This is a genomic window from Rhodococcus shunpengi (assembly GCF_048381395.1).
Lineage (GTDB): Bacteria > Actinomycetota > Actinomycetes > Mycobacteriales > Mycobacteriaceae > Rhodococcus.
Window position 1 is genome coordinate 1 of sequence record NZ_JBLWIU010000019.1, and the last position, 57,252, is coordinate 57,252.

Consider the following 57,252-nt stretch of genomic DNA (forward strand, 5'->3'; position numbering starts at 1 on the left):
TGAGGTTTTCTCACCAGGAGTTCGCTGACGGCGGCCGGGGACATTCGGGCGGTGTGGCGTGAGATGAGGACGTGGGGTCCTACCTGGTAGAGATCGTTTCGACCAAGAAGCAATCCCGAAGCAGGACCCCACGTGATTTCCTATCGTGCCACGCTCGACGTGCCCGAGCGCACCCTGGCCTTCGTCGCCAGTGCCCTGGCCGCGCATCGCACCCGAGTCGACCGCCGACCATGGCAGCGGGCCGCAACCGTCTACGTCCAGGCGGTAATGGTGCTCCGCTGGTTCCGCGACGGCACCGACGTCGCCGCCCTGGCGCGCGATGCCCGAATCTCGCCGGCAACCGCCTACCGATACCTACACGAAGGCATCGACGTGATCGCCGCCCACGCCCCTGACCTGCACGAGGTCCTCGCCCATGGGAGTGCATCCGGGTGGGAACACGTCGGACTCGACGGCACCTTGATCGCCGCGACCCGATGCCGGGAGCGCTCCGAAGCCGGACACGACTTGTGGTACTCGGGCAAACACCGCCGACACGGCGGCAACATCCAGGTCCTGACCGACCCGACCGGCTACCCGGTCTGGGTCTCCGACGTCGAACCCGGCTCGGTTCACGACATCACCGCTGCTCGACTCGGCGGAGTCCTCGGCGCCCTCTATGAGGCCGCCACCGGCGGGATGCCCACCCTTGCCGACAAGGGTTACACCGGTGCCGGGATCGGTGTCCACACGCCGACCAAGGGCCGCGACCTCGATGCCGGCACTCGATGCCGCAACACACTTCTGTCCGCGATGCGCGCTCCGGCGGAACGTGCGAATGCCCTGCTGAAGACCCGCTGGAAGGCCTTACAACGAATCAGTCTGTGTCCGTGGAGGATCGGCACGATAACCGCTGCCGCCCTCGTGCTTCTTCACCTACAAGCCCCCGCCTGGTGAGAAAACCTCATTGTCGGAGAAGGATCAGATCGGCGTGGCAGTAGAGGTTCTGTCTCGATACACGACCACACCAGACGAGTGCTACTTCTGCCTGTGGGAAGGGTGGGGCACCACGACCATCAACTCGGCGCCCAACTTCGCGATCCCCAATCGCGTCTACTGGTTGTTCCGCGGCACGCTGGCGGACTACGCACACTGGAATAGCGACGACACAGCGCGGTGGCCGTACGGCGACTCGCCTGATCCCGCCTTCATCTGGCCGGCAGACCGTGCCTGGTGCATTACCCACGATGTCGATCCGCACTTCGCCACGATCGGCGCCAGTGCGAACGCAATCGACCGCATCGTGGCCGACCAGCGAATCGACGCAGTACTCGACGGTCCTGCACGCGAGCCGCCGTACTGGGAGTAGTCAAACCCCGAGCCGGTTCGCGTCCGCTCGAGGGAACCTGACCAGGCCCAGTGCTGGAGGGTCGACCGAGTCCGTGTTCTCCGCTCGGGACGGACTCGAAAAGCATTGAGCGATCGAGGAATTTCGGAGCGGAGCGAAGTGCCCAGCAGCACGCACGGCAACGAGCAGGCCGATCGAAGCCAATCGTCCATCATGGCGCCGGATTCGCAGGGGCCAGCGTGGTGTTCATGTTGCTGATCTCGGCATCCAGGGTGTGTCGCCTGTGCGGTGCCATTCGACGGGTCGGCCGTCGACTCGGACCAGGCGCGGGTCGAGCCAGAAGGTAGCGTCGGGATCCCATCCGGCCAGGACACTGGCCCCGGTGTGCGTGGTCAACGGGAGCGCCAGCCCGGGGGTGGTGAGATACCCGAGAACGGTCAGGTGCACCGCGTCGTAGTCGACGCTCACCGCTGCCCAGTCCGGCAGGTACCACTGCAGATGCTTGCCGGTGGCCTCGTACCAGTCGGAGCGCCGCGACGCCGGCACCGCGAGGGGATACGCGTCGACGAGGTGAGTCCAGGCGTCGGGGCCGGTGATCTCGTAGACCCGCGCCGAGTCGTCGACATGCACCGGCCACACCCGGGCGTGGCGACCGTCGGAGATGTCGTCTTCGGCGAGCAGCAACTCCACCGCACCCAGATTCTGTCGTGCGCGGCTGGTGACCCGGATTCTGCTCGGGACCGGCGTGGACCACCACTCGCCGCTGGTCTGGCGCTCGGGTTCGGCGTCCAGAAAGCGCCGGAACCGATCCTCGTCGTCGAGGACATGCCGTCGCCAGGCGGTCAGGTCGGCGTCCTGGTCCTGGTTGCTCCAGAACGTCTCGGACCATTCCTCGGTGGAGGGGTAGCGCTTCTGCACTGCTCGTTGGCACGTCGGATCCATCGGCGTGCTCCACCACCGGGCATGGTCGCAGGCCAGCACCGCCTCGACGACCGGGTGCAGGGCCGCGACGATAGCCGGATCGCCGAACCAGAGGTCCTCCTCGTCCGGCGGTTGCCAGTACCGCGCGAAATCCGTTGCCCGGCCCAACGCTTCGAGCACGTCGAGCTCAGACAACTGCGCGACGGTTTCGGCGTCGACGGCGGCCAGGACGTCGAGGGCATCTGCCCGGGTGAGGGGTTCGCGGTAGTTGCTCGCTCGCTCGTCGGTGCTGCACGCATAGCCGAGGTGGGCGGCGAACCGCCGGCCCCGGGGTGCGGCCAGCACGTGCTCGGCGGTGTCCATGCCGACGAACCTACCGCGACGACCACCAGGGCAGACCCGGCTCGAGACACAAGAAACGCTAGGGTGCGATATGCCGGAAATCGCGCGCCGGCGGCGCACCCAGCCGCCCCCGCCGCACATCGTCTACCAGGCGCTGATCGACCCCGACCGTGATCCGAGGCGTCCGTGGTTGATTCTGTACGAGGACGAACAACGCCCCGAGGTCGTCGAGGCTGTCGAGCCGGATCTGGTGGTGTGGACCTCGATCTGGCCGTGGCGTCGCGACGCACGGATCCGGTTCGAGCTCTCCGGATCCCGGCGCAGCAGCACCACCGTGTGCTGGATACTGACGGTCGACGAGCCGGTACCGGACGACGAGACGATCCTGCGGATGCGCACGCGCGTGAACGAGCTCATCAACGCACGTCTGCGCTCTACGTTCGGTCAGTAGCTGCCGCTTGCCGCTCCTACCCGAGATGGAACCGATCGGGGCGGCTGCTCACCCGTTTGGTGTCGGAGAGGGTGCAGCCTCGTGCGCTACCGTGCCTTGATGAACCAATCCGGCGTGGCCGTCGCGGACCATCATCAGTTCGTCCTGGGATCTGTGACCGCGGAAACCTACGAACCGTCGGAGACCGGCAGCGTCATCGAGGTCGGGCAGAACTTCGCCACGGTCATGACCGGCATCGCCTACGGTCCCGTGTCGTTGACACGTCGAGGTCTGCGACAACGAGCCGGCTTTCCACGCCGATCGGTGCGCGTGGGAGGTCGTCGAGGAAGCCACGGTGAAGGTGACCAGGGCATTCGCCGTGATCACCCTCAGTGGGGAGAAGCTACCCGACTTCGGCCGGCTGGCCATCGGCCGCGGGTCGTATCGGTTCCGGGTGTCCGGTCGCGGTCGGGACACGCACTGGGCTCTCGAGGTCGACGAGCCCACCGAGGAGTATCTGGTGCAGGTATGGCGGGTGAATCGGCCCCACGGGATGGTTCGTCTTCACAAGACGGACAGTGCCTGGGAGCAGGAGATCGTCGAACATCCGACCCGCACGTGGTGGGACCCCGATCCGGCCGCCGACGCAACCGTCTACCTGAGGGTCGGCTACGAGAAGATGGCCGAGGCGGCGAAACAGGAGGCCATCCGATGGGGTGGGAGACCGCCGTCCGAGAAACTGAGCCGATGCCCCCAGGCGATCGACCTCGCCGGTGTCGATCGCGCGCTTGCGGACGCGATCGCGAGGGCTCGCGAGCCGAAACTTCGGCGCATTACCGTCTGGGCTGTCCGACGAGCCTTCACCATCGCCGGCATCGCCGACAGGGATTGGATCGCGCCGGCACTGGATGCGCTCGAGGACGGCAACCGGACGTTGCCGTCCCCGTTCGGCCGCGACGAACGTGAGCAGCTGTGGCAGGCGTTCCAGGACGACCCCACCATCGACACCACAATCCCTGAGAACGGTCCGGCTCCGGCGCCGGGCATCGCGATGTACGCGGTGCGAGATGCCTCCGAATCGTTTGCATTCGATCCGCTGCGGGGCACGTTCCAGAGCCTTGCAACTGCCGCACGCACCGACGGCGGGAACTACATCGCGCTGATCCGCGCCCTACGAAGGGAATTCTTCCCGAAGCTGATGCCCGCCGACCGGTACGAGAGGTGGATCTGATCATTGCCCGCCGCTGCGCCCCGGGGGCCATGCCGTTCTCACCGCTCAGAACCGTGCCACCTTTCGCCGAAGATCACACCCAAGACAGGCCGCCGTCGTTGTCGCTGATCCGGCGGCGAATCACCGGCAGGAAGAAGCCGTTGACCCACTCGATGACATTGACGAACTTCGGTTCCTTAGTGGGAGGCGCGTCTGCCTCGTCTTCGTACTCATCGGCGGCATCGTCTGTCTCATCTTCGTACTGGTCCGGCTCATCTTCGTACTGGTCCGGCTCGAGCTCCTCTTCGTAGTCGTCACCGTCCGGTGCTTCGTTGTCGGTGTCCCATTCGTCGGCCGCTGCGATATTGACCTCGACCATGTTCAGTCCTTTGTCAGAAACTCGGAGTGGAAGAGCCGGTCTGCGCGAGAAGTCTCGGGCGTGGGCTCGTGGGGAATAGGCGCCGTGTCGGCCTGTTCTTGGGACGGCACCACCATGTCGGCGACCACAGCAGGGCGTTCGGATTCACCGACGGGCAGGGCCTTCTGCTGGGCCGGTGCGTGTTGCTTGCTCTCCTGCTTGGATTGGCGGATCGCATCGGCGAACGGTGAGTTCCCCCAGAACGCTTTGCGGATCAGGATCGGGGTGGAGCCGCCGATCGTCACGAGGGCGCGGGTTTTCGGCAGGGCCCGCAGGTCCCGCTTTTCGAAGATGTTTTCCTTCTGCCAGTTGTTCGACACGCTCGCCTGGCTACTGGAGAAGAAGCCGGCGCCGCGACTTCGAGATTCGGTGTCGACGTAGTGTGTGCCGACCGCATCGACCAGACCGGACAGAAACGCATCGTCTTCGACGTTGCCGCCGTACCAGATCACACTGCACGCATCGACCATGGACTTGAACGCTTCGCGTCCCCAGACCTTCTCACCCTGGGAGGGGGACTGGAAGAAGGCGATAAGGATGATGCCGCGGCCACCGAATTGCGAGTACCACCGCGGCAGGTCCTCGATCTTGCAGATGTCGGCAGCCTCGTCGAGCACCGCCGTCAGCGGGATCGGCCTCCGCTCCGATTCCTGCTGCTCGGAGTATTCCTCGGCGCAGGTGAGGATCTGCCCGACCAGAGCACTCGAGATCGCCGAGGACGAATCGGGGCCGTCCTTGGACAGCGCATACATCGTGTCGGTGCGGGTGACGAACTCGGCGGAGATGAACTCCGGCAGGTCGTGGACGTGCTCACCGTCTTTGATGGTGACCCTGCCGGACTGGTCGGTGCCGATCACCACCCGCCGGTTCGGCAGGACCGCTTCGGCATATCGGGGCTCGTCCAACGGAGCGAGGAAGCGGCGAGCCATGTCGTAGAAGCCGTCGCGCTGTTTGGCATTGACGGCCTGCTTGCCGCGCATCGTGCGGGCCAGCTCCGGGTAGCCGTACTGCTCGAGCACGGCCGGGGGAATCTGCGACTGGGTGTTGGTCAGCCACTCCACCACATGCCGGATGTCCCCGCCGACCAGGGCAGCGGCGAGCAGGTAGGAGGCGAACAGATCGCGGGCGTTGCCGTCGAAGTAGGCATCGACACGCGCACCGGCGTCGGTGGCAGCGGAGATGAAGTAACCGCACACCGCCGCAGCAGAAGGCAGGTCGGTGACGTTACGCAGCGGGTCGAACCAGAAGCTTGCCCGCTGCTGCCGGTTACCGGTGCTCACCCCTTGCAGGTCGAACACCCACACCCGCCCCGTTTCGCGGCGGATACCGACGGTGTGCGAGTACACATCGCCGCGGTTGGACGCCACCAGCGCCGCCCCCGGGGCGTGGCAGATCGCGGGGATAGCGAACGATGCCGACTTGCCCATGCGGGCACCGGCGAAAGCGATCGCCACGAATTCCCAGGTCATGTGCAAGGTGCGGCCTCCGACCACAGTGTGTCCGAGGGGGATACCGAGATAGCCGGGATGAGTCTGTGAGATGGCCGGGGCGAGCCGGTCGGTGGAGGCGGCGAGGTACTTCGGGTCGGCCTCATCGACCTCCCGCGGATCGACCATCGTGCGAGCCAGACGGTCGATGCGCTTTTCGAATTGCTTGCCCTGCACTGTCTCGATGGCACCGAACCGGCGCAGCACCCACCATCCGGCCCCGACGACCGCCGCACGCAGGACCAGCTCGACACCGAGGATGATGGTTGCCCCGGTCGGCCAGCTCGTCGATCCGACCCCCAGTGCGAAGATCAGGCCGATCGGGTTCCAGGTGGGGTCTGCTCCCCCACCGGTGTTGTAGGCGATCGTCGGCAGATAGGCCGCCACCAGCAGGGCAGGGAACGCCTTGAGGAACATCTCGTCCGCACTGGAGGAGGTGCGGGGCCGGTCACGTCTGGTGTGTGCCATCGTCGTGTGCCCCTTCTACTGCTGGAATCGGTAGTCGGTCAGTCGCCAGCCGTCGTCGGTGCGGACGGTGGTGGTGCGCCACAGCTGCGGGGTCAGGCGGGTGCTGCGCCCGCTGGCGTGCAGCACCGTTTGGGTGCAGATCACGTCGATGACCACGGTGCGCATCCCGGCCGGGGCCGCCGGGGTGGTATCCGAGTGAGCGCAGACCGCCGTCACGGCGTCTTTCGCCGCCGCCCACTGCTGCCAATCGGCATCGGGCCGGACTTCGGCACGGCTGCCGGATTCGGCGACGGCGAGCAGGTCTCCGCCGAGATACGGCGTGGCACACACAGGACAGCGCATCAATCGTGCTCACGTCGACGGCAGGTGGCAGGACCGGATCCGCGCAGCCGCATCCGAGCCGAGAACGCCGAAAGTCGTCGGGTACACGACGGCGGGCCCCACGAGAACGTGGGGCCCGCCGCGGGAATGGACCGGGAGTCACTGCAGCCCTCAGGACTCCGCTGCGGTCCAGCAGCCGGAACGATTCGATTATAGGGAAGGCTGCCCTAATCCGGCAAGGCCTCGGACCGGATATCCGGCAGCGACGAAGGCGTCGAGCAGCGCCTGACCGCGGCGCGCGGCGGTGCGCCGCGACGCGCCACCGAGCACGGGCAGCTGGGCGGCGCCGGTGACGACGGTGCGCCCGACGATCCCCCAGAACCGGTTCCGGTCGAGCGGGGCGAGGGACCGCAGCGCGAGATGGACGGCATTGAGTGCGGTCGCGGCGCGGTGCGCGGTCCACACCGCCATCGCCTGCTCGCACGGCAGCATCACCACGTCGCGCTCCCCGACGGCGCGGTCACCGGGCAGCACCCGCAGGGTGTCGTCGGCGAGACCGGCCCAGTCGATGCAGCCGTCGCTGTCCTGGTGCAGCCACAGATTGTCCAGCCCCGGATCCCAGACGCGACCCTCGAGGGCGTAGGGGGCGAGGACGCGACCGACCACGGCGTGGATGAGGGCACCGGCGACCTGTTCGACGGCGATGCGCGGGTCCTCGGTGTCGAGCAGCGCGCGGTCGTAGAGCGCCTCGATGCGCTGCTGCCGTTCACCGCCGCCGAGGAACCACCAGCGGCGGCGGGGTTCTTCGTCGATACAGGCCACCGCGTAGACGCGGGGGGCTCCCGCGGCCAGTGCGCGCAGCCGGGCGCGCGTGTCCTCGAACGGGCGGACGGGTGCCGCCGTGGGCGGCAGCAGCAGCGTCGTCATCCGACACCTCCTGATCGACGGTGAATCATGATTAGGTAAGCCTAACCATTGCATCCGGGGGTGGTGTGCGCAACCCCATCCCCCTACTCCCGCCGAGACATAGGATTCCGTAACCTAACTCCGAAGGCCTTCGCGTTCCCCACGATCCGCGACGACCCGAACCGCACCACCGCCTTCCCGAGGAGCACCCCGCGCCCGTGACCGTCACCCCTCACGCCCCACCGGACGCCGACCCGACCGCCCCGCCCCGCGCGGGCCGCCGGATCGCCGCCGTCCTGTGCGATCTCGCGCTCCTCGCCATCCCCCTGCTCGTCGGCGCCCTCGTCGTCGACACCCTCGCCGACGCCAAGGGCGGCGGCCAGACCGACCGCATCGTCTTCGGCGGCGCCGCCCTGGCCGCGGCCGCCGGGCTGCTGTGGTGGAACCACGGCTACCGCGCCGGCCGCACCGGCCAGAGCCTGGGCCTGCAGTGGACCGGGCTCGTGCTGCGCGACGGCGCCACCACCGGACCGGCCGGTACCCGCCGTGCCCTGCTGCGCCGCGGCACCGAAATCGTCACCGAACGCCACGCCCGCCACGACGACTTCACCCCGCGCCCCACCGACGGCAGCGTCGCCGCCCTGCGCCGCCGGCGCCTGCTCGGCCTGGCCGCGCTGCTCGTGCTGCTGGTGCTCGGCGCGCTCGCCAGCATCGCCGTCGGTGCCCGCCCGATGACCTTCGCGGAGGTCTTCCACGCCCTCGTCGTCAACGACGGCTCCGAAACCGACGTCATCGTGCATTCGCTGCGCATCCCCCGCACCCTGCTCGCGCTGCTGGTCGGCACCGCGCTCGGCGTCGCCGGTGCGCTGATCCAGGGGCACACCCGCAACCCGCTCGCCGACGCCGGCCTGCTCGGCATCAACGCCGGCGCCGCCTTCCTGGTGGTGCTGTCGATCTACCTGTTCGGGCTCTCCACCCCGGCGCAGTATCTGTGGTTCGCCTTCGCCGGCTCCGCGCTCGCCAGCATCGTGGTGTTCGGGTTCGCGTCCATCGGCAACGGCGGCTCGAGTCCGCTCAGTCTCGCGTTGGCGGGCGCGGCGGTCGCGTTCTTCCTGCAGGCGATGATCCAGACCATCGTGCTGCTCGACCAGACCAGCCTCGACGGCTACCGCTTCTGGGTGGTCGGCTCCGTCGCCGGCCGCGGCATGGACGTCTTCTGGCAGGTGCTGCCGTTCATCGTCGCCGGGTTGCTCGTCGCGCTCGCCTCCACCCCGGCCCTGAACCTGCTCAGCCTCGGCGAGGACGTCGCCCGCTCGCTCGGCACCAACGTCGTCACCACCCGGGTGATCGGCATCGCCGCGATCACCGTGCTCACCGGCGCCGCCACCGCCGCATGCGGACCGATCGCGTTCGTCGGGTTGATCGTCCCGCACATCGCCCGCGCGATCACCGGCCCCGACTACCGCTGGCTCGTGCCCTATGCCGGGCTGCTCGGCGGGGCGCTGCTCGTCCTCGCCGATGTCGTCGGCCGCATCGTGGTGCGCCCCGGCGAACTGCAGGTCGGGATCGTGCTCGCCCTCATCGGCGCCCCCTTCTTCATCGCCCTCGTCCGTCGCCGGAAGCTGGTGGCCCTGTGAACGACACCCCCACCCCGTCCCTCGACAAGGACGAACCGACGACGGGCAAGCGCCGCTCGCCCGTGCAGGTCTCCACCCGCGTGCCGGGCCGGCCCGCTTTCCGGCTCGGCTCCGTCTCCGTCGTCTGGCGCGCCCGCATGGTCATCGTGTGCGCGCTGATCGTCGTGGCCACCGCGGTGCTGCTGTCGATCTCCCTCGGCCGCGGCGACTACCCCCTGAGCCCCCTGCAGGTCGTCGAGGTGCTCCTCGGCGGCGGCGAACGCCTCGACCGGTTCATCGTCTTCGACCTGCGGCTGCCGCGCGGTGTCGCCGCCGTGGTCGTCGGCGCCGCCCTCGCCGTCTCCGGCGCCATCACCCAATCGGTGTCCCGCAACGCCCTGGCCAGCCCGGACATCCTCGGCATCACCGCCGGCGCCTCCGCTGCCGCCGTGGCCCTGATCGTCGTCACCAGCGGCGGCTCCATCGTCGGACTGCTCGCCACCCTCGGATTGCCGATGTCGGCGCTGCTCGGCGCGCTGCTCACCGCCACCGTCATCTATCTGCTGACCTGGCGGCGCGGCGCCGACGGCTTCCGGCTCGTGCTCATCGGCATCGGCATCAACGCCATGCTCATCGCCCTGACCCAGTGGATGCTCGTCTCCGCCGACATCAACGACGTCAGCCGCGCCCAGGTGTGGCTGACCGGCTCGCTCAACGGCGTCTCCTGGAGCCAGGTGGTGCCCGCCGCGATCGCGCTGCTGCTCGTCGGTGGCTGGGCCGCGACCGCCTCGTTCACCGTCGGGGCGCTGCGCCTCGGCGACGACACCGCCCGCTCCCTCGGCGTCAAGCTGCAGACCCAGCAGGCGCTGCTGCTCATCGCGGCGTGCGCGCTCGCCGCCGTCGCCACCGCCGCCGCCGGCCCCATCGGCTTCGTCGCCCTCGCCGCCCCGCAGATCGCCCTGCGCCTCGTCGGCTCGGCGGGCAGCCCGATCATCGCCTCCGCCCTGACCGGGGCGCTGTTCGTCGTCGCCGCCGACCTGATCGCCCGCACCATCCTGCCGGTGCCGCTGCCGGTCGGGCTGGTCACCTCCGCGCTCGGCGGCCCCTTCCTGCTGTACCTGCTGGTGCGTTCCAACCGAAAGGTCTCCCGATGACCGACACCCATCTGCCCCCCGCCCCGGCCCCCGGCCCGGTCGAGCACGCGGCGCCGCGGCTGGTCGCCGAACACATCAGCCTCGGCTACGGCGAACGGCTCATCGTCGACGACCTGGACCTGTCCATCCCCACCGGGGTCGTCACCACCGTCATCGGCCCCAACGGCTGCGGCAAATCCACCCTGCTGCGCGCATTGAGCCGGCTGCTCAAACCCCGCACCGGCACCGTGCTGCTCGACGGGCACGACATCACCACCATGCGCACCCGCGAGGTCGCCCGGGTCCTCGGCATGCTGCCGCAGGCCCCCGTCGCCCCCGAAGGGCTCACCGTCGCCGATCTGGTCTCCCGCGGCCGGCACCCGCACCAGTCGTGGTTCCGGCAGTGGTCCTCCGACGACGAGGACGAGGTCGCCCTCGCCCTCGACCGCACCGGCATCGCCGACCTCGCCGACCGGCCCATCGACGAACTGTCCGGCGGGCAACGGCAACGCGCCTGGATCTCCATGGCGCTCGCACAGGGCACCGACATCCTGCTGCTCGACGAACCGACCACCTATCTCGACCTGGCGCACTCGGTGGAGGTCCTCGACCTCGTCGACCGGCTGCACAGCGAACTCGGCCGCACCGTGGTGATGGTGCTGCACGACCTGAACCTGGCCGTGCGCTACAGCGACCATCTGGTGGTGATGAAGGACGGCCGCGTCGTCGCCTCCGGGGTGCCCTCGGAGGTGATCTCCGTGGAACTGCTGCGCGAAGTGTTCGATCTCGACGCCTCGGTCATCGACGATCCGGTGTCCGACCGGCCGCTGATCGTGCCCATCGGCACCCGCCACGTCTACGGCGCCGCCGGAGGTCCTCACAAGGGGTGACGAGGGTCTCACCGCAGGTCAGACCCTACGACTAGGGGTAGTACGCACATTCGTCGGAGAAATCCGTAGAATCGACCCATGGCAGCACTCGGCGAACTCGAACGCGCAGTGATGGATCACCTGTGGTCCACCCCCGAACCACAGACCGTCCGGCAGGTCCACGAAGCCCTCTCGGCTCGACGCAACCTCGCGTACACCACCGTCATGACGGTCCTGCAGCGCCTCGCCAAGAAGAACCTCGTCATCCAGCAACGCGACGACCGCGCCCACCGCTACCTGCCGGTGCACGGCCGCGACGAACTCGTCGCCAGCCTCATGGTCGACGCCCTCGACCAGGCCGACGAGACCGCCGGCCGCGCCGCTGCCCTCGTCCACTTCGTCGGCCGCGTCGGCGCCGACGAAGCCGCCGCCCTGCGCGCGGCGCTGGCCGAACTCGAAGCGCAACACGGCGACGACAGCACCGGCCACGACACCGAGCGGGCCGGCTGACACACTCGATGTCATGAACGCGACCACGGCGCTGTTCTTCGGAACCACAGCGCTTCTCCTCGCCGGTCCGGTGCCGGGGCTGCTCGCCCGCGCCACCTGGCCGCACCGCAACCCCCGGGCCGCCCTCGTGCTGTGGCAGTCCGTGGCGCTGGCGGCGGTGCTCTCCGCGTTCTCCTGCGGCCTGGCCATCGCCGCCCGCCTCCTCGCGCCCGGCGCCGATGGCCGACCCACCACCGGCCCCCTCGAGGAGATCGACGCCCTCGGTCTGCCCCTGTGGCTGACCTACGTCATCGTGTTCGCCCTGACCGTGTTCATCGGGGCCCGCCTGACCTTCTCCATGCTGCGCGTCGCGGTGCGCACCCGCCGCCGCCGCTCCCGCCACCGCATGCTCGTCGACCTGCTCGACCGCCGCGAGAGCGGCGCCGCCGTCCGCCACCACCCGCACGTGCGGATCCTCGACACCGCCGACCCCATCGCCTACTGCCTGCCCGGGCTGCGGCACCGGGTGGTGCTCAGCGAAGGCACCCTCGACAACCTCGGCGACGACGAACTGCGCGCGATCCTGCGCCACGAACACTCCCACCTGCGGGCCCGCCACGACCTCATCCTCGAGGCGTTCACCGCCGTCTACGAAGCGTTCCCCCGCGTCGTGCGCTCCGGCTCGGCGCTCGGCTCGGTGAAACTGCTCGTCGAGCTGCTCGCCGACGACTCCGCCGTCCGCAAGACCGGCCCCGCACCACTGGCCCGCGCCCTCGTCGCCTGCGCCGGCGCCCACACCCCCACCGGCGCCCTCGCCGTCGGCGGACCGAGCACCGTGCTGCGCGTGCAGCGCCTCACCGGACCGGGCCCCCACCTCGGGATCTCCGCCGCCGCCTACACCACCGCCGCCGCCATCCTCGTCGTGCCCACCATCGCCGTGGCGGTGCCCTGGCTCACCGAACTGTCCCTGCTGCTCGGCCTCTGAGCCGCGACACGCCGCACCGTTCGACCCGCCCCGATTTCGATCGGCCCCCGTTTCGGGGGAAGCTGTAGACCATGACCGTCGAACGCACCGAAACACCGCAGGCCCAGATCGGCGTGACCGGACTGGCCGTGATGGGCTCGAACATCGCCCGCAACTTCGCCCGCAACGGCTACACCGTCGCCCTCCACAACCGCAGCATCGCCAAGACCGACGCGTTGCTCGCCGAGCACGGCAGCGACGGCACCTTCGTCCGCACCGAAACCATCGACGAGTTCGTCGCCGCCCTCGAGAAGCCACGCCGCGTCCTGATCATGGTCAAGGCCGGCGACGCCACCGACGCGGTCATCGACGAGCTCGCCGACGCGATGGAACCCGGCGACATCATCATCGACGGCGGCAACGCCCTCTACACCGACACCATCCGCCGCGAAGCCGCCCTGCGCGCCCGCGGCCTGCACTTCGTCGGCGCCGGTATCTCCGGCGGCGAGGAAGGCGCCCTCAACGGCCCGTCGATCATGCCCGGCGGCCCCGCCGAATCGTACGAGGCGCTCGGCCCGCTGCTCGAGAAGGTCGCCGCGCAGGTCGACGGCACCCCCTGCTGCACCCACATCGGCCCCGACGGCGCCGGCCACTTCGTGAAAATGGTGCACAACGGCATCGAATACGCCGACATGCAGCTCATCGGCGAGGCCTACCACCTGCTGCGCGACGCCCTCGGCTACGACGCCGGGCAGATCGCCGACGTCTTCGCCGACTGGAACACCGGCACCCTCGAGTCCTATCTCATCGAGATCACCGCTGAGGTGCTGCGCCAGACCGACGCCGCCACCGGCAAGCCCCTCGTCGACGTCATCGTCGACGCCGCCGAACAGAAGGGCACCGGCCGCTGGACCGTCAAGGCCGCCCTCGACCTCGGCGTCCCCGTCACCGGCATCGCCGAAGCGGTCTTCGCCCGCGCCCTGTCCGGCTCCCGCGACCAGCGCGCCGCCGCCCGCGGCCTCGCCGCCGGCAACCTCGGCGCCGCCCCCACCGACGCCGCGCAGTTCACCGAGGACATCCGCGCTGCCCTGTACGCGTCGAAGATCGTCGCCTACGCGCAGGGCTTCGACCAGATCGCCGCCGGCAGCGCCGAATACGGCTGGAACGTCGACCGCGCCGCGCTCGCGACGATCTGGCGCGGCGGCTGCATCATCCGCGCCCAGTTCCTCAACCGCATCAAGGAGGCCTACGACGCCGATCCGGCCCTGCCCAGCCTGATCCTCGCGCCGTACTTCCGGGACGCCATCGAGATCGGCATCGACAGCTGGCGTCGCGTGGTGGTCACCGCCACCCAGCTCGGCATCCCCGTCCCGGCGTTCGCGTCGTCGCTGTCCTATTACGACGGACTGCGCGCCGACCGGCTGCCCGCCGCCCTCACCCAGGGCCAGCGCGACTTCTTCGGTGCCCACACCTACGAGCGCACCGACCGCCCCGGCAAGTTCCACACCCTGTGGAGCGGGGACCGCTCCGAAGTGCAGGCCTGACGCGATGACGGGCACGGCAGTCGCCGTCCTGTGTGCGCTCGCCGCCGCCGCGCTCATCGCGGTCGGCAGTGTCGCGCAACAGAGTTCGGCCGCTGCCGTGCCCGACACCGACTCGCTCGTCGGTTCGCTGCTGCGCAGCCCCCGCTGGTGGGCGGGGATCCTCGGCGACGGCGGCAGCTACGTCCTGCAGGTGATCGCGCTCGTGTTCGGGTCGGTGCTGCTCGTCCAGCCCCTGCTCGTCGCGTCGCTGCTGTTCGCGTTGCCGCTCGCCGCCGCCACCACCGGCCGCCGCGTCACCCGCACCACCTGGCTGCTCGCCGGCGCATTGTGCGCGGCGCTGGCGATCTTCCTGCTCGTCGGCAACCCCAGCGAAGGCACCGGTGACGCCGCCGCCGTCCGCTGGGCGCTGCCGCTCGGGTCGGTACTCGCCGTCACCGCCGCCGCCGTCGTCGTCGCCCTGCTCTCACCGCGGTTACGGGCGCTGTCGTTCGGGATCGCCGCCGGCATCCTCTACGGCGTGACCAGCGCGTTCACCAAACACGTCACCGACCTCGCCGAAGACGGCATCGGCCCCCTGCTCACCTCGTGGCAGACCTGGACGCTCGTCGCCGCCGGCGCCGCCGCGATCTACCTGCAGCAACGCGCCTTCCAGGCCGGATCGCTCACCGCATCGCTGCCCGCCCTGACCGTCGGGGAACCGCTCGCCGCGATCGTGCTCGGCATGACCGTGCTCGGTGAACACCTGCGCACCGACGGCCCCGGACGGATCCTCGTCGGCGCCGCGGTCGTCGTGATGCTCGTGACCACCGTGGCGCTCTCGCGCGCCCAGGCCGCCGACACCCCCGCCGAGACCGCGGCTACGCCCGACCCAGCACCGCCACCAGAAACTCCGCGTCGTCGCTGAACGGCCGCAGATCCCAGGTCGAGAGCCGCACCTGCACCGCCAGACCCGCCTGCTGCGCGTCGGCGAAGAACTCCTCGAACGGATACTCGCGGCCCGCCCCGAAACCGATCACCGCCCGGCCCTGCGGCGCCAGATGCGCCGCGAAATTGCGCAGCACCGCCACTCGGGTCGACGGCGCCACGAAGGTCATCACATTCCCCGCGCACACGATCACATCGAAGTCGGCGTCGACACCGCGGGCCGGCAGATCCAGCTCGGCCAGATCCCCGACCAGCCATTCCGGCCCCGGATGATCCTCCTCCGCCGCCGCGATCAGCACCGGATCGACATCCACCCCCACCACACGGTGCCCGGCCCGGTGCAGATAGCCGCCGAGCCGGCCCGGTCCACACCCGGCATCGAGGATCCGTGCCCCGCGCGGCACCATCGCATCGATCAACCGGGCCTCCCCGACGGTGTCCTGCCCCTGAGCAACCATCGTGCGGAACCGTTCGACGTACCACGACGAATGCGCCGGATTCTCCGCCACGATCTCCTCCCACCGGCTCGGCACCCGCTCGCCGCTGCCGCCGTGTTCCGGACCCTCGCCGCCGCTCATCCACGCTCCTTCGTTCCACCGGGACACCTGCTCGACCCCCACCGTAGGCGCCGCACCGTCGCCTGCACCGCGACACACGGCAACCCCGCTCAGTAGAATCGGTACCCGTCGAAACCACTTCCGGCAGGCGGACACCGTCCGCGACCGGACCCGACGAGAGGACACCGGTGCCCGCGGCACCCACCACCAGCCCACCACCCGACACCAGCTCCCCCTGCCCGGAGTGCGACTCCGGGCCGGAAGGATCCTCTAGCGGGCCGGGTCACCACCCCGGCCACCACCCCGCCCGGCAGGACCGCCCCTGATGTCCGTCCTGCTCGATATCGCCGCCCTCCTCGGCTTCGTGGCGCTCACCGCAGGCACCGCCCTGTTCGTCGCCGCCGAGTTCTCCCTGACCGCCCTCGAACGCAGCGCCGTCGACGCGCACGCCCACGACGGCGACCGACGCGCCCGGCAGGTCCAGCACGCGCACCGCACCCTGTCGTTCCAGCTGTCCGGCGCCCAGCTCGGCATCACCATCACCACACTGATCACCGGCTATCTCGCCGAACCGATCCTCGCGCAGTTCTTCACCCCGCTGTTCGACGCGATCGGCCTGAGCACCTCCGTCGCCGCAACCGTCTCGCTGGTCCTCGCGCTGCTCATCGCCACCTCCTTCTCCATGGTCTTCGGCGAACTGGTCCCCAAGAACATCGCCATCGCCCGGCCCATGGGCACCGCCCGCGCCACCGCCGGCCTCCAACTGGCGTTCTCGCTGCTGTTCCGCTGGGCCATCCTCGGACTCAACGGCGCCGCCAACCACATCGTGCGGCGCCTCGGCATCGAACCGGCCGAGGAACTGCGCTCGGCGCGTTCCCCGCAGGAACTCGGGTCGCTGGTGCGCGCCTCGGCCCGCAGCGGCACCCTCGACGAGCACACCGCCCGCCTGGTCTACCGCTCCCTGCAGTTCGGGGACCGCACCGCCGAGGACCTCATGACCCCGCGCAGCACCGTCGAGAGCCTCGACCGCAACGCCACCGTCCTCGACCTCATCGAACTGTCCGCCCGCACCGGCTACTCACGCTTCCCGATCGTCGACGGCGACCTCGACGCCCCTCTCGGCGTCGTGCACGTCAAGCACGCATTCACCGTGCCCGGCCCGGCGCGCGGCACCACCGCCGTCGGCGCCCTCGCCCGCCGCGTGCCCACCGTGCCGTCCAGCCTCGACGGCGACACCGTCATGGAACGGGTGCGCTCGGACGGCATGCAGGTCGCGCTCGTCGTCGACGAATACGGCGGCACCGCCGGACTGATCACCATGGAGGACCTCGTCGAGGAGATCGTCGGCGACGTCCGCGACGAACACGACGAGACCGAACTCGACGCCCACCGCGAGGGGGACGGCTGGTCGTGCACGGGTCTGCTGCGCACCGACGAGCTCGCCCAGCTCACCGGCTACCGCGCCCCCGACGGCGACTACGAGACCCTCGCCGGACTGATCCTCACCGAACTCGGCCGCATCCCCGAGGTCGACGACGAGATCCAGCTGCCGCTGCGCCGCGGCGAACGCGACCTCACCTGGTACGCGCGCATCCTCGAGATGGACGGACACCGCATCGACCGGGTGCTGCTCGTCCCCGGCGCCGCCCCCGACCCCGAGAACCCCGACGGCGACAGCGATGGGGACAGGGACGACAGCGACGACGCCCCCGCTGCCGACGAGGGTGGTGAGCGTCGATGAGCGACTGGTTCGCGATCGTCCTCGCCGTGCTGCTGCTCGCCGGCAACGCCTTCTTCGTCGGCGCCGAGTTCTCCCTCATCACCGTCCGCCGCGACCGCCTCGAGACACTGCTCGCCCAGGGCAAGACCCGCGCCCGCACCGTCATCCACGCCGGCGAACACCTCTCGCTCATGCTCGCCGGCTCCCAGCTCGGCATCACGATCTGCTCGATCCTGCTCGGCCGCGTCGCCGAACCGGCCATCGCGCACCTGATCGAGGTGCCCCTGCATGCGGCCGGGGTGCCCGACGCGCTGCTGCACCCCATCGCGTTCACCATCGGGCTCACGATCGTGGTGGTGCTGCACATCCTGCTCGGCGAGATGGTGCCGAAGAACATCGCCATCGCCGGCCCGGAACGCGCCGCGATGCTGCTCGTGCCGATCCACCTACTGTTCATGCGACCCGCCCGGCCGGTCATCGCGTTCTACAACCTGTGCGCCAACGCCACCCTGCGCGCGGCGCACATCGACCCGAAGGACGAACTCGACACCTCCGTCTCCGCCGTGGAGCTCACCGAGATGATCGGTGAATCCCGCTCCGAGGGGCTGCTCGACGCGGAGGAACACAAGCGCCTCACCCGTGCTCTGGCCACCGGCGACCGCACCGTCGCCGACGTGATGATCCCGCTCGCCCGGGTGCGCACCGTCCCGCACACCGGCGCGGGCCCGACCCTCGGCGACGTCGAGCACGCGGTCACCACCACCGGCTTCTCCCGGTATCCCACGCGCCGACCCGACGGCACGATCACCGGCTATGTGCACATCAAGGACGTGCTCGATCTGGTGCGGGAACAGTCCACCGGTCCCGAGACCGTCATCCCTACCGCGGTGATCCGGAAGCTGCCGGCCATCGGGATCGGCGACGGTCTCGACGAGGCGCTGGCCGCGCTGCGCCGCAACAACGCGCATCTGGCCGGGGTGACCGACACCACCGGAACGCTGCGGGGCATCGTCGCGCTCGAGGACCTCGTGGAAGAGTTCGTCGGGACGGTCCGCGACGCCACCCACCGGGTCGCGGATCCGCTGGGCAACCGCCCCCGCACGACCGCACCCCGATCGACCGAACGAGAACCATGACCCGCTCCCCGTCCGTGACCGACCGCCCGGCGATCCTGGCCGAGACCGAATGGACCGCGCGGCGCGACGCCCACCACGCCGTCGTGGACGAGCTGCTCGCCGGGCATCTCGAACGACGCGCCACCGGGCGCGGCCACCCGGTGCACGACTTCCTGTTCACCTACTACAGCCTGCGGCCGAGCCAGCTGCGGCGCTGGCATCCCGGTTACGGCACCGTGCTGCTCGGCGCGGCCGCGGTGCGCGGCTACCGCGACCATCCGGGCTACGAGCGGGTCACCGTCGACGGGCAGCCGGGGGTGCGGGTGGGCCGGGAGGTGCTCGACCGGCGCGCCGACACCGTCGACTTCGTCGCGGGGCTGCTCACCGCGACGGCCTCCCGGCCGCCGCAGCTCGGCTGCTTCGGATTGCACGAGTGGGCGATGGTGTACCGGGCGGGGGTCGACGGGGTGCGGCATTCGTCGGTGCCGTTGCGGCTCGGCCACACCGGAACCGACACGGTGGTGGAATCAATGCAGCTTCGATGCACCCATTACGATGCGTTCCGGTTCTTCACCCCCGACGCCGTCCCGCGCAACGCCACCGAACTGACCCGCGACCAGCAGGTGCGCAGCGAGCAACCCGGCTGCCTGCACGCCGGCATGGACCTGTACAAGTGGGCCTACAAGCTGCTGCCGTTGACGGATTCGGAGCTGACGGTGCGGTGCCTGCGACACGCGTCCGCAGCCCGTGAATTGGATATGCGGGCAAGCCCGTATGATCTCGAGGACTACGGCTACTCGCCCATCAGGATCGAGACTGCCGCCGGACGCGCACAGTACGTCCGCGAGCAGTCGGCGCTCACCCGTCGCGCCGCAGCTCTGAGAGAAGAGCTGGTGAATCGATGTACCGCCCTGCAGGCGCACAGAACCACTGCGCCCGATACTACTGGCGGGTAACATAATCGACGATTCCGTGCGGCCGGGACGTTTCCGGCCGCACAGCAACCGGAAAGAGTGAGGGTGATGACAGAACGCGTGCAGGTCGGCGGACTTCAGATCGCGCAGGTTCTCTACGACTTCGTCAACAACGAGGCCATCCCCGGCAGCGGGCTCGACGCGGACACCTTCTGGGCAGGTGCCGACAAGATCGTCCACGACCTCGCCCCCAAGAACCGGGCGCTGCTCGCCAAGCGTGACGAACTCCAGGCCCAGATCGACGGCTGGCACCGCGACCGCGCCGGACAGCCCCACGACCCGGCCGCCTACAAGGCCTTCCTCGAAGAGATCGGCTACCTCGTTCCGGCCCCCGAGCCGTTCACCATCGGCACCGAGAACGTCGACTCCGAGATCGCCGAGACCGCCGGCCCGCAGCTCGTCGTGCCCGTCCTCAACGCCCGCTTCGCGCTCAACGCCTCCAACGCGCGTTGGGGATCGCTCTACGACGCGCTCTACGGCACCGACGTCATCCCCGAAGAAGGGGGCGCCGAGAAGGGCACCGGCTACAACAAGGTCCGCGGCGACAAGGTCATCGCCTGGGCCCGCGACTTCCTCGACAAGGCCGCACCCCTCGCGCAGGGCTCGCACGCCGACTCCACCGGCTACCGCATCGACGGCACCGAACTGAAGGTCACCCTCGGCGACGGCACCGTCACCGGACTCGCCCAGCCCGACAAGCTCGTCGGCTACCTCGGCGACAAGGCCACCCCGTCCTCGGTGCTGCTGCGCAACCACGGCCTGCACATCGACATCCAGATCGACCCCGAGTCCCCCATCGGCAGCACCGACGCCGCCGGCGTCAAGGACGTCGTCCTCGAATCCGCCGTCACCACCATCATGGACTTCGAGGACTCCGTCGCCGCCGTCGACGCCGACGACAAAGTCATCGGCTACCGCAACTGGCTCGGCCTCAACCGCGGCGACCTGTCCGAATCCTTCGACAAGGGCGGCAAGACCCTCACCCGCACGCTCAACCCGAACCGCGTCTACACCGCCCTCGACGGCAGCGACCTCGAACTGCACGGCCGCTCCCTGCTGTTCGTCCGCAACGTCGGACACCTCATGACCAACCCCGCCGTCCTCGACCGCGACGGCAACGAGGTCCCCGAAGGCATCCTCGACGCGCTCGTCACCAGCCTGTGCGCCATCCACGGCCTACACATCGACGAGGACCACGGCCCGCTCGCCAACAGCCGCACCGGCTCGATCTACATCGTCAAGCCCAAGCAGCACGGCCCCGAGGAATCCGCCTTCACCACCGAACTGTTCGGCCGCGTCGAAGAGGTCCTCTCCCTGCCCACCAACACCCTCAAGGTCGGCATCATGGACGAGGAACGACGCACCACCGTCAACCTCGCCGCCTGCATCAAGGCTGCCTCCGACCGCGTGGTGTTCATCAACACCGGCTTCCTCGACCGCACCGGCGACGAGATCCACACCTCCATGGAGGCCGGCCCCGTCGTCCGCAAGGCCGCGATGAAGCAGCAGCGCTGGATCGCCGCCTACGAGGACTGGAACGTCGACACCGGCCTCGCCTGCGGCCTGCAGGGCAAGGCCCAGATCGGCAAGGGCATGTGGGCCATGACCGATCTCATGCGCGACATGGTCGAGCAGAAGATCGGCCAGCCCAAGGCCGGCGCCAACACCGCCTGGGTGCCCTCGCCCACCGGCGCCACCCTGCACGCCACCCACTACCACGAGGTCGACGTCTTCGCCGTCCAGAACGAGCTCAAGGGCACCAGCCGCGCCACCGTCGACGACATCCTCACCATCCCCCTCGCCGAGAACCCGAACTGGTCCGACGAGGAGAAGCGCGAAGAACTCGACAACAACTGCCAGTCCATCCTCGGCTACGTCGTGCGCTGGATCGACGCCGGCGTCGGCTGCTCCAAGGTCCCCGACATCCACGACGTCGCGCTCATGGAGGACCGCGCCACCCTGCGCATCTCCAGCCAGCTCCTCGCCAACTGGATCCGCCACGACGTCGTCACCGCCGACGAGGTCATCGCCTCCCTCGAGCGCATGGCACCCGTCGTCGACCGGCAGAACGAAGGCGACCCCGGCTACCGGCCGCTCGCCCCGAACTTCGACGACAACATCGCCTTCCAGGCCGCCAAGGAACTCATCCTCGAAGGCACCACGCAGCCCAGCGGCTACACCGAGCCGATCCTGCACCGCCGTCGCCGCGAGAACAAGGCCAAGTACGCCTGACCCGCACACCGACACCCCAGGGCCCCGATCCACACCGGATCGGGGCCCTGCCCGTCCCCGCACCGCGCGGCGAAGCCAGGTCACATCCCGTCTCTCACTAGACTCGACCATCGGACCGACGAACGAAACGAGGCGGACACGACGTGGGCGGGCGACATCGCGGCAGCGGACGACGAGGAATCAGCACGAGCGTCATCGTGGTCGCCGTAGGCGTAGTACTCGCCCTGCTCGCCGTCCTCGGCTGGTTCCGCCTCCGCGACAACATCGACGACCAGGCCACCGCCGCCGCCGAAACCTGCGTCGAAGGCGACACCGTCCTGCACATCGCCGCCGACCCCCTCATCGCTCCCGCCCTCACCGAACTCGCCGACCAGTGGACCGACGGCGGCGTCCGCGTCATCCGCGACCACTGCGTCACCGCCGAGATCACCGCCGTCGACAGCCTCGCCGCCGCCGACACCCTCACCGCCGGCACCTGGGATCCGGCACTCGGCCCCGAACCCGCCCTGTGGGTGCCCCTCGACACCCGGATGAGCGCCCGCGCCGCCGACACCATCGACGGCACCCCCCGCTCCCTCGCCACCTCCCCGGTCGTGCTCGCCGTCCCCACCGACCTCGGCCGCGCCCTCACCACCGCCACCGTCCGCTGGCAGGACCTGCCCCGACTCCAGAACGACCCCGCCGCCATGCGCGAGAGCGGACTCGACATCTGGGGCACCCTCGGCCTCGCCCTGCCCACCGGCACCGAGACCCACGCCACCACCCTCGCCCTCGAAGCCGTCACCGCCGCCACCACCGGCATCGGCGCCGGACCGGTCACCCTCGAACAGGCCGCCACCCCCACCGCCATCACCGCCGTGAGCACCCTCGCGCTCGGCGCCGACACCCTCGGCGCAGTCGGCACCACCGCCGACACCCTCGCCGCGCTCGGCGCCCGCCCCGACACCGAGGCCCCCATCCACGCCGTGCCGGTCGTCGAACAGCAACTGCACCGCGCTCTCACCGACGGGCAGGTCCGCGGCCTCACCGGCCACCTGCCGATCGGCGTCGCACCCGTCGTCGACTTCCCCACCGCCGTCGTCGACGCCCCCTGGGTCGACGAGACCCTCGCCCGCGCCGCCGCGGAGTTCACCGACTACGCGCGTCGCCCCGAACAGACCGGCATCCTCACCGCCCACGGCTTCCGCACCGCCGACGCCGCCCCCGAACCCGCCGGGGAACTGCCGCTGCCCCGCGTCGACACCGTCCTCGCCCCCGCCGACCCCACCGTCGACGACGTCCTCGTCGCACTGCGTCTCGCCCCGGTGTCCCCGCGCAAGGTCACGATGGTCGTCGACACCTCCACCTCCATGGGCACCCCCGCCGGCGACGGCACCCGCCTCACCGCCACCGCGGGGGCCCTGCGCGAGGCCATGCGCCGAGCCTCCATCAACTCGGTGATGGGCATGTACGTCTTCGCCGACACCCCCAGCGGGCACCGCGTCGCCGTCATCCGCGACGGCCTCACCGAGTCCAAGCGCGCGGCGATGTCCTCGGTCCTCGACGACATCGACCTCGTCGAGCGCGAACCGGTCTACGCCACCCTCACCGCCGCCTACCGCGACGCCGTCGACAACTACGACCCGGGCCGACCGAACTCCGTGCTCGTCGTCGTCGACAGCGACGACCCCGACGAGACGGCCGCCCGCGACCTGCGCGCGGCGATCGACGAACTCGCGTCCCCTGCCACCCCTGTGCGGATCGACGTCGTCATCCTCGGCGACCGCACCGACCCCGTCCTCGAGCAAGCCGCCGAGGCCACCGACGGCAACCTCACCGTCGTCGACACCACCGACCCGGCCGATCTCACCGACCTCCTCCGAAAGCTGACGTCCTGACCGTGCTCCGACTTCTCGTCATGGGGGTCTTCCTCGCCCTCCTCACCTACCTGCTGCATCGACGACTCGTCCGGGCACCCGGCCTGCCGCGTCCTGCCGCCCTCGCCGCCGACCTCGTCCTGGCGGCGATGTTCGTCCTCACGCTCGGTGCCTCCGGGGTGGGCACGGCGCTCGACCCCGCCTGGGCCCGCCCCATCGGGTTCCTCGGCTGGAGCTGGATGGCGGTGGTGCTGTACCTGATGCTCGGGCTCCTGCTCGTCGGAGCGGGACTGCTCGTCGCCCGCCTCGTCCGGCGCGGACACCCCGGGCCGACCACCGACGTGACCCCGCGACGGGGTCTGCGCATCGCGACCGCCGTGCTCGTCGTCGCCGCGGTCGCCGCCGTCGGATACGGCACGGTCGAAGCCGACCGGCCGCGGATCGTCACCGTGCCCGTCGCGCTGCAGGACCTGCCCACCGGCTTCGACGGCGCCCGGATCGCGCTCGTCACCGACCTGCACGTCGGACCCGCCCGCGGCGCCGACTTCGTGCAACGCGTCGTCGACCTCGTCGCCGACCAGCAGCCCGACCTGATCGTGCTCGGCGGCGACCTCGCCGACGGCACCGTCGACCTCGTCGGTTCCGACCTCGAACCGCTCCGGCAGCTGCAGGCCCCGCTCGGGGTGTACGGCGTCAGCGGCAACCACGAGTACTACTCCGACGACGCCGAATCATGGCTCGACCATTGGGAGACGCTCGGTGTACGCACCCTGCGCAACGAGCACGTCGTCCTCGAACGCGCCGGCGACGTCGTCGCGCTCGCCGGCGTCCACGACTACACGGCCACCGAACCCCACCACCCGGACATGCCCACCGCCCTCGACGGCATCGCGGACGGTACCCCGGTGATCCTCGCCGCCCACCAGCCCCGGCACATCGACGAGGCCCGCGAACTCGGAGTCGACCTGCAGCTGTCCGGGCACACCCACGGCGGACAGATGTGGCCGCTGCGGCCGTTCGTATCCCTCGCCAACCCCACCGTCACCGGACTCGACCGCTTCGGTGACACGCAGATCTATACGTCCCAGGGCACCGGCGCGTGGGGACCGCCCGTGCGGGTCGGCACCCCACCGGAGATCTCCGTCCTCGAGCTGACCGCCGCGAACTGAGGGCCTTGCCCTCAGGGCAGGGTGAGATGTGTTCTTACTGGGTAGAGGTTCTGTATTTCTTTGGTTTCCGTACTATTCGGAGTTATTCTATCGATGAAGATGGCCGACGGACGTGTCCGTCGGCCATCCCCGGCATCAGCCGCTGTACGCCTCCAAGGGAGGGCACGAGCACACCAGGTTCCGGTCGCCGTGTGCGCCGTCGATACGCCGCACCGCCGGCCACACCTTGGCCCGGCTCTTCCCCATCGGGAACACCGCGATCTCCCGCGAGTACGGGTGGTTCCACTCACCCACCAGGCATTCCGCGGTGTGCGGAGCCCCGCGCAGCGGATTGTCGTCCACCGGCCACTCTCCTGCCCCGACCCGGTCGATTTCACCGCGGATCGAAATCATCGCGTCGATGAACGCGTCGAGTTCGGCGATGTCCTCGCTCTCGGTGGGCTCGACCATGAGGGTGCCGGCCACCGGGAAGCTCATCGTCGGCGCGTGGAAGCCGTAATCGGCCAGACGCTTCGCGACGTCGTCGACCGTCACCCCCGTCGCCTTCGTCAGCGGACGCAGATCGAGGATGCACTCGTGGGCGACCATGCCGGTCTCCCCCGTATACAGCACCGGGAAGTACTCGTCGAGACGACGCGCGATGTAGTTGGCCGACGCGATTGCCGTCAGCGACGCGCGACGCAGTCCCTCGGCACCCATCATCTTGATGTACGCCCAGGTGATCGGCAGGATCGACGCCGACCCGAAGGGCGCCGCCGAGACCGGTCCCGCTCCCCCGAGTCCCGGCTCCGCCGGATGACCCGGCAGGTACGGGGCCAGATGCGAACGGACACCGATCGGGCCGACCCCCGGACCGCCACCACCGTGCGGGATGCAGAAGGTCTTGTGCAGGTTCAGGTGGCTGACATCGCCCCCGAACTTGCCCGGCCGCGCCAGACCCACGAGAGCGTTGAGGTTGGCGCCGTCGATGTACACCTGACCGCCGGCGTCGTGCACGGCACCGCAGATGTCGGCGATGTCGTGCTCGTAGACACCGTGCGTGGACGGATAGGTGATCATGATCGCGGCCAGTCGCGCACCGTGGTCGGCGATCTTGGCGCGCAGGTCGTCGAGATCGACGTCGCCGTTCGGACGGCACGCGACGACCTCGACACGCATGCCCGCCATCACAGCGGATGCGGCATTGGTGCCGTGCGCGCTCGACGGGATCAGGCAGATGTCCCGATCGGTGTCGCCGCGGTCGAGGTGGTAGTGGCGGATCGCGAGCAGACCCGCGTACTCACCCTGGCTGCCGGCGTTGGGCTGCAGGCTCACGGCGTCGTAGCCCGTCACCGCGGCGAGCCAACCCTCCAGGTCGGCGATGAGACGGCGGATGCCGCCCGTCTGGTCCGCCGGAGCGAAGGGATGCAGACCCGCGAACTCGGGCCAGGTGATGGCTTCCATCTCGGCGGCGGCGTTGAGCTTCATCGTGCACGAGCCCAGTGGGATCATCGTCCGGTCGAGGGCGAGGTCCTTGTCGGACAGACGCCGCAGGTAACGCATCATCGCGGTCTCGGTGCGGTAGCGGGTGAACGCCTCGTGCTGCAGGAACTCGCTGGTGCGGGCCAGGGCCTGCGGCAGCGCCGTTCCCTCGGCGGCCTCCCCGGCGTCGACGCCGAAAGCGCCCAGGACCGCGTCCACGTGCGCCGCGGTGGTGGCCTCGTCGCACGAGATCGACACGTGATCGTCGTCGACCCGGTACAGGTTGATGCCGGCCTCGAGGGCGGCGGCGAGCACGGCGTCGGCGCGCCCCGGGACGCGCACGAGGACGGTGTCGAAGAACTCGTCGTGGACGACCTCGACGCCACCGGCGCGCAGACCGTCGGCGAGGCGGCGGGCGTGCCCGGCGACGCGGCGGGCGATGCCGGTGAGGCCTTCGGCGCCGTGGTACGAGACGTACATGGCCGCGAGCACGGCGAGGAGCACCTGGGCGGTGCAGATGTTGCTGGTGGCCTTCTCACGGCGGATGTGCTGCTCACGGGTCTGCAACGCGAGCCGGTAGGCCGGGTTGCCGTCCGCGTCCACCGAGACACCGACGAGGCGTCCCGGCAGGGTGCGGGTGTGGGCGCTACCGACGGCGAGGTAGCCGGCGTGCGGCCCACCGAAGCCCATCGGCACACCGAACCGCTGGGTGGTGCCGAAGCACGCGTCGGCGCCCTGCTCCCCGGGCGGGGTGATCAGGGTCATGGCCAGCAGGTCGGCACCGACGGCGACGAGCGCGCCGCGGTCGTGGGCGGCCGCGATGATCGGAGCGGCGTCGATGATGCGTCCCGAAGCGCCGGGCACCTGCAGGATCACGCCGAAGAACTCGCCCTCGGGCAGTCCGTCGGCAGCGAGGTCGGCGGTGACGATCTCGATGCCGAGTGGTTCGGCGCGGGTCGCCAGCACCGCGGCGGTCTGCGCGAACAGGTCGACGTCGACGACCAGGCGCGGGCTCTTGGACTTGCGGTTCGCGCGGCGCAGCAGGGTCATCGCCTCGGCGGCGGCGGTGGCCTCGTCGAGCATCGACGAGTTCGCGATCTCCATGCCGGTCAGGTCGGCGACCATGGTCTGGAAGTTCAGCAGCGCCTCGAGGCGTCCCTGACTGATCTCCGGCTGGTAGGGGGTGTAGGCCGTGTACCAGGCGGGGTTCTCGATGATGTTGCGCAGCAGCACGGGCGGCGTGAGCGTGTCGTAGTAGCCGTGACCGATCATCGATGTCGCCACGGTGTTCTGCGACGCGAGTGCCTTCAGTTCGGCGAGTACGTCGTGCTCGGAGCGGGGCGCGTCGAGGACGTCGAGGCCGGTCGGCACGTTGTCTGCACGGTCGTCGAGGATGGCGGCCGGTACCGCGGCGGTGGCGAGGGCGTCGAGGGAATCGACTCCGACGACGTCGAGGATCCGGTTCAGGCCGGCGGTGTCGGGGCCGATGTGGCGATCGGCGAAGTTCGAGGTGACGGCATCTGTCATCGCAGCTCCCGGGCTGGTCGGCGAGGTCCACATGCGCGCGGTCGCGCGAGGTGGTTCCTCCCCCTCTGTCGTGAGCTCGCGGAGCGAGCGCCTGAGAGATTCGGCCGGCCAGAGCCTTTCCCCGTGGGCGGGCGGGTGCTCCCGCCGCTTTCCAGAGACGTCGGAGCTCACGCGGTCCCGGTTGCCTGAGAGATTGACGGGGAGGTGCTGCTCCTTCGGCGCCCGGCTCGGTGTCCGGGTCTCTCCCGCGTGATGGCGACGCATCTTCGAGTCTAGATCACGTCGCAGGGGTCGAAATACCGCAGGTGCGGAAAGCGCCGCAGGTGGTGGAGATGGATCAGCAGAGATGGATCGGCGGTGTCGTCGGCCGATGCGACATCAGTGGTGGGGTCAGCCGATGCGGCGGTTGATGCGTTCGCGGCGACGCGACGCGAGTTCGTCCTCGGGGCGTTCCTCGACGCCGCCGCCATCGGCGCGTTCGGCGGGAAAATCGGCAATGCTGCCGGTGAGTTCGCGCATCGCGCCGCTCACCGCGATCCCGAAGACACCTTGCCCGCCCTGCAGCAGGTCGACGACCTCTTCGGGCGACGTGCACTCGTAGACGGTGGTGCCATCGGAGAACAGGGTGATCTTCGCGAGGTCGCCCACCCCGCGGCTGCGGAGATGGTCGACGGCGACGCGGATGTTCTGCAACGAGACACCGGTGTCGAGCAGGCGCTTGACGATCTTGAGGACGAGGATGTCCTTGAACGAGTACAGCCGCTGGCTACCGGAGCCGGCGGCCCCGCGGATGGACGGTACGACCAGATTCGTGCGGGCCCAGTAGTCGAGCTGGCGGTAGCTGATTCCCGCGATCTGACAGGCGATGGGCACGCGGTAGCCGACGAGCTCGTCGGGTACCGAGTTGTCCGGAAACAGGCCCGGTTGGATCTCGTCGGTCTCGTTCGTCCGCGGCGCCGGATTCGAGCGATCGCCGGAATCGACGCCGAGTGGCTGTCCCTTCGTCCGATCTCGCACTACTGACTCCCTCTCGCGCGCCCAGTTCTGCCTCGCAACGATCGATTGGCGGATCCCCCCGACCACATCCGATCATCGAGCGCTCCCAGGCTCACCGAGTCATCCCTGGCGGATCAACTCAGCGTACGCTCCGGTGTTGGGCGTCGGGCTGCAACACGCCGACCGGAAGGCAACGTTCGACATTACTACCGTCACGGCCGACGCGCGCGCCAACGCTCGTCGCCGTGCGGACGGACGGCGCTCAGCCGTCCGTCGCCTTGAAATCGTCGGGCGAGACGGAGTCAAGGAACTCCTTGAACTTCTCGACCTCGTCCTCCCGTTCGTCGGGCATGACCAGTCCTGCCTCCGTGAGCACCGGTTCCTCGACGTGGACCGGCGCGCCGATGCGCAAGGCCACCGCGACCCCGTCGGAGGGCCGGCAGGACACGCGCATCCCTCCGTCGAAGACCAGATCCGCGTAGAACGTCCCTTCGCGCAGGTCGACGATGCGCACCTCGCGCAGGTTGTGACCGAACGCCTCGAGGAGGTTCTTGATCAGGTCGTGGGTCAGCGGCCGCGCTGGTTCGACCCCCTGCTGTTCGAGGGCGATGGCGGTCGCTTCGTTCTGCCCGATCCAGATCGGCAGATACCGATCGCCGTCGACCTCCCGCAGCAGGAGGACAGGCTGGTTCTGCGGCTGTTCGATACGAATCCCTACTATCCGCATCTCGCTCATCGCGATGCCTCCGTCCTGCTGCTCGTCGGTGGTGGGACCACCCGACAGGTACTGCCTGGAATTCTAGTGTCCTCCAGCGCATCCGTCAGGTGCCGTACGTCACCACCCGACGGAGGGCCCGTGGTCGCACACGGCGATGAATTCGTCGCCTAACGGTCGAGGGCCCCCTGCACCGCCGCTTTCACCAGGCAGGTGTGCAATGTCAACGACAGTGCGGCCAGTTCGCGCACCATCTCCTCGGCGCGCTGCCGCGCCCCGGCGTCGCGGCCCTTCGCGATCGGACCGGCTATCTGCGCGACGAGCGCGGCCTCGCGGTCGGCGGCGAGCTTGAACGCCCGCAGGTGCCGAACCTCGAGGCCGAACTCCGCCATCGCTTTCGCCGTGCGGGCGAGCAGCACCGCGTCCTCGTCGAAGAAACCGGCCGGGCCCGGCTTGACCAGGCCCGCCCCCACCAGCTCGGTGAGGAAGGCCGCGTCGATCCCCGCACGGGTGCACAGATCGTCGCGACTCACCCGGATCTCGCGGTCGGTGCGCAGATCCTCCGGCGAGACCTCGCCGCGGGCGACCGCCAGCGGGCGCGGCCGGGTGATCCGGGTCTCGACCGATCCCACCGTGGCGGCGCCGCGGTCGATCGCCTCGAGCTGCTCCTTGATCACCTTGAGCGGAAGGTACTGATCGCGCTGCGCGGTGAGCACGTACCGCAGACGCTCGCAGTCGGCGATCGAGAAGCGTCGGTAGCCCGAGGGGGTGCGTTCCGGGCTGATCAGTCCCTCGGCCTCGAGGAACCGGATCTTCGAGATCGTCACGTCCGGGAATTCCGGACGCAGGCGGTCGAGCACCGACCCGATCGACATTCCGGCCGGCGCCGGCTGGCGGGCCGCGGTCATCAGCTACCCGCGCCCTGGTTACCTCGCGGACCGGTCAGGAACACCAGCCGGAACTTGCCGATCTGCACCTCGTCGCCGTTCGCGAGAACGGCGGAGTCGACCGGCTCGCGGTTGACGTAGGTGCCGTTGAGGCTTCCCACGTCGACGACCTGGAATTCGCCCTCGTCCTGGCGGAACTCGGCGTGCCGACGGCTGACGGTCACGTCGTCGAGGAAGATGTCGCTGTCGGGATGCCGACCCGCCGAGGTGGTGGGCTGGTCGAGCAGGAAGCGCGATCCTGCATTGGGTCCCCGCTTGACCACCAGCAGCGCCGATCCGGCGGGCAGGCCCTCAACACCCGAGACGGGCGCTTCGGTGGTGGCCGAACCCGCGCCCTCCACTTCGTTCAGGAAGTCGGCGCGAAATACCGAAGTGGTCTCTGCAGGAGTCTCCTCGTAGCCCGCGTTGCCGTTCTCGCTCACCGTTTCTCCTTATCCGTTCGACCACCCGGGTGATCCCGGACGGTCGCTGATTCGTTCGCCCCGTTCAGGTCCGACACGGCACACGCCATATCCGACCGTACCCCGCTCGGGGGTACTGACGCAGACAGTCGCGGTCACGTTACCTGTCGGGTCCGTCAGCCTTCCGTGATCCCGCGGTAACCTTCCGCGTCGAGCGTCTCCGCGAGCGCCTCGTCGAGGTCGCTCTCGCTGCCGATCTCCACGTCGACGAGCCAGCCGTCCTCGTACGGGCTGCTGTTCACCAGTTCGGGATTCGCGTCGAGTTCCGTGTTGACGGCGGTCACCTTCGCGGTCAGCGGCGCGAACACGTCCGACACGCTCTTGGTGGACTCGACCTCTCCGAAGGACTCGCCGGCGGCGATCTCGGCGCCCGCCTCGGGCAGCTGCACGAAGACCACGTCGCCGAGTTGGGACTGTGCGTAGTCGGTGATCCCGATGCGCACGGTCGTCGCGCCCGTCCTGCGCACCCACTCGTGCTCGGGGGTGTACCGCAGATCCTCGGGTGTCGCGAAATCGGTCAAGACTGGTCCTTTCGGAGACGACGTTCGACCGGAACGTCGGATTCAGTTACCGGGCTGAGAGTATTGGCGTGGCTCGATCTCCCGCAAGGCGGACACCTCCACCTGCGGAGACTGTTCCACGGACAATGATCCGCCCGCACGGGCGACCGTGTCGACCACTCCGCCGGGAATGTTCAATGCGGCGGCGAGAGTCGGTCCGTCGCCGATGGCGGTGACGGTGTACGGAGCGTCGAGTCCGCGGTCGTCGACGACGATGTCGCCGCCCGGTCCGGTGACCCACGAATCGACCCCGATGCGCACGGTCTCGCCGTTCGCCCCGGCGATCTGCATCGTGTCGGCACCCGCCGCGCGCAGCTCCTGGATCATGTCGAGCAGCACCTCCGATCCGACGCCCTCGCGCGGATCGTCGACGGTGAGAACCACTCCGGGCCCGGTGGCGGGTTCGGTGCCGAGTTGCACCGACAGCGTGTACAGGCGCGTGCGGGCTTCCTCGAGTGCCGCTTCCGAGCCTTCCTGTTCGAGACTCGAGAGGGTGCGCTCGAGTTCGGTGATCTCCTGGCGGAGAGCGGCTTCGCGGCGGTTGAGGTTGTCGAGCAGCACGAGCAGGTCCGCAGGGCGCGCCGAGTCGAGGTCGTCGCCGGTGTCGGTCGTGCGCACCTGGGTGGCGATGCCGGCGCCGAGCAGGACGACGAGAATCGCCGCGAGGACGAGGAAGACGCGTTGCGAGCGGGTGGTGCGGCTCGCGTCGGACCCGGTGGTGGTCTCGTCGCCCGCGCCGGCGCCGGTCTCGGGCGTGGTACCGGTGTCGCGCGTGGGGCCGGGTTGTTGCGGTTCGGTCACGGTCAGGCTCCGAACAGGCGACGACGTAGGGCGGCAGCGTTTCCGAAGATGCGGATGCCGAGGACGACGATGACTGCGGTCGACAGCTGGGTGCCCACCCCGAGCTGGTCGCCGAGCCACACGATCAGTGCGGCGACGAGGACGTTGAAGACGAACGACACCACGAACACCTTCGCGTCGAAGATGTCGTCGAGATAGGCGCGCAGACCGCCGAAGACCGTGTCGAGCGCGGCGACCACCGCGATGGGCAGGTAGGGCTGCACGACATCGGGTACCTGTGGGCTGAACACGATTCCGGCGCCGATCCCGATCGCCAGTGCGAGCACCGCGTAGAGCGCGTGACCGTGTTCGAGTCGCTTCACCTGTACCCCGTTTCTCCACTGCTGCCGAGTTTCCGGACCGTGGCGGCCGGAAACTCGAGATCGTCCTCCTCGGCGAGGGTGAATCCCACCCCGTAGAGCTGCTGAATCCCCGCGATGCGCAGGTAGGCGTCGCTGACGACGAAGGACGTCTGCAGCCGGGAGGGAGATCCCACCGCCGAGACCGTGTACGGGGAGAATACGGGCCGGTTGTCGACGAGCATCGCTCCCCCGGCCTGCCGGACGGTCACCCCGGGACCCACCCGCACGCCCCCGACCTCGACGGCCTCCGCACCGGCCGCCCACAGCGCGTTGACGACCGACTGCAGGTCGCGGTCGAGAACGAGCGCGGTGGGCCGATCCTCGAGTCGTGCCGCATCCGACAGGTTCGGTCGCGCGGCGGGTTCGGTGAGGGTGACCGTGATCCCCGGACCACGCACCGGTGTTGCTGCGGCTGCGGTCTCGGCGTCGCGGAGTCGGTCGAGGATGGTCGCGCCGTCGCCTCCGTCGGAGAACAGGGCGGTGCGTCGTTCGTCGACCGCGGCACCGAGTTCGTCCCGTTGTGCAGTGAGCGCGGCGATGCGTTCGTCCCCTGCCCGAAGGGAGTCGAGGATCTCGGCGCGGGTGCTGTCGGTGCCGGCCTGCACGTCGGCGTTCTGCGCGTACGCGACGCCGATCACGAGGCCGGCGAGGAGAACTCCGACGCCGAGCCACGCGCGCGACGCGCGCGGAGAGGTGCTCGAGCGCCCTGCCGCCCGGTCCGCGGCGGACGCGGCGTAGCCGGGGTCGAGATGATCCTCGAGGAGCGACTTCAGGAGCGAGGGCACCGGATTGCGCCGGATGCGTTCCCATGCGCGGCTCATCGGATCACCGCCCGGCCGGCACGATCCGTGCCGTCACGACGGCCTGCCCGAGGTACAGCAGGCCGGTCCACACGTACAGCACGGTCCCCCAGATCAGGGCAGCCCAGCCGAGCGGGCCGGTGATCGGCTCCGAGGCGGGCACTGCGACGGCCCCGAGCATCAGCGGCAGTGCGCACATGAGCAGGAAGGTGGCGCCCTTGCCGAGGTACAGCACGTCCGGCGGGGGCAGTTCCCGGCGCCGGTAGACGGCCAGGGTCGGGGCCAGGACGAGTTCGCGGCCGACGAGGATCACCGCGATCCACCAGGGCACGATGTCGCGCGCCACGAGGGCGACGAGGGTGGCCACGATGTAGAGGCGGTCGACGGCGGGATCGAGAAGGGCGCCGAGTCGGGAGGTCTGGTCGAGCAACCGGGCGAGTTTGCCGTCGGCCCAGTCGGTGATACTGCTCGCGGCCAGCAGGATCAGCGCCCAGACATCGGCATGGGCGACGAGGACGAGATAGAGGAAGACGGGCACACCCAGCAGTCGGACGAAGCTGAGGACGTTCGGCACGGTGAGGATGCGGTCCGATCCGCGCGCGTCGGCGGTTCCGGTCGCATCGGTCATGGTGGGCCGCTCCGTGTTCTCGTGAGGTCGTTCTCGTGGTGCCCCGCCGGAGTTCCGTTCGGGCACGGAGTCCAGCCTTCCACAGCCGCGCGACCGGAGATTCCGGGGTGTCAACGCCAGGCGAAGACCGGCTGCTCGAGACCGTCGATGCGCGTGGCCCGCCGGCGCAGTACGACCTCGCGGAACTGGTAGACCACCGCGGCGGTCGGTGCGTGCACGAGGTGACCGCGGAAGGGCCACTGGATCACCGGCTTGTCGGATTCGGGGATGGTGACGAAGCGCGGATCGACGTCGAGTTCGTCGGTGGTGACGGCGAAGAGCACGTCGACCTCGTCGGGGCTGGGCTTCAGATCGGTCACGGCGGTGTCCGACCACACGACGAACGGCGACATGACGTAACCGGAGCGCGTGATGTAGTCGTCGAGCCGGCCGAGCACGGCCTCGGGGCCGAGGTCGAGTCCGAGTTCCTCGTGCAGCTCGCGCAAGGCGGCCTCCTCGGCCTGCTCCCCCTCGTCCAGACGCCCGCCCGGCAACGCGAACTGGCCGGGATGCGCCCGCAGACGCGTGGGGCGCCGCGTGAGGGGCATGACGGGGTTGCCGTTCCCGTCGTCGAGCACCGCCACGACGACGGCTGCGTGCCGGCGGCCGTCGAGCGGCAGTCGGCGCGAGTCGAACGCGTCCAGCGCGTCGCGGACGTTGTCTCGGTCGAGAGGATGAGCAGCGGGCATGGGTCGACAGTAGTTCGTCACAATCGCACCGGCGGGTCGGCGCATGTCCTGGCTGGTGTCGGTGGTGCCGATCCCGAGGAGAGGAATTCTGGATATTTGTGGTTTCCGTACCGTCCGGATTACCTGCGTGGGTGGGAGTTCTCCGCACACGGATCCCCACCCGCGGTCATAGTGGGAGCCGACGGAAAGGAGCTCGATGAACGACGTGCCCGCCGGCCTCGACCTCGATGCGCTCGATGCCTATCTGCAGACCTCCGCCCCCGACCTGTTCTCCGGTCCCCTCCGCGCACGCCTGATCAGCGGCGGGCGCTCGAATCTCACCTACGAGGTGACCGACGGTGACCGGCGGCTGGTGCTGCGCCGTCCCCCACTCGGACACGTCCTCGCGACGGCACACGACATGGCTCGCGAGTACCGCGTCATCTCCGCGCTCGCCGGCACCGCGGTACCGGTCCCCCGCTCGTACCTGCTGTGCGAGGACGATTCGGTGCTCGGCGCGCCCTTCTACCTCATGGATCTGGTCGTGGGGACGCCCTATCGCACCGCGGAGGAACTCGAACCGCTCGGCGCCGAGCGCACGCGCGTGATCTCCGAGCGGATGGTCGACACCCTGGCCGCCCTGCACGCGGTGGACCCGGCCGCCGTGGGACTCGAGGACTTCGGCCGCCCCCAGGGCTTCCTCGAGCGGCAGGTGCGGCGCTGGACCACCCAGCTCGAGAACTCGCACAGCCGGGACCTCGACGGCGCCGACGAGCTTCACCGGCTGCTCGTCGACAATCTGCCGGGCGACGGCGAGGTGGGCATCGTGCACGGCGACTACCGGCTCGACAACGTCCTCGTCGACGACGACGACAAGGTGGTCGCGGTGCTGGACTGGGAGATGGCCACGATCGGCGATCCCCTCACCGATGTGGCGTTGCTGCTGGTCTACCAGCGGCTGGCGCGGGAGAACACGGAATTCCCCGTCTCGACGGTGTCCCGCGCTCCGGGCTTCCTCGGCGACGACGAACTGCTCGCGCGGTACGAGGCCGCCGGTGGACGCGACCTGTCGGACATGGCGTTCCACCTCGCCCTGGCCTACTACAAGCTCGCGGTGATCCTCGAAGGCATCTACTTCCGGTTCCGTCAGGGCAAGACGGTCGGCGACGGGTTCGAGGAACTCGGCCGCGGCGTCGAGCCGCTGTTGCACGCCGGTATCGATGCGCTGAAGAGTCGGAAGAGTTGATCGCGCGACCGTCGTCGTAGCCGCTCGGTACGCTCCGCTCATGCCGCATCCGGTGATGTTCGACGAGGCGGATCCCCTGCTCGCTCGTGTGCGCTCGCTCGCGCTGGCCCTGCCCGGCGCGAGCGAGAAGATCTCGCACGGCCGTCCGTTCTTCTCCACCCGGACGGCCTTCGCGGTCTACGGAGGCGGCGAGAAGGGCACCCGCGCACCGTTTCCCCGCTCCCTCATCGTCAAGCCCGACGAGGAGGAGCGCCGCGCGCTGCTCGAGGAACCCCACACCTATGTGCCGATGTATTTCGGGCCGTCCGGGTGGGTCGGGTACGACCTCGCCCGTCCGGAGGTGGACTGGGACGAGGTCGCCGAACTGCTCGACATGTCCTATCGGCAGACCGCGCCACCGAAACTGGTGCGCGAGCTCGACGCCCGCCTCGGCTGACGGGCGCCGAGCGGCGCGGGTTCAGCCCTGCTGGTCGCCGATGCTGACCATCCACGACACGCCGAAGCGGTCGGTGCACACGCCGAACAGATCGCCCCAGGGGGCACGTTCGAGCGGCATGTCGACGCGACCGCTGTCGCTCAGCGCGTCCCACCAACCCCGGAGCACGCTCTCGTCGTCCCCGCTGAGCGACAGCGAGAAGTTCGTACCGGGCGTGTAGTCCATGCCGTTCGGGGTGTCCGAGGCCATGAGCACGAAGCCGCGGTCGGTGGTGAGCATCGAGTGCATCACCTTGTCGTCCTCGCTCGGATCCTGCGAGGCGTTCATGTCCGCGAACCTGCTCACCGTCAGTTCGCCGCCGAACACCGACCTGTAGAACTCCATGGCCTCGCGTGCGGAATCGCGGAATGCGAGATAGGGATTGAATCGTGTGGTCATCGTGGTCCTTTCGCGGGTGCCGCAGGGCACGGATGGTGCCGCACGGAGAGTGACCATCCGCCGACGCATTTCTCATCGTGGACGGTGCGCACCGGATCCGGGAGCGTTCGGCGCGATCCGTGTCAGGAGACCGCCACTGTGGCGCCGGCGTACTCGGGCCGGTCGATCAGGTCGGCCGGCACGCGCCCGACCGCACGTCGCGGGACCGCTCACGACGAGACGTCGCTGTCGGAAACCGTTGCCTCGTCGTCGTCACCGTCGGTGAGGTTCACCGGTTGCACGATGGTCCAGTCGAGGTCGCTGGAGCGCGCACGAGGGCGTCCTGCCCGTGCACGGCACGTTCGATATCCGAGTCACGGACGGCGTCGCCCGTCACGACCGTGACGGGGTTGACGCCGGGGTCGGTGCGTACCGCTGCGCCGTCGACGGCCGGATGAGTCCTCGGCAGAGACGAGAAAACCCCTTCCGACCGAAGCCGGAAGGGGTTTTCGCTGTCGGGCTGACAGGATTTGAACCTGCGACCACTTGACCCCCAGTCAAGTGCGCTACCAAGCTGCGCCACAGCCCGTCCGCGCTCTCTCCGAGCGCTCTCAGAGATTACAACAGGAACGGACCTAAACACTAATCGGCTGGTCAGCGCGTTTTCACGACCGGGCGTCGGGAGCTCACTTGCGGCGGTCGCGCTTCTCCCGCACGCGCACCGAGATCCGCACGGGACTGCCGTCGAAGTTGAACTCCTCACGCAGGCGACGTTCGAGGAAGCGGCGGTAGCCGGCCTCGAGGAAGCCCGTGGTGAACAGCACGAAGGTCGGCGGCCGAGTGGCCGCCTGAGTGGCGAACAGCACCCGGGGCAGGCGACCGCCGCGCATCGGCGGCGGGGTCGCGGCCACGACCTCCTTGAGCCAGGAGTTCAGGCGTCCGGTCGAGATGCGCTTGTCCCACGACTCGAGGGCGGTCTCCATGGCCGGGACGAGCTTCTGCACGGCGCGACCGGTCTTGGCGGAGATGTTCACCCGCGACGCCCACGGCACCCGCAACAGGTCGCGATCGATCTCGCGGCCGAGTTCGTAGCGGCGGTCCTCGTCGACGAGATCCCACTTGTTGAAGGCGATCACCAAGGCGCGACCGGACTCGACGACCATCGTGATGACCCGCTGGTCCTGCTCGGTGATGGGCTGCGAGGCGTCGATGAGCAACACCGCCACCTCGGCCGCGTCGATCGCACCCCGCGTGCGCAGGGAGGCGTAGAACTCGGCGCCGGACGCGCTGTTGACGCGCTTGCGCAGACCGGCGGTGTCGACGAACCGCCACGGCTTGCCGCCGAGCTCGACGATCGAGTCCACCGGGTCGACCGTGGTGCCGGCGATGTCGTGCACCACCGACCGCTCGTCGCCGGCGAGCTTGTTGAGCAGGCTCGACTTGCCGACGTTCGGCTTGCCCACCAGCGCGACGCGGCGAGGCCCTTCCCCACCGGTGCCCTCGCGGGGCGTGGCCGGCAACTTGGCGAGCAGCTCGTCGAGCAGGTCGCCGGTGCCGCGGCCGTGGGTGGCCGACACCGAATAGGGCTGGCCGAGTCCGAGGGACCACAATGTCGCGGCCTCGGATTCGACGCGGTCGTCGTCGACCTTGTTCGCCACGAGCAGCACCGGCGTCTTCGACCGGCGCAGCACCTTCGCGACGGCCTCGTCGACGCTGGTGGCGCCCACCGTGGCGTCGACGACGACGAGGATCGCGTCGGCAGTGCGCATCGCGACCTCCGCCTGCCGGGCCACGGACTGCTGCATGCCCTTCGCGTCGGGCTCCCATCCGCCGGTGTCCTGCACCATGAATCGGCGGCCGTTCCACGACGCCTCGTACGAGACGCGGTCGCGGGTGACGCCCGGGACGTCCTCGACGACGGCTTCACGTCGGCCGATGATGCGGTTGACCAGGGTGGACTTGCCGACGTTCGGTCGGCCGACCACGGCGACGGTCGGGACCGGGACGAACTCCTCGAGGTCGCCGCCCTCGGCGAACTCGATGTCCCAGTCACCTTCTTCCGACCACGTGCCGTCGCCGTCGAACCCGGTGTAGTCGGTGCTCAGGTCGTCGCTCACAGCTTCGCTCCAGTCTGCTCGGCGACCACCGCGAGCAACGCGGCGATCACCTCGTCGATGTTCATGTCGCTGGTGTCCACGACGACCGCGTCGTCCGCCGCGCGCAGTGGGGACACCGCGCGGGTGGAGTCGAGGTGGTCGCGGCGCTGCACCGCGGCGAGGACCGCCTCGTAGTCGTCGCCGCGACCCTCGGCGATGTTCTGGTTGTTGCGCCGGTGCGCGCGGGCCTCCGCCGAAGCGGTGAGGAAGATCTTCACGTCCGCGTCGGGGAAGACGACCGTACCGATGTCGCGTCCTTCGATGACGACGCGGTGCTCGGCGCGGCCGAGCCGCTGCTGGGCCTCGACGAGCAGGGTGCGCACCTCGGGCACGGCGGAGACCGCGGAGACCGCGGCCGTCACCTCGGCGCCGCGGATGATCTCGCGCACGTCGTCCCCGTCGAGGCGGATGTCCTCGACGGTGGGGTCGGTGCCGATCGACCACGGCAGGCCGGCGGTGACGGCGGCGATCGCGGCCGGATCGGTCAGATCGGTGCCGCGGCGCAGGGCGTGCAGCGTCGCGATGCGGTACATCGCGCCGGTGTCGAGATAGGCGGCACCGAGATGCTGCGCGAGACGCTTGGAGACAGTGGACTTGCCCGTGCCGGACGGGCCGTCCATCGCGACGATCAACACGTCTCCCGGGGCGGTCACAGCTTCACCGCCTGGTACAGGCCTCCGACCTCGTTGCGGCCGAGGACACGGAGGGTGCCGGGACGCTGGTCGCCGAGCGCGACGGGACCGATGTTGGTGCGCACGAGCCGGATCACGGGGAAACCGACCGCGTCGAGCAGACGTCGCACGATGTGCTTGCGTCCCTCGTGCAGCACGAGCCGCACGAGCGACTGGCCTTCGTGGACCTCGAGCAGCGAGAACTCGTCGACGGAGGCGGGTCCGTCCTCGAGTTCGATGCCGGCCTTGAGCTGCTTGCCGACGCCGCGCGCGAGCACACCCTTGACGGTCGCCAGGTAGGTCTTGGGCACCTCGAAGGACGGGTGCATCAGCCGGTGCGCGAGTTCGCCGTCGTTGGTGAGCAGCAGCAGCCCTTCGGTGTCGGCGTCGAGACGACCGACGTGGAACAGGCGCTGCCCGGCGGCGACGCGTTCGGAGACGATGTCGCCGACGCAGGGACGGCCGAGATCGTCGGACATCGTGGACTGCCAGCCGCGGGGCTTGTTCAGCACGAGGTGCACGAGATCCTTGTTGATGACGACGCGGACGCCGTCGACCCGGATCACGGCGTTCTCCGGGTCCACGCGCAGGCCTTGTTCGACGACGATGTTGCCGTCGACCTCGACGCGACCTGCGGCGATGAGTTCCTCGGCAGCGCGGCGCGAGGCGACGCCGGCCTGGGCGAGCACCTTCTGCAGCCGCACGCCTTCACCGGCGGGCAGTTGGGCGTGGCCGGCTTCGCGGTGTTGGTGACGCGCCGGGCGGGCGTTGCTCACGGTCGGAACGACGCGCTGCGCGGCCCGCTTGGCGGCAGGCTTGGAGGGCTTGCCGGTCGAGGTGCCCTTGCGGTGCGGTTTGCGACCGGCGGCCGGCTGGGCCGGATTGCGGCCTCCGGCCGGCTGGGCCGGATTGCGGCCTGCAGCCGACTGGCCGGGAGTGGCCCGGCGATCGGAGCGGGGTGAGTCGGTGCGCTCCCCCGAACGGGGAGCCCCTGCGCGCCCCGAACGGGGAGCGTCTGTACGTCCGCTGGAGCGAGGCGCTTCGGTGCGTCCTCCGGAACGCGGTGCTTCGGTGCGTCCCGAGCGGGATCCCCCGGTGTTGCGCGTGTTCGCGCTGCGGGGATTGTTTCTTCTACGGTCCGGTGTGCCATCACGGCGAGCGGGTGTATTCACTTGGTTCCTGTCAGTTCTCTGGATCGAACTCCGCGGGCGAGAGAGTCTCGGGACGCGCGTTCCTACCCATTCTCTCAAATCGTGGGTCCGACTCGAGACTGTCGGCGATGTCGTCGATCACATCGACATCGGGCAGAAGCGGCGCAACGGGCGGCAGATCCTGCAGAGATGCCAGGCCGAGGCGTTCCAGGAACAGCTCCGTGGTGACGTAGAGCGTGCCGCCGGTCTCCGGATCGGTGCCCGCCTCGGCGATCAGATCCCGCGCGAGCAGGGTGCGCATCACCCCGTCGACGTTGACGCCACGCACGGCGCGGACACGGCTGCGCGTGACCGGTTGCCGGTAGGCGATCACGGCGAGCGTCTCGAGTGCGGCGCGGGTGAGCTTGGTGCGCGCGCCACCCTGCAGCAGCTTCTCGACGTAGGGCGCGAAATCGCGGCGCGTGTAGAAGCGCCAGCCGTCACCGGCGAACCGCAGGTCGATGCCGGATCCGCGCGCGGTGAGGTCCTGTGCGAGACGCCGCAGCGCAGCCTCGGCGCGGTCGGCGGTGACCCCGATGGCGGTCGCGAGCTGCTCGGTCGGCGCGGGGGTGTCGACGACGAGCAACAGTGCCTCGAGTGCCGCGGTGAGTTCGTCGTCGGCGATCTCGAGAAGTTCACCGTCCCATGCGCGCTCCGGTGCAGCGCTGTCGTCCACGTGCTCCCGCGCGACGGTGTCGTCGCTCACCCGTAGTCCTCCTCGAAATCGATGGCCTCCCCGTCGGTCTCCCCCGTCCACGCGACCTGCAGATGTCCGAGCGGGTCGGGTTGTTCGAAGGTGACGGCACGTTCGCGGTAGAGCTCGAGCAGCGCGAGAAACCGGGCCACGACGAGCAGTCCGAGATCGCAGTCGGCGACGAGTTCGTCGAATCCGACCCAGACGCCGGCGCCGCGGGCGCGCAGCAGCCCGAGGATGTGGGCGGCCTGTTCGGGAACCGACACCTTCGGGGTGTGCAGGTGGTCGAGACCGACGGTCGGTGGTGGTTTCGGCCGGAACGCCGCGGCCGCGATCTCGGCGAAGCGGTGCGCGTCGACACCGAGCACGACCTCCGGTACGAGATTCTCGTAGCACTCCTCGAGGGACACCGCGCGCGGATAGCGGCGCAGGGCGGCGGCCTCGAGGGCGGCGAACTGTTCGGCGATCTGCTTGTAGGCCCGGTACTGCAGCAGACGCGCGAACAGCAGGTCGCGGGCCTCGAGCAGGGCGAGATCCTCGGGGTCGTCGACCTCGCCGGCGGGCAGCAGCCGGGCGGCCTTGAGGTCGAGCAGGGTCGCGGCGACGACCAGGAACTCGGTGGTCTGGTCGAGGCCGAGTTCGGGACCGAGTTTGCGGGTGTAGGCGATGAAGTCGTCGGTGACCTCGTGGAGGGCCACCTCGGTGACGTCGAGGCGACGCTGCGAGATGAGGGTGAGCAGCAGGTCGAACGGGCCCTCGAAGTTGCGCAGGCGCACATGAAAGCCCGAGGTGGTCTCCTCGACCTGCGAGCCGGCCGGTTCGGGGGGTTCCTCGAGGACCACCGCGTCGACCTCCCCATCGGGTGCCGTGCCGGTGTCCGCCGAGTCCTGGACGGGAGCGTGCACGGGGCTCAGCGACCGCTCCGGTGGATCACTTCCCGCGCGAGGGCGCGGTACGACTCGGCGCCGGCGGAGGTGGGCGCCCAGCGGGTGATGGGTTCGCCGGCGACGCTGGTCTCCGGGAACTTGACGGTGCGGTTGATGACGGCGTCGTAGACGAGATCGCCGAAGACCTCCACGACCCGCGACATCACCTCACGTCCGTGCAGGGTGCGCTGGTCGAACATGGTGACGAGGATGCCGGCGACGGTCAGCTTCGGGTTGAGCCGGTCGCGGACCTTGGCGACGGTGTCGTTGAGCAGTGCCAGGCCGCGCAGGCTGAAGAACTCGCATTCCATGGGGATGAGCACCGAGTCGGCGCAGGCGAGCGCGTTGACGGTGAGCAGCCCCAGCGACGGCTGGCAGTCGACGAGGATGTAGTCGTAGCGGTCGAGCATCGGGTACAGGGCGCGGCCCAGGGCCTGTTCGCGGCCGACCTCGGAGACGAGCTGGATCTCGGCCGCCGACAGGTCGATGTTGCTCGGCAGCAGGTCGAGGCCCTCGACGTGGGTGCGCACAAGCACGTCGTCGGTGGACACCCGCGGTTCGACGAGCAGGTTGTGCACGGTGAGATCGAGATCGTGGTGGGCGACACCGAGTCCGGCGGACAGTGCGCCCTGCGGATCGAGGTCGACGAGCAGGACGCGGCGCCCGTACTCGGCGAGGGACGCCCCGAGGTTGATGGTCGAGGTGGTCTTGCCGACCCCGCCCTTCTGGTTGCACATCGCGATGATGCGGGCCGGTCCGTGGGTGGACAACGGCACCGGTTCCGGGACGGGACGGCGGGGCCGGCCGGTCGGTCCGAGATCGGGCTCGGCGGCGGTTCCGGAGGTCGTGGTCGGCTCGGTGGTGGACGTTCTGTCGGTGTCCTCGCGGCCGTGTGCGTCGACCGGGACGGTGTGCGACCGGAGGTGCTCCGGCTCCATGTAGGTGGCGGGTGGCCGAGGTGTGCCCACGTTCGGTACTCCCCCTGTCTTGCGACCCAGATGTTCTCTCCTCGACCCGCCGGGTGGCCGGCGGCTCGTCCCCAGAACGCTACCGCTTCGGCGGCAGGATCACCGCACGGACACGCGTCCCCTGGGGAGTCGGTCATCGTGCCCGCGGATGCGCCTGCGCCCATACTTCGCGGAGGGCACCGGCGGTGACCAGGGTGTATATCTGCGTGGTCGTCACAGAAGCATGCCCCAGTAACTCCTGTACCACGCGTACGTCGGCGCCACCGTCGAGCAGGTGCGTCGCGAAGGAGTGCCGCAGCGTATGTGGGGACACCCCGACGTCGACTCCGGCGCGTTCGGCGGCGGTCTGCAGCACCTTCCACGCGCTCTGCCGCGACAGGCGGCCGCCGCGCGCGTTGAGGAAGACCGCGGCGGTGCGGCCGGTCGCCAGGGCGGGTCGTCCCCGCACGAGATAGGCGTCGAGCGCGCCGAGCGCCGGGCGTCCGACCGGGACGAGTCGCTGTTTGCCGCCCTTGCCGCGCAGCAGCACAGTGCGCGATTCGGTGTCGATGTCGTCGACGTCGAGTCCGACGGCCTCGGAGATGCGGGCGCCGGTGGAGTACAGCAGTTCGAGCAGGGCGCGGTCGCGCAGACTGCGGGGTCCGTCGGCGTCGGGGGCGGCGGCATCGAGGATCGCGGTGACCTGGTCGACGGTCAGCGCCTTGGGCAGGCGACGCCCGGGCGCCGGGGGTTTGACGGTGCGGGCGACGTCGACCGGGGTCTGTCCTTCGGCGGCGGCGAAGCGGTGCAGGCCGCGCACGGCGATCAGGGCGCGGGCGGCCGAGCTCGCTGCCAGCGCCGGGCGGTTGCGTTCCGGGTCTCCGCGGCGCAGGCTCGCGGCGAAGTCGCTGATGTGGTGTTCGTGCACGTCGGCGAGGTCGCCGATGTGGATGTCGGTGAGGTGTTCGACGTAGCGCAGCAGGTCGCGGCGGTAGGAGGCGAGGGTGTTCGCCGCGACCCCCCGTTCGACGGTCAGGTGCGCGAGATAGGCGTCGAGTTGCCCGGTGAGTGTCGGGGACGGCTGCGGAGCGACCTGCGTGGCGGGACGCTCCTCACCGGGCAGCACTGCTCACCCCTCCGCGCGCGTGCGGGCGAAGGTGGTGGGCCGGTCCGGCCACGGCGCGTCCGGTGCGCGGGTCGCGGTGCCCGTCGCGCGGGCGGTCGCGAACGCGAGGAGACCGGACACCGCGGTGGCGTTGACGATCTCCCCGCGCAGCACCATCGCCACGGCCTCGTCGACCGGGACGCGGCGGACCTCGAGATCGGCCTCCTCGTGCTCGGGTTCGGGCCGGTCGACCTCGCTCAGGCCGCGGGCGGCGAAGACGCGCACCGCTTCGTCGGTGAATCCGGGTGAGAGCGCGATGTCGACGAGGAGTTCCCAGTCGGCGGCGGCCAGCCCGGTCTCCTCGGCGAGTTCGCGGCGGGCGGTGTCGAGGGGATCCTCCCCGGGGGCGTCGAGCAGGCCGGCGGGCAGTTCCCACAGTCGCCGGCCGAGCGGGTGCCGGTACTGGTGCACGAGCACCACCCGGTCCTGCTCGTCGACGGCCACCACCGCGACCGCGCCGTGGTGTTCGACCACTTCGCGTTCGGCGGTGTGCCCGTCGGGCATCGCCACGTCGTCGACGCGCAGCGACACGATGGCGCCCGTGTAGATCCGCCGGCTGTCCAGGGTGCGGAAGTCGTGTCGCTGCGCCATGTCGACTACTCGGCGTCGCCGGCGGTGGACGTCGACGCGGTCGAACCGACCGATTCCTCGGAGGTGCTGTCCTCGCCGTGGATGTCGACCGGGAGTCGCTCGGCCGCCTTGTACTGCAGTGCAGCGGCGACGAGTCCGGAGAACAGCGGGTGCGGGCGGGTGGGCCGGCTCTTGAGTTCCGGGTGCGCCTGGGTGGCGACGAAGAACGGATGCTGCTCGGCCGGGTACTCGACGAACTCGACGAGTCGCCCGTCCGGGGAGGTTCCGGAGAACACCAGACCGGACTTGGCGATCTTGTCGCGGTAGGCGTTGTTGACCTCGTAGCGGTGCCGGTGCCGTTCGGAGACCTGCTCGCTGCCGTAGGCCCTGGCCACGACCGAGCCCTTCTTCAGCGCGGCCGGGTAGGCGCCGAGACGCATGGTGCCGCCGAGATCGGCCTCACCGGCGACCGCCTGTTCCTGGTCCGCCATCGTGGAGATCACCGGGGCGGTGGTGTCGGGATCGAACTCGGTGGACGAGGCGTCCTCGATGCCGACCGACCGGGCGGCCTCGATGACGACGCACTGCAGGCCCAGGCACAGGCCGAGCAGCGGGATCCGGCGGGTGCGGGCGAAACGGATGGCGCCGAGCTTGCCCTCGATGCCGCGGATGCCGAAGCCGCCGGGGATCAGGACGGCGTCGACGTCACCGAGGTGCTTCTCGGCACCGGCCTCGGTCTCGCACTCGTCGGAGGCGACCCAGCGGATCTTGACCTTCGCGTGGTGTGCGAAACCGCCGGCGCGCAGCGCCTCGGTGACCGACAGGTAGGCATCGGGCAGGTCGATGTACTTGCCGACGAGCGCGACCTCGACGGTCTCGCGGGGGTTGTGGACCCGCTCGAGCAGGTTGCCCCACACCGTCCAGTCGACGTCCCGGAAGGGCAGGCCGAGCTGGCGCACGACGTAGGCGTCGAGTCCCTCGCTGTGCAGCACCTTCGGGATGTCGTAGATGCTCGGCGCGTCGGGGCAGGAGATGCAGCCGGCGACGTCGACGTCGCACATCAGCGAGATCTTCGCCTTGAGCGAGGCCGGCACGTCGCGGTCGCAGCGCAGCACGAGCGCGTCGGGCTGGATACCGATGTTGCGCAGTGCGGCCACCGAGTGCTGGGTGGGCTTGGTCTTCAGCTCACCGGACGGCCCGAGATAGGGCACGAGCGAGACGTGCAGGAAGAAGCAGTTGTCGCGGCCGACCTCGTGGCGGACCTGGCGGGCGGCCTCGAGGAAGGGCTGCGACTCGATGTCGCCGACGGTGCCACCGATCTCGGTGATCACCACGTCCGGGGTCTGGCCCTCGGCGTCGGGTGCGGCCATCGCGAGGATGCGGCGCTTGATCTCGTCGGTGATGTGCGGGATGACCTGCACGGTGTCGCCGAGATATTCGCCGCGACGTTCCTTGGCGATGACCGTGGAGTACACCTGGCCGGTGGTGACGTTCGCGTCGGCGGACAGGTCGCGGTCGAGGAAGCGCTCGTAGTGGCCCACGTCGAGGTCGGTCTCGGCGCCGTCCTCGGTGACGAAGACCTCACCGTGCTGGAACGGATTCATCGTGCCGGGGTCGACATTGAGGTACGGGTCGAGCTTCTGCATCGTCACGCGCATGCCGCGTGCGGTGAGCAGAGTGCCCAGGCTCGACGCTGTGAGCCCCTTGCCGAGAGAGGACGCGACGCCCCCGCTGACGAAGATGTGCTTGGTAGGGGTACGCGAGTGGCGTGACTGTGGCAAAGAAGCTCCCGTGACGTCAGGTGCAGGACTTTTGGACTGATGCGATACAGCTGGGGCCTGCCGACCCACGGAACTTCACGGTAACACCTCCGTGGGCGGGCGCGTACCCGACTCGCGATTGCGGACCCCCGGTGCAATCGACGTCACAGGCGGCGACGCTCAGCGGGCCGGGGAGCCGACGGTGACGGCGGTGGCGCTCGGCCCCGTCCCGTACCGTCCGGTGCCCCCGTCGTACTGCTCGCGCAGCGCCAGAACCGTCGTCAGGCGCCCCGATTCGCGGTCGAGGTTGTCGACCGTGGACAGGCCCGCGGCGAGTGCGGCGTCGGCCCGTACGACGGCGATCGGTCCGTTGCCCTCCGCCGCCCCCGTGCGGCCGGCGAGCACCGCGCCGGCGCCGCGGCCGTCGACGACCCCGGCGAAGCGCGCGACGAGCGACCCGCGGTTGCCGGCGCGTTCGGCGTTTCCGCTGTGGTCGCCGGTGACGACGAGGGCGCTCTGGGCCGGTTCGACCTGACCGTCCTCGTAGGTGATGAAACCACCGCTGCGCAGCGTGGTCAGAGCGAGGGCGCGTTCCTCGGGGGTGCTGCGCGGCTGTCCGGTTCCCGGATCGACGAGCAGCACCGCGCCGAGCAGATCCCCGGCGAGGCTGCCCGGGTCGACGGCGCCGGTCTGCAGTTCCACCCCGGCGGGCACGACGTTGGTGACGGTCGTGCGGAGCTGGTCGGTGCCGGAGGCGTCGACGAACGACTCGGTCAGCGCGATCCGCGCGGTGACCCGGCCGCCGGCGTCACCGACGGACCGGACGACGGCGTCGACGTCCTCGGGGGCGGCGTCCGGGGTGGTCACGAGAAGGACGGTGCGGTCGAGCAGTTCGTCGCGCACGATCCGCGGGCCGATGGTCGAGTCGAACCCGTCGGCGGCGAGCAGTTGGGCCTCGAGCCGGCTGCCGTGGTCCTCGGCCTCCTGGATCTCGCGGCGCAGCTCGGCCTTGTCGTCGCGCAGGCCGGAGACGACACTGTCGGCCAGCAACCCGGAGCCGAGCACGATCCCGACCGCCAGACCGAGGAACACCGCCACCAGGGAGACGACGTGATGGCGCATCGAGATCACGCGCGCAGACCCCGAATCCACTCGACGGCGGAGTCCCACCACTGACGGGCGAGTTCGACGACGTCGCCACCGAGATTGGACACGGCGAGCGCGGCAATCACGGCGATGAGGGCCGCGAAGACGAGCAGGGCGATCACGCCGCCCGAGACGCGACTGCGGTAGAGGGTGGCCACGGCCTTCGCGTCGACGAGTTTCGGTCCGACCTTCAGACGGGTCATCACCGCCGACGGATTGGTGTCGCGGCGACCGTGGTCGAAGAACTCGTCGAGCGAGACGGTGCTGCCGACGGTCACCACCAGCGCCGCGCCGTGATGCTCGACGAGCAGCAGCGCCAGGTCGGTGGGGGTGCCGACGGCGGGGAAGGTCATCGCGCCGATGCCGAGATCCTGGATCCGCTCGAGACCCGGGGCGTGGCCGTCCGGGTCCGCGGGCAGCACCACTTCGGCGCCGGACTTGAGGGTCGAGGTGCCGATCTCGTCGGGGTCGCCGACGATCAGGTCGGGGCGATAGCCCGCCTTGGAGAGGGCGTCCGCGCCGGGGCCGACACCCACCAGGATCGGCGAGTATTCCTTGATGAACGGCTTGAGATCCTTGAGGTCCTGCACGTGCCCGGGGCCGTCGGAGACGACGACGACGTGCCGGTCGCGCAGGTCCAGATCGATGTCGGGGATGCCGACGCCGTCGATGAGCAACGGGCTCTCCGAGCGGATGAACTCGATGGTGTTGCCCGAGAACGCTTCGAGGTGGTCGACGAGCCCGGTCCGCGCCTCGATCATGCGGTCGGAGATCTCGATGTCGGTCTGCTCGTCCCCCTCGATGAGCAGCTTCTCCCCCGCGTACACGCCGCCCTCGTGCACCCGGACCTTCGCGCCGTCCTTGATCTTCTTGAAGACCTCGGTGCCGACGTTGTCGACGAGCACGATGTCGTGCGCGACGATCACCTCGGGACCGAGATTCGGGTACCGGCCCGAGATGGACGGGGACGCGTTGATCACCGCGGTGACGCCCGCTTCGACGAGCGCGTCGGCGGTGACGCGGTCGAGGTCGATGGCGTCGAGGACGACCACGTCGCCGGGACCGATCCGGCGCAGCAGTTTCGCGGTGTTCCTGTCGACCCGGGCAATGCCACTCACTCCGGGCAACGTTTCGTTGTTACGGGACAGCAGCGCCGGCATCTTCATGCAAGAGATGATGCGCCGGTATACGAGTGAGGTTGTGGAGGCGCGCCGGTAGTCGTGTGAACATCGCTCCGGCGCGCCGGGCACGTCAGCCGGTGCGCTCGGCGTGGGCGACGGCCAGCAGTTCCTCGGCGTGCGCACGCCCGGTCTCGGTGTCGTCGAGACCGGCGAGCATGCGGGCCAGTTCGGTGACCCTCTCCTCCTCGCTGAGGGTGCGCACCCCGCTGCTGATCACCCCGGCGCGGTCGTCGACCTTGTCGACGACGAGATGGGTGTCGGCGAACGCCGCGACCTGCGGCAGGTGCGTGACCACGATGACCTGGTGGGTGCGCGACAGGCGCGCGAGTCGCCGGCCGATCTCGACGGCGGCGCGGCCGCCGACCCCGGCGTCGACCTCGTCGAAGACCATCGTCGCGCCGCGCTCGGAACCGGCGAGCACCACTTCGAGGGCGAGCATGACGCGGGAGAGCTCACCGCCGGACGCGCTGCGGGCGAGCGGGCGGGCCGGGGCGTCGCTGTGCGGGGCGAGCCGGAACTCCACCTCGTCGATCCCGGATTCGCCGGCGTGCAGGAGCCGGTCGCCGACCTGCAGTGGCGCGGTGTCGCTCGCGGTCGCCGCGCGGTCGGCGATGTGCACGTCGAGCACGGCGCGCCCCATCGCGAGGCCGGACAGTTCCTTGCTCACGGCCTTCGCGAGTTTGCCGGCGACCTTGTGCCGCGCCGTCGACAGGGCGGTGGCGGCCTCCGCGGTCGCGGCGGCCTCCGCGTCGACCTCGGCGGCGAGCTTGTCGATCGCCTCCGCGGAGACGTCCAGTCCGGACAGGCGTTCGCGGGCCTCGCGCGCCCACTCGAGGACGCCGTCGATGTCGGCGGCGTACTTGCGGGTGAGGTTCTTCAGTTCCGCCTGCCGGTTGAGCAGCGTCTCGAGCGCGCTCGGGTCGGACGGCAGGTCGGACAGATAACCGGAGATGTCGCCGGTGACGTCGGTGACCACCGCGATCGCCTCGCCGAGGCGGGGGCCGAGCTCGCGCAGGGCGGGATCGTCGCAGCCCTCGAGGCGGGCGCGGGCCTCGCCGAGCAGGTCGAGTGCCGCCGAGTACGCGTCGGCGTCGCCGCTGTCGTCGCCGGCGAGGGCGTTGTGCGCGACGGTGGCCGCCTCGCGCAGCGAGTCGAGGTCGGACAGGCGTCGCACCTCGTCGACGATGCGGGTGTCCTCCCCCGGTTCGGGTGCGACGCGGTCGATCTCGTCGAGTCCGAAGTGCAGGCGGTCGGCCTCCTGCGCGAGCTCACGCGACCGTTCGGTGCGTTCCTGCAGCTCGGCGCGGGCCTCGAGCCAGCGGCGCCGCCGGGTGCGGTAGCGGTCGAGCAGACCGGCGACGGTCTTGCCGCCGAACCGGTCGAGTGCGGCGCGCTGCTCGTCGGGACGCAGCAGCCGCAGCTGGTCGTTCTGGCCGTGCACGGTCAGCAGCGGCCCGGTGAACTCGGACAGCACCCCCACCGGCACGCTGCGTCCGCCGAGGTGGGCGCGGGAGCGGCCGTCGCTGCCGACGGTGCGCACGGCGATGATGCTGCCGTCCTCGTCGCGCTGGGCACCGGTGGACTCGAGCAGTTCGGCGATCTGCTGTTCGATGTGGCTGGGCGCCGGTTCGATCTCGAAGCGGCCTTCGACCACGGCGCGGTTGGCGCCGACCCGCACCCGGGAGGGGTCGGCGCGCACCCCGGAGAGCAGGTGCAGGCTCGTGACGACCATCGTCTTGCCGGCACCGGTCTCGCCGGTGAGCACCGTCAGTCCCCCGTGGAAGCGCGCGTACGCCTCGGAGATCACACCCAGGTTGTCGATCCGGATCTCTGCGAGCATCTCAGAGTTTCCTTCCCCGCCAGCCCTTCACCGGAAGTTCGAACTTGCGCACCATCCGATCCGCGAACGGCGCCGAATCCAGCCGCACCCACCGGACCGGATCGCATCCTCGCACCACCTCGAGCCGGGCCCCGGCCGGGACGTCGATGACGCGGCGACCGTCGCAGAAGACCACCCCGTCGTGGCCACCCGCAAGGGTCTCGACGGCGATGATCGACTCGGGGCTGGTCACCAGCGGGCGCGCGAACAGAGCGTGTGCATTGCTCGGGATCACCAGCAGCGCTTCGAGTTCGGGCCACACGATCGGTCCGCCGGCCGAGAAGGCGTAGGCCGTCGATCCCGTCGGGGTTGCGACGAGAACTCCGTCGCAGCCGAACGACGAGACGGGACGGCCGTCGACCTCGAGCACCACCTCGAGGACCCCGAGCCGCGACTTGTTCTCGAGACTCGCCTCGTTGAGCGCCCACCCGCGGTCGAGGACCTCGTCGTCCATGCGCACCGTCACGTCGAGGGTCATGCGCTGTTCGACGCGGTACTCGCGGCGCACCACCTGCATGAGCGCTTCCTCGAGGTGTTCGGCCTCGGACTCGGCGAGGAAACCGATGCGGCCGAGGTTGATACCGAGGACGGGCACCGCCGAGTACTGCGCGAGTTCGGCCGCCCGCAGGAAACTGCCGTCGCCGCCGAGGACGATCACCATCTCGCATCCGGCGGCCGCCTCCGGCCCCGGTTCGACGACGCTGATGAAACTGCCCGGCAGGGCGAGGACGCCGAGTCCGTTGCTCACCGACTCGTCGTCGAGGGTGCGCAGACCGATGCCGGCCTCACCGAGGATCTTCGCGACCCGCAGCGCGGTGCCGGCGATCTCGTCGCGCCCCGAATGGGAGACCAGCAGGATCTCCCGGCCCGATCGCACCGCGTCGGCCGCGGCGGTCTCTTCGCTCACTGTGGTCCTTCCTGAACCGCACGCTCGATCAGTTCGATCACCGCCGGGTCGAGTTCCTCCGGTCCCGGCTCTCCGGCCCGCAGCCACAGGAAGTACTCGACGTTCCCGGACGGCCCGGGCAACGGGCTCGCCACCGCTCCGAGGGTGCGCAGCCCCTGCCGCTGCGCTTCGCGCGCGACGTCGAGCACCGCCTCGGTGCGCAGCGCCGGGTCGCGTACCACGCCGCCGCTGCCGACCCGGTCCTTGCCCACCTCGAACTGCGGTTTGACCATCGGCAGCAGGTCGCCGCCCTGGGCGACGCAGGCCACGAACGCCGGCAACACCAACTTCAGCGAGATGAACGACAGATCCGCGACCACCAGGTCGACGCGCCCGCCGATCGTCTCCGCGTCGATGCTACGCACATTTGTTCGATCGATCACATGGACACGCTCGTCGGACTGCAGACGCCAGACCAGCTGGCCGTAGCCGACGTCCACCGCGACGACCTCCGCGGCACCCTCGTGCAGCAGCACATCGGTGAAACCGCCGGTCGACGCGCCGGCGTCGAGGCAGCGACGCCCCGACACCTGCAGCCCCTGCGGCGTGAACGCCTCGAGGGCGCCGAGGAGTTTGTGGGCGCCGCGGGACGCCCAGGAGACCTCGTCGCTCACCTCGGTGACGATCAACGGCGTGTTCGGTTCGACGGCGGTCGCCGGCTTGGAGGCCACGGTGCCGGCGATCAGCACCCGACCTGCAGCGATCAGTTCGCTGGCGTGCTCGCGTGAGCGCGCCAGACCACGCCGTACCAGTTCCGCGTCGACGCGTGCCCGGCGTGCCACGTCAGATCTTGTCCACGGTCGACAAGGCCTGCACGAGGACCTCGTGGGCTCGTTCGAGCAGGTCTGCCTGCTCGAGCAGCACGGACTGATCGGTGCTTGCGGCACCGGGGACGGATGCGCCCTCGCGGACACGCGCCAGCAACGCGTCGACCTCCTCGCGGACGTGTGCGGGATCGACGGTGGGGCGTGCGCCGGGAAGGTGTTCGCCCGGACGTGGAATCGGCGTGCTCATCGCCGTCCACGCTAGTCGATGGATGTGACCGGGCCACACCCTCCGGTGCGGATCAGACCGTCGCCGCCCACGCGTCCACGACGGACCGCGCACTCTCGTCCACCGGACGGACCTGCCCGAATCCGGGGTTGGCCCAGGCGATGTCGAGCAGACCCCGCAACGCCTCCATCGGATCGGCCGCCGACTGCGCGGCGGCGAGGTGAAGATCACCTCCGTCGACCGTGACCTCCCACGAGTCGTGCGGGGCGACGCGAAGCCGGTCGGCCGGCTCATCGAGGCTCGCGAGCGAGGCCGCGACGTAGGTCGGGCGCTGCTCGGCCGGAGCCCGCAGCAGATCGTCGACGGTGCTGACCCCGGTCAGCACGAGCAGGGAATCCGCACCGACGGCGTTGGCGCCTTCGATGTCGGTGTCCAACCGGTCACCGATGACGAGAGGACGACGGGCACCGCCGCGACGGATCGCGTCCTCGAGCAGCGGAGCTGCGGGTTTGCCCGCCACGATCGGGGTCGCGCCGGTGGCGTTGCGCACCGCCGCGACCATCGACCCGTTGCCGAGGACGAGTCCGCGCTCGGTCGGCAGGGTCGAGTCGACGTTGGTGGCCACCCACAGGGCGCCTGCGCGGACGGCGAGCGTCGCCTCCGCCAGGATCGCCCAGCCGGTGTCCGGGGAATGCCCCTGCACCACCGCCACCGGATGCGCGTCCGCGGACCGAACCGGGGTGAGGCCGACACCGGCCACCTCCTCGGCCAGGGCCTCGGTGCCGACGACGAGCACCGGCGCACCGGCCGGGAACCGCTCGGCGAGCAGGCGCGCAGCGGACTGCGAGCTCGTCACCACCGACGAGTCGTCGGCCGGGAAGCCGAGTTCGCGCAGGTGCAGCGCGACTTCCGAGGGCCGGCGACTCGCGTTGTTCGTGACGTACAGAACGGTGTCGTCACCGGTGGCCAGCGCTTCGCGAGCACCCGGGACGGGTTCGGCGCCCCGGTAGACCGTGCCGTCGAGGTCGAGCAGCAGGACGTCGTAGATCCGACGCAGGCTGTCGCCGGAAGCCGTACTGCCGGAGAGGTCGGTGCCGTCGGTCACGGCGCCTCTCCGGTGAGCTCCTCCACCCGCTCCTCGGCATCGGTGACGCCTTCGATGTCGGCGCCTGCGGAATGCAGGAACCACTGCAGGCCTTCTTCGGTCCGCCCGGCGGCGACGAGAGCGTCGGCGTAGGCGTAGAAGAGACGGGCGGCCGGTGTACCGGTCCGCTCCGGATCGAGATCGGGCGTCTGCAGGGTGACGACGGCCTGGTCGTACTGACCGAGATCCATGCGGGCACCGGCGAGGACGATCCGCAGCTCTGTTGCTTCGTCGCCGGTCAGCTTGCGAGCTTCCTCGCTCCGACCCAGTTCGAGCGCTTTCTCGGGGCGACCGAGACCGCGTTCGCAGTCGGCCATGACGGCGAGCAGTCCGGTACCACCGGACATGCGACGTGCTGCGCGGAGTTCGGACAGCGCCTCCGCCCATTCACCGGCGTGGTAGGCAGTGATGCCGGCGGCCTCGCGGACGACCGCGATGCGGCCGGCGCGCTGGCGTGCGGCGCGAGCATGGGTGAGCGCGGCACGGGGATCGTCGTCGAGCAGGCGACCGGCCATCACCAGGTGTCGGGCGACGGAGTTCGCGTTCGACTTGTCCAGGCTCAGCAGATCACGGCGGATCGTCGGGTCGAGCTCGGACGCCTCGACGTCCTCAGGGATGTCCGGCTCGTCCGGACGTGCGTCGCGACGCTGCGGCGCGATGCCTTCGCGCCCGCGGCCCGGACCGAATCCACCTTCACCGCCACGACGACGGGGTGCTCCCTCGCCACGACGGTCGCCGGTCTGGGGGCCACGGCGGTCGCCGGAATAGCCTCGCCGGTCGCCACCCCGCTGGTCACTGCCTCCGCGCTGGTCGCCACCACGACGATCGTCGCGGTTACCGTAGGTGCGCTCACCGCGGGGACGGTCCGAACCCTGACGGGGGCGGTCACCGTACTGCCGACCACGGTCGTCGCCGCGGCTGGAACGATCATCGCTGTGGCGGGGCCGATCATCGCTGCGACCGGAGCGAGCGTCGTCGCGGCCGCGATCCCGGCGGTCTCCGCCCTGGAAGGAACGGCGGTCGTCGCCACGCTGGGAACGCTGGTCGTCACTTCGTTGGGGTCGCCGGTCGTCGCCACGCGGGGGGCGTCGATCGTCACCGCGCTGCGGACGGTCGTCGCGTCCGGACGAACGTCCGGCGGATCCGTAGCCACTCTGCCGGCGGTCGTCGCCGCGTCCACGCTCGTCGCGGTCGCGGGGTGCGCGCTCGCCGCGGCTGTCGTCGGCGCGTTCCTCGCGCTCGTTCTTGCGGCCCGACCACGGAGTGGATCCTCCACTCCTGAAGGACCGACGTTCACCGTTGCCGTCGGACACAGAAAAATCCTCTCATGAAAACACGAAAGGGGACCCAAACGAGTGGGTCCCCTTTCGGAACGGGTGTTCGGCGGTGTCCTACTCTCCCACACCCTGTCGAGTGCAGTACCATCGGCGCAGACAGGCTTAGCTTCCGGGTTCGGAATGGGACCGGGCGTTTCCCTGTCGCTATGGCCGCCGTAACTCTATGAAACAATATTCCACGCATCGGATTCGGTTCTCCCGCAGGGGGATTTCCGGTATCTGATGTGTGTGTTGTTTCAGATACCGCACAGTGGACGCGTAACATCTTCGTGGTAAGTCCTCGGCCTATTAGTACCGGTCACCTCCACCCATTGCTGGGCTTCCAGTTCCGGCCTATCAACCCGGTGGTCTGCCGGGGGCCTTACCCCCTCGAGGGGGTGAGAAACCTCATCTTGGAACAGGCTTCCCGCTTAGATGCTTTCAGCGGTTATCCCTTCCGAACGTAGCCAACCAGCCATGCCCCTGGCGGGACAACTGGCACACCAGAGGTTCGTCCGTCCCGGTCCTCTCGTACTAGGGACAGCCTTCCTCAAGTTTCTAACGCGCGCGGCGGATAGAGACCGAACTGTCTCACGACGTTCTAAACCCAGCTCGCGTGCCGCTTTAATGGGCGAACAGCCCAACCCTTGGGACCTACTCCAGCCCCAGGATGCGACGAGCCGACATCGAGGTGCCAAACCATCCCGTCGATATGGACTCTTGGGGAAGATCAGCCTGTTATCCCCGGGGTACCTTTTATCCGTTGAGCGACACCGCTTCCACATGCCGGTGCCGGATCACTAGTCCCGACTTTCGTCCCTGCTCGACCTGTCAGTCTCACAGTCAAGCTCCCTTGTGCACTTGCACTCGACACCTGATTGCCAACCAGGCTGAGGGAACCTTTGGGCGCCTCCGTTACATTTTGGGAGGCAACCGCCCCAGTTAAACTACCCACCAGGCACTGTCCCTGAACCAGATCATGGTCCGAGGTTAGAGGTCCAATACGATCAGAGTGGTATTTCAACAACGACTCCACCCATACTGGCGTATGAGCTTCACAGTCTCCCACCTATCCTACACAAACCGAACCGAACACCAATACCAAGCTATAGTGAAGGTCCCGGGGTCTTTTCGTCCTGCCGCGCGTAACGAGCATCTTTACTCGTAATGCAATTTCGCCGAGTCTGTGGTCGAGACAGCAGAGAAGTCGTTACGCCATTCGTGCAGGTCGGAACTTACCCGACAAGGAATTTCGCTACCTTAGGATGGTTATAGTTACCACCGCCGTTTACTGGGGCTTAAATTCTCAGCTTCGCCACCGAAATGGCTAACCGGTCCTCTTAACCTTCCAGCACCGGGCAGGCGTCAGTCCGTATACATCGTCTTACGACTTCGCACGGACCTGTGTTTTTAGTAAACAGTCGCTTCTCTCTGGTCTCTGCGACCACCCCCAGCTCGGACCGCTAGGATCGT

At 69.6% G+C, this 57,252-nt stretch carries 53 protein-coding genes, 1 tRNA gene, 2 rRNA genes, 1 pseudogene and 1 riboswitch (1 of these 58 only partly in view); of the genes and pseudogenes, 19 read left to right on the forward strand and 38 right to left on the reverse strand.

Features of this window, described 5'->3' with window-relative positions; genetic code table 11:
* Positions 1-132: 132 nt before the first annotated feature.
* Positions 133-936, forward strand: coding sequence for an IS5-like element ISRhosp9 family transposase (locus tag ACNJ7K_RS11895; RefSeq protein WP_263510442.1), 804 nt, complete (start codon positions 133-135; stop codon positions 934-936).
* A 34-nt stretch (positions 937-970) separates the two neighbouring features.
* On the forward strand, positions 971-1,348 hold the full coding sequence (locus ACNJ7K_RS11900; RefSeq protein ID WP_487041738.1) for a hypothetical protein: 378 nt from the start codon (positions 971-973) through the stop codon (positions 1,346-1,348).
* Between the two features lie 225 nt (positions 1,349-1,573).
* Here the strand turns inward: ACNJ7K_RS11900 and ACNJ7K_RS11905 are convergent, their stop codons facing one another.
* Positions 1,574-2,611, reverse strand: coding sequence for a hypothetical protein (locus ACNJ7K_RS11905; RefSeq protein ID WP_487041739.1), 1,038 nt, complete (start codon positions 2,609-2,611; stop codon positions 1,574-1,576).
* A gap of 70 nt (positions 2,612-2,681) precedes the next feature.
* Between ACNJ7K_RS11905 and ACNJ7K_RS11910 the strand changes: the two genes are divergently transcribed.
* Both ACNJ7K_RS11910 and ACNJ7K_RS11915 read left to right on the forward strand, forming a co-directional pair.
* The gene (locus ACNJ7K_RS11910) at positions 2,682-3,041 is read left to right on the forward strand and encodes a hypothetical protein (RefSeq protein WP_241386896.1); all 360 of its coding nucleotides are present in this window, start codon (positions 2,682-2,684) and stop codon (positions 3,039-3,041) included.
* A gap of 334 nt (positions 3,042-3,375) precedes the next feature.
* On the forward strand, positions 3,376-4,251 hold the full coding sequence (locus tag ACNJ7K_RS11915) for a transposase (protein ID WP_241386897.1): 876 nt from the start codon (positions 3,376-3,378) through the stop codon (positions 4,249-4,251).
* 73 nt (positions 4,252-4,324) lie between these two features.
* Here ACNJ7K_RS11915 and ACNJ7K_RS11920 read toward each other — a convergent pair whose 3' ends face one another.
* The 4 genes and pseudogenes from ACNJ7K_RS11920 to ACNJ7K_RS11935 all read right to left on the reverse strand — a co-directional run bounded on the left by ACNJ7K_RS11920 (position 4,325) and on the right by ACNJ7K_RS11935 (position 7,851).
* A complete protein-coding gene (locus ACNJ7K_RS11920; RefSeq protein WP_241386898.1) occupies positions 4,325-4,609 on the reverse strand; it encodes a hypothetical protein in 285 nt (94 codons plus the stop codon).
* Positions 4,610-4,611: 2 nt separating this feature from the next.
* The gene (locus ACNJ7K_RS11925; RefSeq protein ID WP_487041740.1) at positions 4,612-6,603 is read right to left on the reverse strand and encodes a type IV secretory system conjugative DNA transfer family protein; all 1,992 of its coding nucleotides are present in this window, start codon (positions 6,601-6,603) and stop codon (positions 4,612-4,614) included.
* Between the two features lie 15 nt (positions 6,604-6,618).
* Positions 6,619-6,927 (reverse strand): annotated as a pseudogene (locus ACNJ7K_RS11930) (hypothetical protein); the annotation flags it as partial.
* 207 nt (positions 6,928-7,134) lie between these two features.
* Positions 7,135-7,851 (reverse strand): hypothetical protein, encoded by a 717-nt coding sequence (locus ACNJ7K_RS11935; protein WP_487041741.1) that lies wholly within the window; start codon positions 7,849-7,851, stop codon positions 7,135-7,137.
* A 197-nt stretch (positions 7,852-8,048) separates the two neighbouring features.
* Between ACNJ7K_RS11935 and ACNJ7K_RS11940 the strand changes: the two genes are divergently transcribed.
* From ACNJ7K_RS11940 to ACNJ7K_RS11970, 7 genes are all read left to right on the forward strand, one after another.
* Positions 8,049-9,467 (forward strand): FecCD family ABC transporter permease, encoded by a 1,419-nt coding sequence (locus ACNJ7K_RS11940; RefSeq protein ID WP_487041742.1) that lies wholly within the window; start codon positions 8,049-8,051, stop codon positions 9,465-9,467.
* Positions 9,464-10,600: a FecCD family ABC transporter permease gene (locus ACNJ7K_RS11945; RefSeq protein WP_230791753.1), complete on the forward strand. Its 1,137-nt coding sequence runs from the start codon at positions 9,464-9,466 to the stop codon at positions 10,598-10,600. The genes ACNJ7K_RS11940 and ACNJ7K_RS11945 overlap by 4 nt, the downstream gene beginning before the upstream one ends.
* Positions 10,597-11,469: an ABC transporter ATP-binding protein gene (locus ACNJ7K_RS11950; RefSeq protein WP_016694284.1), complete on the forward strand. Its 873-nt coding sequence runs from the start codon at positions 10,597-10,599 to the stop codon at positions 11,467-11,469. The genes ACNJ7K_RS11945 and ACNJ7K_RS11950 overlap by 4 nt, the downstream gene beginning before the upstream one ends.
* Before the next feature lie 78 nt (positions 11,470-11,547).
* On the forward strand, positions 11,548-11,958 hold the full coding sequence (locus ACNJ7K_RS11955) for a BlaI/MecI/CopY family transcriptional regulator (RefSeq protein WP_120282935.1): 411 nt from the start codon (positions 11,548-11,550) through the stop codon (positions 11,956-11,958).
* Between the two features lie 13 nt (positions 11,959-11,971).
* Positions 11,972-12,922: a M56 family metallopeptidase gene (locus ACNJ7K_RS11960; RefSeq protein ID WP_120282937.1), complete on the forward strand. Its 951-nt coding sequence runs from the start codon at positions 11,972-11,974 to the stop codon at positions 12,920-12,922.
* A 71-nt stretch (positions 12,923-12,993) separates the two neighbouring features.
* A complete protein-coding gene (gene gndA, locus ACNJ7K_RS11965) occupies positions 12,994-14,445 on the forward strand; it encodes an NADP-dependent phosphogluconate dehydrogenase (RefSeq protein WP_120282939.1) in 1,452 nt (483 codons plus the stop codon).
* Positions 14,446-14,449: 4 nt separating this feature from the next.
* Entirely contained in the window at positions 14,450-15,349 is a 900-nt protein-coding gene (locus ACNJ7K_RS11970; RefSeq protein ID WP_159418151.1) for a DMT family transporter, read from the forward strand.
* Here the strand turns inward: ACNJ7K_RS11970 and ACNJ7K_RS11975 are convergent.
* Positions 15,303-15,947 carry a class I SAM-dependent methyltransferase gene (locus tag ACNJ7K_RS11975; protein ID WP_052227319.1) on the reverse strand — a complete coding sequence of 215 codons (645 nt, stop codon included), beginning with the start codon at positions 15,945-15,947 and terminating at the stop codon, positions 15,303-15,305. The two genes, ACNJ7K_RS11970 and ACNJ7K_RS11975, sit on opposite strands and share 47 nt — an antisense overlap.
* Positions 15,948-16,251: 304 nt before the next feature.
* Here ACNJ7K_RS11975 and ACNJ7K_RS11980 point away from each other — a divergent pair, with 304 nt between their 5' ends.
* The 6 genes from ACNJ7K_RS11980 to ACNJ7K_RS12005 all read left to right on the forward strand — a co-directional run bounded on the left by ACNJ7K_RS11980 (position 16,252) and on the right by ACNJ7K_RS12005 (position 24,992).
* Positions 16,252-17,667, forward strand: coding sequence for a hemolysin family protein (locus ACNJ7K_RS11980; RefSeq protein WP_120282943.1), 1,416 nt, complete (start codon positions 16,252-16,254; stop codon positions 17,665-17,667).
* A complete protein-coding gene (locus ACNJ7K_RS11985; RefSeq protein ID WP_120282944.1) occupies positions 17,664-18,782 on the forward strand; it encodes a hemolysin family protein in 1,119 nt (372 codons plus the stop codon). The genes ACNJ7K_RS11980 and ACNJ7K_RS11985 overlap by 4 nt, the downstream gene beginning before the upstream one ends.
* Complete coding sequence (locus ACNJ7K_RS11990; RefSeq protein WP_159418150.1) at positions 18,779-19,717, forward strand: 3-methyladenine DNA glycosylase; 939 nt, start codon at positions 18,779-18,781, stop codon at positions 19,715-19,717. The genes ACNJ7K_RS11985 and ACNJ7K_RS11990 overlap by 4 nt, the downstream gene beginning before the upstream one ends.
* A gap of 66 nt (positions 19,718-19,783) precedes the next feature.
* Entirely contained in the window at positions 19,784-21,967 is a 2,184-nt protein-coding gene (locus tag ACNJ7K_RS11995; protein WP_487041743.1) for a malate synthase G, read from the forward strand.
* A gap of 143 nt (positions 21,968-22,110) precedes the next feature.
* Complete coding sequence (locus tag ACNJ7K_RS12000) at positions 22,111-23,844, forward strand: substrate-binding domain-containing protein (protein WP_487041744.1); 1,734 nt, start codon at positions 22,111-22,113, stop codon at positions 23,842-23,844.
* Between the two features lie 2 nt (positions 23,845-23,846).
* Positions 23,847-24,992 (forward strand): metallophosphoesterase, encoded by a 1,146-nt coding sequence (locus tag ACNJ7K_RS12005; RefSeq protein WP_159418147.1) that lies wholly within the window; start codon positions 23,847-23,849, stop codon positions 24,990-24,992.
* 135 nt (positions 24,993-25,127) lie between these two features.
* Here ACNJ7K_RS12005 and gcvP read toward each other — a convergent pair whose 3' ends face one another.
* From gcvP to ACNJ7K_RS12060, 11 genes are all read right to left on the reverse strand, one after another.
* Positions 25,128-27,980 carry an aminomethyl-transferring glycine dehydrogenase gene (gene gcvP / locus ACNJ7K_RS12010; RefSeq protein ID WP_159418146.1) on the reverse strand — a complete coding sequence of 951 codons (2,853 nt, stop codon included), beginning with the start codon at positions 27,978-27,980 and terminating at the stop codon, positions 25,128-25,130.
* Positions 27,981-28,142: 162 nt separating this feature from the next.
* Positions 28,143-28,238: riboswitch (glycine riboswitch) on the reverse strand.
* A 132-nt stretch (positions 28,239-28,370) separates the two neighbouring features.
* Entirely contained in the window at positions 28,371-28,997 is a 627-nt protein-coding gene (locus ACNJ7K_RS12015; RefSeq protein ID WP_016694271.1) for a MerR family transcriptional regulator, read from the reverse strand.
* Positions 28,998-29,238: 241 nt separating this feature from the next.
* Entirely contained in the window at positions 29,239-29,712 is a 474-nt protein-coding gene (locus tag ACNJ7K_RS12020; protein WP_059384135.1) for a bifunctional nuclease family protein, read from the reverse strand.
* Between the two features lie 149 nt (positions 29,713-29,861).
* The gene (ftsR, locus tag ACNJ7K_RS12025; RefSeq protein WP_016694269.1) at positions 29,862-30,599 is read right to left on the reverse strand and encodes a transcriptional regulator FtsR; all 738 of its coding nucleotides are present in this window, start codon (positions 30,597-30,599) and stop codon (positions 29,862-29,864) included.
* On the reverse strand, positions 30,599-31,060 hold the full coding sequence (garA, locus tag ACNJ7K_RS12030) for a glycogen accumulation regulator GarA (protein WP_006552746.1): 462 nt from the start codon (positions 31,058-31,060) through the stop codon (positions 30,599-30,601). The genes ftsR and garA overlap by 1 nt, the downstream gene beginning before the upstream one ends.
* Before the next feature lie 155 nt (positions 31,061-31,215).
* Complete coding sequence (gene gcvH, locus ACNJ7K_RS12035; RefSeq protein WP_159418145.1) at positions 31,216-31,620, reverse strand: glycine cleavage system protein GcvH; 405 nt, start codon at positions 31,618-31,620, stop codon at positions 31,216-31,218.
* Positions 31,621-31,662: 42 nt separating this feature from the next.
* Positions 31,663-32,460 carry a DUF881 domain-containing protein gene (locus tag ACNJ7K_RS12040; protein WP_120282956.1) on the reverse strand — a complete coding sequence of 266 codons (798 nt, stop codon included), beginning with the start codon at positions 32,458-32,460 and terminating at the stop codon, positions 31,663-31,665.
* A 2-nt stretch (positions 32,461-32,462) separates the two neighbouring features.
* Positions 32,463-32,822: a small basic family protein gene (locus ACNJ7K_RS12045; protein ID WP_006552743.1), complete on the reverse strand. Its 360-nt coding sequence runs from the start codon at positions 32,820-32,822 to the stop codon at positions 32,463-32,465.
* Positions 32,819-33,682: a DUF881 domain-containing protein gene (locus tag ACNJ7K_RS12050; RefSeq protein WP_159418143.1), complete on the reverse strand. Its 864-nt coding sequence runs from the start codon at positions 33,680-33,682 to the stop codon at positions 32,819-32,821. The genes ACNJ7K_RS12045 and ACNJ7K_RS12050 overlap by 4 nt, the downstream gene beginning before the upstream one ends.
* A gap of 4 nt (positions 33,683-33,686) precedes the next feature.
* Entirely contained in the window at positions 33,687-34,289 is a 603-nt protein-coding gene (locus tag ACNJ7K_RS12055) for a CDP-alcohol phosphatidyltransferase family protein (protein WP_006552741.1), read from the reverse strand.
* Between the two features lie 110 nt (positions 34,290-34,399).
* Entirely contained in the window at positions 34,400-35,017 is a 618-nt protein-coding gene (locus ACNJ7K_RS12060; RefSeq protein ID WP_033098314.1) for an NUDIX hydrolase, read from the reverse strand.
* 196 nt (positions 35,018-35,213) lie between these two features.
* Between ACNJ7K_RS12060 and ACNJ7K_RS12065 the strand changes: the two genes are divergently transcribed.
* Positions 35,214-36,242: a phosphotransferase family protein gene (locus ACNJ7K_RS12065; RefSeq protein WP_230791741.1), complete on the forward strand. Its 1,029-nt coding sequence runs from the start codon at positions 35,214-35,216 to the stop codon at positions 36,240-36,242.
* 40 nt (positions 36,243-36,282) lie between these two features.
* Positions 36,283-36,678 carry an MmcQ/YjbR family DNA-binding protein gene (locus ACNJ7K_RS12070; RefSeq protein WP_024101105.1) on the forward strand — a complete coding sequence of 132 codons (396 nt, stop codon included), beginning with the start codon at positions 36,283-36,285 and terminating at the stop codon, positions 36,676-36,678.
* Between the two features lie 21 nt (positions 36,679-36,699).
* On the opposite strand, the gene ACNJ7K_RS12075 is transcribed toward ACNJ7K_RS12070, so the two are convergent.
* The 21 genes from ACNJ7K_RS12075 to ACNJ7K_RS12175 form a co-directional block, all read right to left on the reverse strand.
* The gene (locus ACNJ7K_RS12075; RefSeq protein WP_120282966.1) at positions 36,700-37,116 is read right to left on the reverse strand and encodes a VOC family protein; all 417 of its coding nucleotides are present in this window, start codon (positions 37,114-37,116) and stop codon (positions 36,700-36,702) included.
* Between the two features lie 494 nt (positions 37,117-37,610).
* Positions 37,611-37,684, reverse strand: a tRNA-Pro gene (locus ACNJ7K_RS12080).
* A gap of 97 nt (positions 37,685-37,781) precedes the next feature.
* The gene (der, locus tag ACNJ7K_RS12085; RefSeq protein WP_019289613.1) at positions 37,782-39,212 is read right to left on the reverse strand and encodes a ribosome biogenesis GTPase Der; all 1,431 of its coding nucleotides are present in this window, start codon (positions 39,210-39,212) and stop codon (positions 37,782-37,784) included.
* Positions 39,209-39,871 (reverse strand): (d)CMP kinase, encoded by a 663-nt coding sequence (cmk, locus tag ACNJ7K_RS12090; protein WP_120284343.1) that lies wholly within the window; start codon positions 39,869-39,871, stop codon positions 39,209-39,211. Before cmk ends, der begins: the two co-directional genes overlap by 4 nt.
* 29 nt (positions 39,872-39,900) lie before the next feature.
* Entirely contained in the window at positions 39,901-41,094 is a 1,194-nt protein-coding gene (locus tag ACNJ7K_RS12095; RefSeq protein ID WP_225623570.1) for a pseudouridine synthase, read from the reverse strand.
* Positions 41,095-41,104: 10 nt separating this feature from the next.
* Positions 41,105-41,788 (reverse strand): SMC-Scp complex subunit ScpB, encoded by a 684-nt coding sequence (gene scpB / locus ACNJ7K_RS12100; protein WP_230791819.1) that lies wholly within the window; start codon positions 41,786-41,788, stop codon positions 41,105-41,107.
* Positions 41,789-41,814: 26 nt separating this feature from the next.
* Positions 41,815-42,711 carry a segregation and condensation protein A gene (locus ACNJ7K_RS12105; RefSeq protein ID WP_372473931.1) on the reverse strand — a complete coding sequence of 299 codons (897 nt, stop codon included), beginning with the start codon at positions 42,709-42,711 and terminating at the stop codon, positions 41,815-41,817.
* Between the two features lie 5 nt (positions 42,712-42,716).
* On the reverse strand, positions 42,717-43,700 hold the full coding sequence (locus tag ACNJ7K_RS12110) for a ParA family protein (RefSeq protein WP_372473929.1): 984 nt from the start codon (positions 43,698-43,700) through the stop codon (positions 42,717-42,719).
* Between the two features lie 133 nt (positions 43,701-43,833).
* Positions 43,834-44,805, reverse strand: a complete 972-nt coding sequence (gene xerD, locus ACNJ7K_RS12115; protein ID WP_059384124.1) for a site-specific tyrosine recombinase XerD — start codon at positions 44,803-44,805, stop codon at positions 43,834-43,836.
* A 3-nt stretch (positions 44,806-44,808) separates the two neighbouring features.
* Positions 44,809-45,435 carry an NUDIX domain-containing protein gene (locus ACNJ7K_RS12120; protein WP_088899581.1) on the reverse strand — a complete coding sequence of 209 codons (627 nt, stop codon included), beginning with the start codon at positions 45,433-45,435 and terminating at the stop codon, positions 44,809-44,811.
* A gap of 5 nt (positions 45,436-45,440) precedes the next feature.
* Positions 45,441-47,195, reverse strand: coding sequence for a CTP synthase (pyrG, locus tag ACNJ7K_RS12125; RefSeq protein WP_159418139.1), 1,755 nt, complete (start codon positions 47,193-47,195; stop codon positions 45,441-45,443).
* 159 nt (positions 47,196-47,354) lie between these two features.
* Positions 47,355-48,305, reverse strand: a complete 951-nt coding sequence (locus tag ACNJ7K_RS12130) for a copper transporter (RefSeq protein WP_159418138.1) — start codon at positions 48,303-48,305, stop codon at positions 47,355-47,357.
* Positions 48,302-49,486, reverse strand: a complete 1,185-nt coding sequence (steA, locus tag ACNJ7K_RS12135; RefSeq protein ID WP_060653002.1) for a putative cytokinetic ring protein SteA — start codon at positions 49,484-49,486, stop codon at positions 48,302-48,304. Before steA ends, ACNJ7K_RS12130 begins: the two co-directional genes overlap by 4 nt.
* An 85-nt stretch (positions 49,487-49,571) precedes the next feature.
* Positions 49,572-51,341, reverse strand: a complete 1,770-nt coding sequence (gene recN / locus ACNJ7K_RS12140) for a DNA repair protein RecN (protein WP_230791736.1) — start codon at positions 51,339-51,341, stop codon at positions 49,572-49,574.
* Position 51,342: 1 nt separating this feature from the next.
* Complete coding sequence (locus ACNJ7K_RS12145) at positions 51,343-52,287, reverse strand: NAD kinase (protein ID WP_120282988.1); 945 nt, start codon at positions 52,285-52,287, stop codon at positions 51,343-51,345.
* Complete coding sequence (locus ACNJ7K_RS12150) at positions 52,284-53,108, reverse strand: TlyA family RNA methyltransferase (RefSeq protein WP_230791735.1); 825 nt, start codon at positions 53,106-53,108, stop codon at positions 52,284-52,286. The genes ACNJ7K_RS12145 and ACNJ7K_RS12150 overlap by 4 nt, the downstream gene beginning before the upstream one ends.
* A 1-nt stretch (position 53,109) precedes the next feature.
* Positions 53,110-53,340 (reverse strand): hypothetical protein, encoded by a 231-nt coding sequence (locus ACNJ7K_RS12155; RefSeq protein WP_120282992.1) that lies wholly within the window; start codon positions 53,338-53,340, stop codon positions 53,110-53,112.
* A gap of 52 nt (positions 53,341-53,392) precedes the next feature.
* Positions 53,393-54,424 carry an HAD-IIA family hydrolase gene (locus ACNJ7K_RS12160; RefSeq protein WP_230791734.1) on the reverse strand — a complete coding sequence of 344 codons (1,032 nt, stop codon included), beginning with the start codon at positions 54,422-54,424 and terminating at the stop codon, positions 53,393-53,395.
* The gene (locus ACNJ7K_RS12165; RefSeq protein WP_372473927.1) at positions 54,421-55,776 is read right to left on the reverse strand and encodes a hypothetical protein; all 1,356 of its coding nucleotides are present in this window, start codon (positions 55,774-55,776) and stop codon (positions 54,421-54,423) included. Before ACNJ7K_RS12165 ends, ACNJ7K_RS12160 begins: the two co-directional genes overlap by 4 nt.
* A 65-nt stretch (positions 55,777-55,841) precedes the next feature.
* A 5S ribosomal RNA gene (gene rrf, locus ACNJ7K_RS12170) occupies positions 55,842-55,958 on the reverse strand.
* A gap of 110 nt (positions 55,959-56,068) precedes the next feature.
* A 23S ribosomal RNA gene (locus ACNJ7K_RS12175) occupies positions 56,069-57,252 on the reverse strand (its annotated part continues 1,496 nt past the right edge of the window); the annotation flags it as partial.

What these genes read in the sequence shown, in the direction of transcription:
- ACNJ7K_RS12065 (WP_230791741.1), top strand. Translation starts at nt 35,214, where the DNA reads ATGAACGACGTGCCCGCCGGCCTCGACCTCGATGCGCTCGATGCCTAT.
- ACNJ7K_RS11995 (WP_487041743.1), top strand. Translation starts at nt 19,784, where the DNA reads ATGACAGAACGCGTGCAGGTCGGCGGACTTCAGATCGCGCAGGTTCTC.
- ACNJ7K_RS11905 (WP_487041739.1), bottom strand. Translation starts at nt 2,611, where the DNA reads ATGGACACCGCCGAGCACGTGCTGGCCGCACCCCGGGGCCGGCGGTTC.
- ACNJ7K_RS11950 (WP_016694284.1), top strand. Translation starts at nt 10,597, where the DNA reads ATGACCGACACCCATCTGCCCCCCGCCCCGGCCCCCGGCCCGGTCGAG.
- ACNJ7K_RS12155 (WP_120282992.1), bottom strand. Translation starts at nt 53,340, where the DNA reads ATGAGCACGCCGATTCCACGTCCGGGCGAACACCTTCCCGGCGCACGC.
- ACNJ7K_RS11935 (WP_487041741.1), bottom strand. Translation starts at nt 7,851, where the DNA reads ATGACGACGCTGCTGCTGCCGCCCACGGCGGCACCCGTCCGCCCGTTC.
- ftsR (WP_016694269.1), bottom strand. Translation starts at nt 30,599, where the DNA reads ATGACCGCGGCCCGCCAGCCGGCGCCGGCCGGAATGTCGATCGGGTCG.
- ACNJ7K_RS12055 (WP_006552741.1), bottom strand. Translation starts at nt 34,289, where the DNA reads ATGACCGATGCGACCGGAACCGCCGACGCGCGCGGATCGGACCGCATC.
- ACNJ7K_RS11990 (WP_159418150.1), top strand. Translation starts at nt 18,779, where the DNA reads ATGACCCGCTCCCCGTCCGTGACCGACCGCCCGGCGATCCTGGCCGAG.
- ACNJ7K_RS11985 (WP_120282944.1), top strand. Translation starts at nt 17,664, where the DNA reads ATGAGCGACTGGTTCGCGATCGTCCTCGCCGTGCTGCTGCTCGCCGGC.
- gndA (WP_120282939.1), top strand. Translation starts at nt 12,994, where the DNA reads ATGACCGTCGAACGCACCGAAACACCGCAGGCCCAGATCGGCGTGACC.
- cmk (WP_120284343.1), bottom strand. Translation starts at nt 39,871, where the DNA reads ATGGACGGCCCGTCCGGCACGGGCAAGTCCACTGTCTCCAAGCGTCTC.
- ACNJ7K_RS11925 (WP_487041740.1), bottom strand. Translation starts at nt 6,603, where the DNA reads ATGGCACACACCAGACGTGACCGGCCCCGCACCTCCTCCAGTGCGGAC.
- ACNJ7K_RS11910 (WP_241386896.1), top strand. Translation starts at nt 2,682, where the DNA reads ATGCCGGAAATCGCGCGCCGGCGGCGCACCCAGCCGCCCCCGCCGCAC.
- ACNJ7K_RS11920 (WP_241386898.1), bottom strand. Translation starts at nt 4,609, where the DNA reads ATGGTCGAGGTCAATATCGCAGCGGCCGACGAATGGGACACCGACAAC.
- ACNJ7K_RS11980 (WP_120282943.1), top strand. Translation starts at nt 16,252, where the DNA reads ATGTCCGTCCTGCTCGATATCGCCGCCCTCCTCGGCTTCGTGGCGCTC.
- ACNJ7K_RS11955 (WP_120282935.1), top strand. Translation starts at nt 11,548, where the DNA reads ATGGCAGCACTCGGCGAACTCGAACGCGCAGTGATGGATCACCTGTGG.
- ACNJ7K_RS12050 (WP_159418143.1), bottom strand. Translation starts at nt 33,682, where the DNA reads ATGAGCCGCGCATGGGAACGCATCCGGCGCAATCCGGTGCCCTCGCTC.
- ACNJ7K_RS12060 (WP_033098314.1), bottom strand. Translation starts at nt 35,017, where the DNA reads ATGCCCGCTGCTCATCCTCTCGACCGAGACAACGTCCGCGACGCGCTG.
- ACNJ7K_RS12070 (WP_024101105.1), top strand. Translation starts at nt 36,283, where the DNA reads ATGCCGCATCCGGTGATGTTCGACGAGGCGGATCCCCTGCTCGCTCGT.
- ACNJ7K_RS11970 (WP_159418151.1), top strand. Translation starts at nt 14,450, where the DNA reads ATGACGGGCACGGCAGTCGCCGTCCTGTGTGCGCTCGCCGCCGCCGCG.
- steA (WP_060653002.1), bottom strand. Translation starts at nt 49,486, where the DNA reads ATGAAGATGCCGGCGCTGCTGTCCCGTAACAACGAAACGTTGCCCGGA.
- ACNJ7K_RS12075 (WP_120282966.1), bottom strand. Translation starts at nt 37,116, where the DNA reads ATGACCACACGATTCAATCCCTATCTCGCATTCCGCGATTCCGCACGC.
- recN (WP_230791736.1), bottom strand. Translation starts at nt 51,341, where the DNA reads ATGCTCGCAGAGATCCGGATCGACAACCTGGGTGTGATCTCCGAGGCG.
- gcvP (WP_159418146.1), bottom strand. Translation starts at nt 27,980, where the DNA reads ATGACAGATGCCGTCACCTCGAACTTCGCCGATCGCCACATCGGCCCC.
- ACNJ7K_RS11975 (WP_052227319.1), bottom strand. Translation starts at nt 15,947, where the DNA reads ATGAGCGGCGGCGAGGGTCCGGAACACGGCGGCAGCGGCGAGCGGGTG.
- ACNJ7K_RS12120 (WP_088899581.1), bottom strand. Translation starts at nt 45,435, where the DNA reads ATGGCGCAGCGACACGACTTCCGCACCCTGGACAGCCGGCGGATCTAC.
- ACNJ7K_RS12020 (WP_059384135.1), bottom strand. Translation starts at nt 29,712, where the DNA reads ATGAGCGAGATGCGGATAGTAGGGATTCGTATCGAACAGCCGCAGAAC.
- ACNJ7K_RS11960 (WP_120282937.1), top strand. Translation starts at nt 11,972, where the DNA reads ATGAACGCGACCACGGCGCTGTTCTTCGGAACCACAGCGCTTCTCCTC.